At 45.5% G+C, this 57671-nt stretch carries 48 protein-coding genes and 1 tRNA gene (2 of these 49 cut by a window edge); 23 read left to right on the top strand and 26 right to left on the bottom strand.

Annotated features, from left to right (window positions below):
• The 6 genes from B5X68_RS25940 to B5X68_RS25915 form a co-directional block, all read left to right on the top strand.
• Nucleotides 1-119 carry the 3' portion of a glycosyltransferase gene (locus tag B5X68_RS25940; RefSeq protein ID WP_229208572.1) on the top strand. The gene continues 1063 nt to the left of window position 1, outside the view, so only the last 119 of its 1182 coding nucleotides appear in the window; its start codon lies beyond the left edge, outside the window; its stop codon occupies nt 117-119.
• Nucleotides 110-730 carry a 16S rRNA (guanine(527)-N(7))-methyltransferase RsmG gene (gene rsmG / locus B5X68_RS25935; RefSeq protein WP_082217677.1) on the top strand — a complete coding sequence of 207 codons (621 nt, stop codon included), beginning with the start codon at nt 110-112 and terminating at the stop codon, nt 728-730. The genes B5X68_RS25940 and rsmG overlap by 10 nt, the downstream gene beginning before the upstream one ends.
• Nucleotides 731-753: 23 nt before the next feature.
• On the top strand, nt 754-1035 hold the full coding sequence (locus B5X68_RS25930; RefSeq protein WP_082217676.1) for a hypothetical protein: 282 nt from the start codon (nt 754-756) through the stop codon (nt 1033-1035).
• A gap of 85 nt (nt 1036-1120) precedes the next feature.
• Nucleotides 1121-1194 (top strand) — tRNA-Asn (locus tag B5X68_RS25925).
• Between the two features lie 270 nt (nt 1195-1464).
• Nucleotides 1465-2646, top strand: a complete 1182-nt coding sequence (locus B5X68_RS25920; protein WP_082217675.1) for a chromate transporter — start codon at nt 1465-1467, stop codon at nt 2644-2646.
• Between the two features lie 20 nt (nt 2647-2666).
• The gene (locus B5X68_RS25915; RefSeq protein WP_082217674.1) at nt 2667-3398 is read left to right on the top strand and encodes a DUF2490 domain-containing protein; all 732 of its coding nucleotides are present in this window, start codon (nt 2667-2669) and stop codon (nt 3396-3398) included.
• A 65-nt stretch (nt 3399-3463) separates the two neighbouring features.
• Here B5X68_RS25915 and B5X68_RS25910 read toward each other — a convergent pair whose 3' ends face one another.
• The 5 genes from B5X68_RS25910 to B5X68_RS25890 form a co-directional block, all read right to left on the bottom strand.
• Nucleotides 3464-7999 carry a CheR family methyltransferase gene (locus B5X68_RS25910; RefSeq protein ID WP_229208571.1) on the bottom strand — a complete coding sequence of 1512 codons (4536 nt, stop codon included), beginning with the start codon at nt 7997-7999 and terminating at the stop codon, nt 3464-3466.
• A 39-nt stretch (nt 8000-8038) separates the two neighbouring features.
• A complete protein-coding gene (locus B5X68_RS25905) occupies nt 8039-8917 on the bottom strand; it encodes a response regulator (protein WP_082217673.1) in 879 nt (292 codons plus the stop codon).
• Nucleotides 8918-8997: 80 nt separating this feature from the next.
• Nucleotides 8998-9231 carry a hypothetical protein gene (locus tag B5X68_RS25900; protein ID WP_141110417.1) on the bottom strand — a complete coding sequence of 78 codons (234 nt, stop codon included), beginning with the start codon at nt 9229-9231 and terminating at the stop codon, nt 8998-9000.
• A gap of 72 nt (nt 9232-9303) precedes the next feature.
• Entirely contained in the window at nt 9304-10326 is a 1023-nt protein-coding gene (locus B5X68_RS25895; protein ID WP_229208570.1) for a chemotaxis protein CheB, read from the bottom strand.
• Between the two features lie 110 nt (nt 10327-10436).
• Nucleotides 10437-10853 carry a response regulator gene (locus tag B5X68_RS25890; protein WP_082217670.1) on the bottom strand — a complete coding sequence of 139 codons (417 nt, stop codon included), beginning with the start codon at nt 10851-10853 and terminating at the stop codon, nt 10437-10439.
• 409 nt (nt 10854-11262) lie between these two features.
• Here B5X68_RS25890 and B5X68_RS25880 point away from each other — a divergent pair, with 409 nt between their 5' ends.
• Nucleotides 11263-13152: an ATP-binding protein gene (locus B5X68_RS25880; protein ID WP_082217669.1), complete on the top strand. Its 1890-nt coding sequence runs from the start codon at nt 11263-11265 to the stop codon at nt 13150-13152.
• Between the two features lie 3 nt (nt 13153-13155).
• Here B5X68_RS25880 and B5X68_RS25875 read toward each other — a convergent pair whose 3' ends face one another.
• The 3 genes from B5X68_RS25875 to B5X68_RS25865 form a co-directional block, all read right to left on the bottom strand.
• On the bottom strand, nt 13156-15672 hold the full coding sequence (locus B5X68_RS25875; RefSeq protein ID WP_082217668.1) for a phosphocholine-specific phospholipase C: 2517 nt from the start codon (nt 15670-15672) through the stop codon (nt 13156-13158).
• 124 nt (nt 15673-15796) lie between these two features.
• On the bottom strand, nt 15797-16549 hold the full coding sequence (locus B5X68_RS25870) for a LytR/AlgR family response regulator transcription factor (protein ID WP_082217667.1): 753 nt from the start codon (nt 16547-16549) through the stop codon (nt 15797-15799).
• An 8-nt stretch (nt 16550-16557) separates the two neighbouring features.
• Nucleotides 16558-19650 (bottom strand): two-component regulator propeller domain-containing protein, encoded by a 3093-nt coding sequence (locus tag B5X68_RS25865; RefSeq protein ID WP_229208569.1) that lies wholly within the window; start codon nt 19648-19650, stop codon nt 16558-16560.
• 212 nt (nt 19651-19862) lie between these two features.
• Here B5X68_RS25865 and B5X68_RS25860 point away from each other — a divergent pair, with 212 nt between their 5' ends.
• The 4 genes from B5X68_RS25860 (at nt 19863) to B5X68_RS25845 (ending at nt 25099) form a co-directional block, all read left to right on the top strand.
• Nucleotides 19863-20615 carry a DKNYY domain-containing protein gene (locus B5X68_RS25860; protein ID WP_082217666.1) on the top strand — a complete coding sequence of 251 codons (753 nt, stop codon included), beginning with the start codon at nt 19863-19865 and terminating at the stop codon, nt 20613-20615.
• 160 nt (nt 20616-20775) lie between these two features.
• A complete protein-coding gene (locus B5X68_RS25855; RefSeq protein WP_082217665.1) occupies nt 20776-22065 on the top strand; it encodes an amidohydrolase/deacetylase family metallohydrolase in 1290 nt (429 codons plus the stop codon).
• A 9-nt stretch (nt 22066-22074) separates the two neighbouring features.
• Nucleotides 22075-23322, top strand: coding sequence for an amidohydrolase/deacetylase family metallohydrolase (locus B5X68_RS25850; RefSeq protein ID WP_082217721.1), 1248 nt, complete (start codon nt 22075-22077; stop codon nt 23320-23322).
• Between the two features lie 10 nt (nt 23323-23332).
• Complete coding sequence (locus B5X68_RS25845; RefSeq protein WP_082217664.1) at nt 23333-25099, top strand: PQQ-dependent sugar dehydrogenase; 1767 nt, start codon at nt 23333-23335, stop codon at nt 25097-25099.
• Nucleotides 25100-25167: 68 nt separating this feature from the next.
• Here B5X68_RS25845 and B5X68_RS25840 read toward each other — a convergent pair whose 3' ends face one another.
• From B5X68_RS25840 to B5X68_RS25805, 8 genes are all read right to left on the bottom strand, one after another.
• A complete protein-coding gene (locus B5X68_RS25840; protein ID WP_082217663.1) occupies nt 25168-26595 on the bottom strand; it encodes a T9SS type A sorting domain-containing protein in 1428 nt (475 codons plus the stop codon).
• 412 nt (nt 26596-27007) lie between these two features.
• Nucleotides 27008-27913 (bottom strand): carbon-nitrogen hydrolase family protein, encoded by a 906-nt coding sequence (locus tag B5X68_RS25835; protein ID WP_082217662.1) that lies wholly within the window; start codon nt 27911-27913, stop codon nt 27008-27010.
• The gene (locus B5X68_RS25830) at nt 27914-28516 is read right to left on the bottom strand and encodes a GNAT family N-acetyltransferase (RefSeq protein ID WP_082217661.1); all 603 of its coding nucleotides are present in this window, start codon (nt 28514-28516) and stop codon (nt 27914-27916) included.
• Entirely contained in the window at nt 28509-28922 is a 414-nt protein-coding gene (locus B5X68_RS25825; protein WP_082217660.1) for a nuclear transport factor 2 family protein, read from the bottom strand. Before B5X68_RS25825 ends, B5X68_RS25830 begins: the two co-directional genes overlap by 8 nt.
• 44 nt (nt 28923-28966) lie before the next feature.
• Complete coding sequence (locus B5X68_RS25820; RefSeq protein ID WP_082217659.1) at nt 28967-30949, bottom strand: glycosyltransferase family 39 protein; 1983 nt, start codon at nt 30947-30949, stop codon at nt 28967-28969.
• A gap of 93 nt (nt 30950-31042) precedes the next feature.
• Nucleotides 31043-32065 (bottom strand): ABC transporter ATP-binding protein, encoded by a 1023-nt coding sequence (locus B5X68_RS25815; RefSeq protein ID WP_082217658.1) that lies wholly within the window; start codon nt 32063-32065, stop codon nt 31043-31045.
• Nucleotides 32062-33159, bottom strand: a complete 1098-nt coding sequence (locus tag B5X68_RS25810; RefSeq protein WP_082217657.1) for a FecCD family ABC transporter permease — start codon at nt 33157-33159, stop codon at nt 32062-32064. Before B5X68_RS25810 ends, B5X68_RS25815 begins: the two co-directional genes overlap by 4 nt.
• On the bottom strand, nt 33159-34349 hold the full coding sequence (locus B5X68_RS25805; RefSeq protein ID WP_082217656.1) for an ABC transporter substrate-binding protein: 1191 nt from the start codon (nt 34347-34349) through the stop codon (nt 33159-33161). The genes B5X68_RS25810 and B5X68_RS25805 overlap by 1 nt, the downstream gene beginning before the upstream one ends.
• 169 nt (nt 34350-34518) lie before the next feature.
• Between B5X68_RS25805 and B5X68_RS25800 the strand changes: the two genes are divergently transcribed.
• Both B5X68_RS25800 and B5X68_RS25795 read left to right on the top strand, forming a co-directional pair.
• Nucleotides 34519-35646: a ligase-associated DNA damage response exonuclease gene (locus tag B5X68_RS25800; RefSeq protein ID WP_082217655.1), complete on the top strand. Its 1128-nt coding sequence runs from the start codon at nt 34519-34521 to the stop codon at nt 35644-35646.
• 4 nt (nt 35647-35650) lie between these two features.
• A complete protein-coding gene (locus B5X68_RS25795) occupies nt 35651-37249 on the top strand; it encodes an ATP-dependent DNA ligase (protein ID WP_082217654.1) in 1599 nt (532 codons plus the stop codon).
• Between the two features lie 2 nt (nt 37250-37251).
• On the opposite strand, the gene B5X68_RS25790 is transcribed toward B5X68_RS25795, so the two are convergent.
• Together B5X68_RS25790 and B5X68_RS25785 are read right to left on the bottom strand one after the other, a co-directional pair.
• On the bottom strand, nt 37252-37647 hold the full coding sequence (locus B5X68_RS25790; RefSeq protein ID WP_082217653.1) for a type II toxin-antitoxin system VapC family toxin: 396 nt from the start codon (nt 37645-37647) through the stop codon (nt 37252-37254).
• The gene (locus tag B5X68_RS25785; RefSeq protein ID WP_082217652.1) at nt 37647-37862 is read right to left on the bottom strand and encodes a DUF2281 domain-containing protein; all 216 of its coding nucleotides are present in this window, start codon (nt 37860-37862) and stop codon (nt 37647-37649) included. Before B5X68_RS25785 ends, B5X68_RS25790 begins: the two co-directional genes overlap by 1 nt.
• Nucleotides 37863-37994: 132 nt before the next feature.
• Between B5X68_RS25785 and B5X68_RS25780 the strand changes: the two genes are divergently transcribed.
• The 3 genes from B5X68_RS25780 to B5X68_RS28705 all read left to right on the top strand — a co-directional run bounded on the left by B5X68_RS25780 (nt 37995) and on the right by B5X68_RS28705 (nt 42336).
• Complete coding sequence (locus B5X68_RS25780) at nt 37995-40457, top strand: ligase-associated DNA damage response DEXH box helicase (RefSeq protein ID WP_082217651.1); 2463 nt, start codon at nt 37995-37997, stop codon at nt 40455-40457.
• Nucleotides 40447-41088, top strand: a complete 642-nt coding sequence (gene pdeM / locus B5X68_RS28710) for a ligase-associated DNA damage response endonuclease PdeM (RefSeq protein ID WP_141110416.1) — start codon at nt 40447-40449, stop codon at nt 41086-41088. Before B5X68_RS25780 ends, pdeM begins: the two co-directional genes overlap by 11 nt.
• 87 nt (nt 41089-41175) lie before the next feature.
• Entirely contained in the window at nt 41176-42336 is a 1161-nt protein-coding gene (locus B5X68_RS28705) for an ATP-binding protein (RefSeq protein ID WP_141110415.1), read from the top strand.
• Nucleotides 42337-42357: 21 nt separating this feature from the next.
• Here B5X68_RS28705 and B5X68_RS29025 read toward each other — a convergent pair whose 3' ends face one another.
• Complete coding sequence (locus tag B5X68_RS29025) at nt 42358-42507, bottom strand: hypothetical protein (RefSeq protein WP_170916727.1); 150 nt, start codon at nt 42505-42507, stop codon at nt 42358-42360.
• 323 nt (nt 42508-42830) lie between these two features.
• Nucleotides 42831-43784, bottom strand: a complete 954-nt coding sequence (locus B5X68_RS25765) for an alpha/beta hydrolase (RefSeq protein ID WP_229208568.1) — start codon at nt 43782-43784, stop codon at nt 42831-42833.
• A 120-nt stretch (nt 43785-43904) separates the two neighbouring features.
• Between B5X68_RS25765 and B5X68_RS25760 the strand changes: the two genes are divergently transcribed.
• A complete protein-coding gene (locus B5X68_RS25760; protein ID WP_082217649.1) occupies nt 43905-44375 on the top strand; it encodes a (2Fe-2S)-binding protein in 471 nt (156 codons plus the stop codon).
• Nucleotides 44375-46597, top strand: coding sequence for a xanthine dehydrogenase family protein molybdopterin-binding subunit (locus tag B5X68_RS25755; RefSeq protein ID WP_082217648.1), 2223 nt, complete (start codon nt 44375-44377; stop codon nt 46595-46597). Before B5X68_RS25760 ends, B5X68_RS25755 begins: the two co-directional genes overlap by 1 nt.
• Here B5X68_RS25755 and B5X68_RS25750 read toward each other — a convergent pair.
• From B5X68_RS25750 to B5X68_RS25730, 5 genes are all read right to left on the bottom strand, one after another.
• Nucleotides 46590-48593: a response regulator gene (locus tag B5X68_RS25750; RefSeq protein ID WP_082217647.1), complete on the bottom strand. Its 2004-nt coding sequence runs from the start codon at nt 48591-48593 to the stop codon at nt 46590-46592. The two genes, B5X68_RS25755 and B5X68_RS25750, sit on opposite strands and share 8 nt — an antisense overlap.
• 29 nt (nt 48594-48622) lie before the next feature.
• Nucleotides 48623-49054, bottom strand: a complete 432-nt coding sequence (locus B5X68_RS25745; protein ID WP_082217646.1) for a response regulator — start codon at nt 49052-49054, stop codon at nt 48623-48625.
• A 16-nt stretch (nt 49055-49070) separates the two neighbouring features.
• The gene (locus tag B5X68_RS25740; protein WP_082217645.1) at nt 49071-50423 is read right to left on the bottom strand and encodes a sensor histidine kinase; all 1353 of its coding nucleotides are present in this window, start codon (nt 50421-50423) and stop codon (nt 49071-49073) included.
• Nucleotides 50424-50425: 2 nt separating this feature from the next.
• A complete protein-coding gene (locus B5X68_RS25735; RefSeq protein ID WP_082217644.1) occupies nt 50426-51550 on the bottom strand; it encodes an FIST signal transduction protein in 1125 nt (374 codons plus the stop codon).
• A gap of 104 nt (nt 51551-51654) precedes the next feature.
• Entirely contained in the window at nt 51655-52998 is a 1344-nt protein-coding gene (locus tag B5X68_RS25730) for a deoxyguanosinetriphosphate triphosphohydrolase (protein ID WP_170916726.1), read from the bottom strand.
• Nucleotides 52999-53160: 162 nt separating this feature from the next.
• On the opposite strand from B5X68_RS25730, the gene B5X68_RS25725 reads away from it, so the two are divergent.
• The 5 genes from B5X68_RS25725 to B5X68_RS25705 all read left to right on the top strand — a co-directional run bounded on the left by B5X68_RS25725 (nt 53161) and on the right by B5X68_RS25705 (nt 56898).
• Nucleotides 53161-54228, top strand: coding sequence for a DUF3500 domain-containing protein (locus tag B5X68_RS25725; RefSeq protein ID WP_229208567.1), 1068 nt, complete (start codon nt 53161-53163; stop codon nt 54226-54228).
• A 73-nt stretch (nt 54229-54301) separates the two neighbouring features.
• Nucleotides 54302-54892 (top strand): endonuclease domain-containing protein, encoded by a 591-nt coding sequence (locus B5X68_RS29305; RefSeq protein ID WP_229208566.1) that lies wholly within the window; start codon nt 54302-54304, stop codon nt 54890-54892.
• Nucleotides 54889-55497, top strand: coding sequence for a pseudouridine synthase (locus B5X68_RS25715; protein ID WP_082217642.1), 609 nt, complete (start codon nt 54889-54891; stop codon nt 55495-55497). Before B5X68_RS29305 ends, B5X68_RS25715 begins: the two co-directional genes overlap by 4 nt.
• Nucleotides 55498-55513: 16 nt before the next feature.
• Entirely contained in the window at nt 55514-55882 is a 369-nt protein-coding gene (locus tag B5X68_RS25710) for a YccF domain-containing protein (protein ID WP_082217641.1), read from the top strand.
• 26 nt (nt 55883-55908) lie between these two features.
• Nucleotides 55909-56898 (top strand): NAD(P)H-quinone oxidoreductase, encoded by a 990-nt coding sequence (locus B5X68_RS25705; RefSeq protein WP_082217640.1) that lies wholly within the window; start codon nt 55909-55911, stop codon nt 56896-56898.
• Here B5X68_RS25705 and B5X68_RS25700 read toward each other — a convergent pair.
• A protein-coding gene (locus B5X68_RS25700; RefSeq protein ID WP_082217639.1) for an alpha/beta fold hydrolase crosses the window boundary here: on the bottom strand, nt 56879-57671 show its 3' portion. 83 nt of this gene lie beyond the right edge of the window; 793 of the gene's 876 nt are visible here — the last part of the coding sequence; its start codon lies beyond the right edge, outside the window; it ends in the stop codon at nt 56879-56881. The genes B5X68_RS25705 and B5X68_RS25700 overlap by 20 nt on opposite strands.

Here is a 57671-nt window from a genome sequence, read left to right as displayed (position 1 = left end):
TGGACAAGACAGTGGAATGGTTCACTTTTTTGTTCATGGATTTTGCATTCTTTATCTATTATCTGGTCTTTGGTTTCTTGACCTTTACCAGACGAAAACCCCGTAAAACGTGGAATTAATCAATAAATATTTCCCGGATCTGACTGCCGATCAGCGTGATAAGTTTGGCCAGATGGAGGAATTATACCAGTTTTGGAATGCCAGAGTCAATGTAATTTCCCGACAAGACATTGATACATTATATGAAAGGCACATTTTGCATTCGTTAGGCATCGCAAAAGTGCTTGAATTCAAGTCAGGAACAAGCATTCTGGATGTGGGCACCGGCGGCGGTTTTCCCGGTATTCCGCTGGCGATCCTATTTCCGAAAGCACAGTTTCACCTCGTTGACAGCATTGGCAAAAAAATACGCGTGGTGCAGGAAATTGCAGACGCGTTGAAGCTGGATAATGTTAAAGCCGAGCAGATCCGGGCCGAAAAACTGGACGACTCCTATGAATTTGTAGTAAGCAGGGCTGTTACCAGGATCACACCTTTTGTGGGTTGGGTGAAAAAGAACATCAGCAAAAACTCATTTCATTCGCTGAGGAACGGAATTTTATACTTAAAAGGCGGGGACCTGACGGAAGAGCTTTCTGAGCTGAACCAAAAATCCCGTATTTACGAGCTCTCCGATTTTTTTGAGGAGGAATTTTTCCAAACCAAGAAAGTGCTTTACGTACCATTATAACATTATATATAACCTAAGTTAACATGAACGAACGATATAGCGCCAGCGGCCTGATGAATCCATTTTTTCCTGATTCAGTAACATTCGGTGAGAAAGGCGTAACATTTACCGTCAAGAAGCTTTTCAAGAGCAATGACAACTTTGTTTTTTATTCAGATATTTCCGGTGTGGAAATTGAAAGCGGAATGTTTTTTTCCACGATAAGGGTGATTCCAAGAATGCGTCCGGAGATTATTATCAATAATTTTACCAAATCAGATGCCAAGAGAGTCAAGGAGTTAATCCTTCAGCAGGTGCAGGGATGACATTTTTTTTAAATTTATTCTTGCGCTGTATAGATCAAATTCTTAGATTTGCACCAGAATTCAGATAGTTAATCGGATTTGAAATTCCTGAATAGCTCAGCCGGTTAGAGCATCTGACTGTTAATCAGAGGGTCGTTGGTTCGAGCCCAACTTCGGGAGCCTGAAAATGCGGTCCGCCGCTCCGAAAGCACTTAGCATTAATTTGCTAGGTGCTTTTTGCGTTAGTGGCAATGAAAATTGCAATAGTAATTACGCGACGGGTAGCTGGCCAGAAGTTTTTTATATCTTCAAAAGTAAAAGCACACGCAAAACCTGTCAGATTTTAGAAAAAAATCTGAAAAAAGTAATCTCCGTACAAATCCGTCATTTCCATTCTATCATTTGGCTTCCAGCTAAGCTAGTATTGCAACCACTTTGCAACACATAGACATGGAATCTGTAACCCAGACAGCTAAGTACACTTTGGCTGAATTAACCAGGTATTTCCTTAAACTCGGCACATTAGGCTTTGGCGGCCCGGTTGCCCTGATTGGCTATATGCACCGCGATCTGGTGGAAGACAAAAGGTGGATCTCAGAGGATGAATACCGGGAAGGCCTTGCGCTTGCGCAGCTTGCACCGGGCCCGCTGGCTGCCCAGCTCGGCATTTATCTGGGTTATGTGCATTATGGTGTTTGGGGTGCTACACTCACAGGTCTTGCTTTTGTGCTGCCCTCTTTTTTGATGGTTGTTTTGCTGGGTATCGCTTACAAATTATATGGCGGGCTTCCATGGATGCAGTCTGTATTGTATGGTGTGGGTGCTGCCGTAATTGGCATTATTTCGCTGAGTTGTTATAAGTTGACGCTCAAATCAATCAGCAAAATTGAGCCAGAGGCAATCAAAAGCCGGTGGCTGTTGTGGATATTCTTTTTGACGATGGCTATTGTCACCGCCATCACCCAAAGAGAAGAAGTGTGGCTTTTTATCCTGCTTGGGTTTATTTATATGGTCGTGAAAGCGCCGCCCAGATGGCTGGAAAAAAGGAACACTTCTTTGTCCGTTGTGCTTTTAGCAGGAACAGGTTTCTGGCAATATGAGCCCGGCGAGCTTGTTAAGTTAGGGCTCTTTTTTACCGAGGCAGGGGCATTTGTATTTGGGAGCGGACTGGCGATCATTCCATTCTTGCAGGCAGGTGTCGTTGGTGAAATGGGCTGGCTCAACGAGCAGCAGTTCCTGGATTCCGTTGCGGTCGCCATGATTACGCCGGGGCCGGTGGTGATCACCGTTGGCTTTATCGGCTTTCTGGTTTCCGGTTTTGCGGGGGCGGCTGTGGCAGCGCTGGGCGTTTTTCTCCCATGCTTTGTTTTCACGGTCCTGCCTGCGCCATACTTTAAAAAGATTTCTAAAAATACCAGTATCAAAGCCTTTGTGGACGGGATTACGGCGGCTGTCGTTGGTGCGTTGGTCGGATCTGTTTTCGTTATTGCTACCCGCTCGATTGTCGATGTAGCTTCTGCGCTTATTGCTGTCGTTACCGTCCTTTCACTGATTTACATTAAAAAATTACAAGAACCTTACGTCATTTTAGTGGCAGCTATTATTGGCTTTTGCATCAAAACTTACCTATAAAAATATTTTTGCCTGTTTTCATGAAGAAAATATCATTACTCCTGCTTGTCCTTTTCTCAATCCCATCGCTTGGCCAAAAACAGGTCAATAAACACAACGGCGTGTGGCTGGGCTATTTCAATCAGACCAGAATCAACGATAAATGGGGTATCTGGCTGGATTTGCATGCCCGAAGGACTGATTTTTTAGACCGATGGTCTACACAGATCATAAGGCCGGGGATTACCTATTATGCCAATGATCATCTCAGGTTTACTGCCGGGTACGCGTATGCGCGAAGCTATCCCGCAGTCGGACTCCACACCGTCCGCCCTGAAAACAGGCTGTGGCAACAGGTGCTCTGGACAAGCCGTCAAAAGCGCCTGCAAACCCAGCAATGGATCCGGGTGGAAGAGCGTTTTAACCGTAAAATTGCTAATGACGCTTTGCAGGATGGTTACAATTTTAATTTTCGTTTCCGGTATTTACTGAACCTGATGGTGCCATTGAACAGGGACTTCATAGAGCCTAATACATTGTTCTTCGCATTCAACGACGAAATTCACATCAATGCGGGTAAACAGATTACTTACAATTTATTTGACCAAAACCGTCTTTTTGTTGGTTTGGGTTACCAGTTTACAAAAGGGCTTAATTTGCAGGTGGGCTATATGAACCAGTTTCAGCAGCTTCCTTCGGGCAACCATTTCAACAGCAATAATGTGTTAAGGGTTTTTGTATTCCACAACCTGGATTTACGCAACAAAAAGTAGCGGATCGCAGGGTTAAACGATCTGTCGAAACCACAGTAAGTTAGTATACATCCACCATCGCCTCATCACTTAATCCAATAAGTCAGCGGAAAGGTAACTGTAAAAGTAGTCCCTACTCCGGGCTTACTTTTAATTTCCAGTTTCGCTTTGAGGAGCTCACAGAGGCGTTTGATGATAAAAAGTCCGATTCCTTCCCCATGTCCTTCCGTATTGGGCTGCGAGTCAGGACCGGAAACCACGGATTCTTTGCCATCCATTTTTGTTAGCAGACCCTCGGGAAGTCCCGGTCCTGTATCCGTGACGACAAACTTCCAGGAGCGCACTTGGCCATTTTCATGGCCAAGTGCCTGCCAACTTACATTCACGGAGCCTTCTGTGGTATATTTCAATGCATTTAAAATGAGATTCTGTGCAATGCGGCGCACTTTTACATCGTCACCTTCTACAAAAAGATCAGCTGGCCCGTCAAATTGTAAGGAAAGCCCCTTTTCCAATGCCAGCTGCTCCGACCCGGCACATAGTTCAGTCAAAAGGCTTCCTGCATTGAAGCTGTCAATGTGTAATTTTTCTTCACCTGATTCCAGCCTGGCATAATCCAGCATCTGGTTCATCATCGCCGACACTTGCATCAGGTTTCGCTGCAACATATCAAGAATCCTTTCACGTTCCTGCTGCGTATCCATCATATTAAATAGGGACGTTGCGCCTACGATGATACCAAAACTGCCCCGCAGGTCGTGGAACGAAGAGCGTAAAAAGGCGCCCCGCTGCTGTACATATTCCTTCATCGTGGCCAGTGACTCGATCATTTCGTTGGAGCCTTGGAGCTGCTTAATCAACTTCGTCTGCTGAAAGCTACTTTCCTTAAAAAGGGTAATATCCAGCTCGGTAATGGCAATGCCATGATCATGCCTGGTCATGGAAGTTGCCAGCCATTTTGGACTTCCCTCCAGTAAATGCTCTTCGTAGAAGGGGGCCCTTGTTAAGTAAACTTGCAGCATCTCCTGCTGATGTTGGAGAGAAAGAAGCCCCGAAGCAAGCATTCCTATCAGTTCAGAAACGGGCTTTCCAAAGTCGCTGGAGAACTTCTGATTGCATACAACCAGCATAAAATCAATTGGTTGCCTATCTTCGGAATAGACAGCCTTAAAGAAGGCAATCGACGCAGGTGAGCTGTCCAGGACCGCCTGCAGACTGGCTGCAACTTCGGTGAGCTTGATCTCCGCCTGTTTTCTGGCGGTAATGTCGAGTACAGTAACTACAATCCCGGTTTTGTCCACCTGCCGGGTGATGAAAAAGGCAAGTGTAAGATGCTCGATAGAAAATTCTTCATAAGCCGCCTGCCCGGTTTGCAAAACCTGTACATATCTGTCAAAAAGCCCGGCATCTTTTAAAACAGGGATCACTTCGAGCAATGTCTTATTCTGGATTTGCTCACTGTTCTGGCGGGTAAACTCCAGTGTTTTGTCGTTGAATACGGAAGTAGTGAAGTCGGTGACATGGCCATCGTCGTTATAAACCGGCTCCATTAATGTTACGGAAGCTGGAACGCCGTTGAGCACACTTTGAAGGCGGTCGGCAGTCCACGCGAGCTTCTGGTTGGCATCACTGAGTTCTGCGGTTTTTTCGTCGACATGCTCGTTGAGTTGTTCTGTTAGCGTTTTTTGGAGATGAATATCAACCCCGCTGCCCGTATAACCTGCAAAACTTTCATCCGCGGAAAAGATTGGACTGGCATTTTCCAATATCCAGCGGTATTCCCCGTCGCTTCTTCTCAGGCGGTATTCAAAGCTGAACTCCGTCTGCTGTTCCAGGTTTTTGGCAAAAGTGACCTGATAGGCTTGCAGATCATCCGGATGTACGGCCCCGTAAAAAATAGCCTCGTTTTCGGCAAAAGGACGTCCTGTAAATTTGACCCATGCTTTGTTTAAAAAATTGATCTTGCCATCGGCCTGGCAAACCCATATCATGGCTGGGGCGTTATCGACGAGCTTTTCAAACCATTGCTTCCTTTCGTTTAATAGTCGCTGTTCCCGACGATGTACGGTGATATCTTCAAAGCCTAAAAGGGTGATCTGCTGTTGATGAAGCGTCAGTTTTCTGGCGTGGATCACCATCGTTCGCTGCTCATTGGCAGAAATCCGCACGGTAACTTCAAGTCCGCTAACCACCGCGTTGTAAGTGCCGACCTGGTGCAGTAAATGCCGGATTTCAGGAAAGTCAAGCTGGCGGTTACCAAGCTCATAAATTAATTGTCCTTCTGTCCGGTCGGCATCCGTTAAAAAATTACGGTAAAATGCATGGTTAGCATTCTTAATTCGCAATTGTTCGTCCAAGACAAGGGTCGCTTCGTTAATAGTCGAAAGAATTGCTTCGGAATATTCGTAAGATTCGGTTAGTTGGTCGTTTCGGGTTTGCAATTCCTGGTTGATGGTTTGCAATTCTTCATTGGCCGATTCAATTTCCTCTTTGCTGGTTTCAAGCTCTTCATTAATGCTTTGCAATTCTTCGTTGCTGCTGACGATTTCTTCATTGGCCGACTGAAGTTCCTCATTGCTGGCCTCCTGCTCTTCCACGATCGAATGCATATCCTGGCGCAGGGCGGTCAGCTCGGCTTCCAGCTGCCGGTTCCGCTGGCCATTGTCCTCGAAATTCGAAGCGGCCGCAACATTCTCATTGATTTGTTCAAACAAAACCAAAAAAAGCTGCTGGTTCGCCGGATTTGTGATCGGCACAGCTTCAATATTTACATATATAGGCTTATCCGGATAACTGATTTCCAATCCGTTTTTTCTCTGCCTTTCTGCGGATTTGCGTGCTTTATGAACAATGTTGCGAAGTTCGAAAACAAGGGAAGGATGGGCCATCTTGGAGAGGTTCAAACTAGCTTTCCCAGCTGAATGCTGCAAAAAAGGTGTCGTAACCCCGCGGAACTGAATGATTTCAAGGTCCTGGTCAATGACCACGCTCGCTGGCACATACTGGGAAAGCAGCAGGTTGTCAACTAACTTGTCCAGGTCGCCGACAGTGACCAGTTCGGTGGTTTTGGTAGTAAGCGCTTTGATAGGAACGACGGGTGTATTGCTTTTGAATGCCATGTCAAGAGGGATTTTGGTCTGGGCGTTATTTTTCCGCACAAATATTTTTTGCGTTTTTTCAATCTGCGCAAAATACGTTGGGGAGCTGCCCACAGACTCCGACTTGCCCAACAGCAGATATCCGTCGGGTTTGAGTGCATAGTGGAAGGTCGCAAAAACTTTTTTCTGCAGCTCATCATCCAGATAGATCAGCAGGTTCCGGCAGCTGATCAAATCCATTCTGGAAAATGGCGGATCACTCAAAAGATTATGAGGGGCAAAAACACAAAGGTCCCGTACCAGTTTATTGACGCGGTAATGGTCGTCGACTTTGGAAAAATAACGGTCAAGCCGCGTGGGCGAAACGTCGGTAAGCTCACTTTTAGCAAAAATCCCTAAACGGGCTTTGGCGATGGCTGTATCACTCAGGTCCGTGGCAAAGATTTGAACAGGCACACTGGCAGCTCTGTCGCCCAGCACTTCCAGCATCATGATGGCCATTGAATAAGCCTCCTGGCCGGTTGAGCATCCTGCGACCCAGATCCGCACAGCCTCGGAAGTCGATTTGCCTTGGCTGATCAGTGGCAGGATATGCTTTTTGACGTGGTCCATAGTCTGAGGATCACGAAAAAAGTCGGTTACATTGATCAGCAGGTCATTAAACAGAACACCGGCCTCGGTTGGGTTCTTTTTTAAATGGGCAATGTATTCTGAAAGCGTTTCCAGTTTATAGAGCAGCATCCTGCGGATTATTCTTCGCCTTATGGTCGTTTTTTTATAATGCGTGAAGTCTACTCCTGTCGCAGATTTAACAAAGGCTAATATTTTTTTTAAATCTTCCTTATCATTATCGTCCTGAACAACCTCGCTGCTCTCTGAGGTCAGCTTGAAAATATCTGCATGGTTGCTAAGCCTTGAAAGCTCAGTCGCAATTTCCTGGGGCGGCAATACCATGTCCACCACACCCTCCATAATGGCCGACTGTGGCATACTCTGAAAAGCGGCCGTTTCATCCTGTGCGATGGTAATGCCGCCGGCAACCTTAATGGCTTTTAAACCAAGTGTACCATCACTGGCCATGCCGGAAAGCACAATGCCAATCGCACCGTCTTTCTGTCTTTTAGCCAGGGACAAGAAAAATTGATCAACAGGCAGGTTGGGTTCGGGTTTGGGTTTTCTGGGGGTCAATACCAGCACGCCGTCGATGACCTCCATGGCTTTGCCAGGAGGTATTATATAGAGATGATTTGGTTCTACCGGCATCAAATGCACGGCTTCATAAACCTGCATGGACGTCTTTACCGAAAGAATGGAATCGAGTTTGCTATCATAATCCGGAGACAGGTGCTGGATATATACATAAGCCAGGCCTGTGTCCGCCGGCAGATACGATAACAGCTCGCTCATAGCCTGCTGGCCACCAGCCGAACCGCCAATAGCGACGATTGGAACCGGTTTTTTGCCTGGATGCAAGTTCGTGTATTCTGTATTTTCAGGTTTGGACATTGGCCCGGGATCAGTCATAATAAGTAAGGAAAATTTGTCCGGGCCGTATTAAAAGCACTATGCAATACCATTAACTGGCCGGTTAGGGAAAGAAATGGTGTCCCACCAAACAGAGCACAAGTCGGTCAAATACGAAAAAGACCTGGTGGGCTCGGCGGTTTTAACCAGATAAGCGTTAGCGTGATGTCTGTAACTGGCTTGGATGTCCAGGTGGTGCGGTGAGGAGCTCAATACAATCACCGGCGCGATCGGAATGCCCTGGTCCATATAAGACGTTCTTAACCAGGCAAGCAAATCCAGGCCCTGTTTACGTGTGGGCAGGTATAGGTCAAGGATAATCAGGTCAATGGCCGCAGAAGCCTTTTTGTCAAGCGATTGAAAAAAAATGATAGCACTTTCTGCCGAGGTTTGATGGATAACATTGAGTCCTGGCGCGCCATTTTTCATAAAAAGCTCGATTAACGCTGCATGGTCCGAATTATCCTCAATGAGGACGATATTTTTACCGGTAATCTTCCTTAAACCGGCATGCCCACCGGGCCGATAGCTGTTAAGAAAGCAAAGGTTTATGGCATGAGCTATGCGAATGTAACCGTCAAGGGTATAAGGTTTGACAATGTATGCATTTGCTCCTAATTGATATGCCTGTTTCACCAGGTTAGGATTTTCACTGGTTGAAAATAGCACCACCGGAATGTGGCGTAAGTCAGCGCGGCTTTTTAATGCAGAAAGGGCCTCAATTCCATTCATAACGGGCATATTCATATCCATCAATACCAGCACAGGATCGGTCGGAAGCGCCTCTTCTAAAAGGATAAGCAACTCGTTACCATCCATTAAGTCAACGATTTCCACCTCTTCTCCCACGCTTTCGAGCGCTTGACGGGCCAGCATCCGGTCATCTTCGTCGTCATCCACCAGGTAAATCTTCTTCATCGTTGTCTTAAATCGGGGTGTAATCGTCCTGATGCCAATTGGTCAGGTTTGCTTCACATATTCTGGAAAAGAATGACAGTCTAAGCAGCAACAAGATCTGCCGCGTGTGCCGACTTGCGCTGCTTTTTTTTGATCCGCTTTTTGAGCGTGTATATGGAATGCTCTGTAATAGAGATTCCCATCTCGTCTTTGATTTGTGCCACAACGATTGTGGCAGGCAGCTGAAAGAGTTTGTCGCCATAGTAGGCGAGTAAAACGTCATAACGACCTTTGAGGCCGAGTTCGAATGCCTGAGTTACGTATTTTTTTTCCAAAGCGCTGTTATTTACCCATTGAAGCCCCAAGATAGGTCCAATATACTTAGGTTAGCACAATTTTTTTTCCGCTCAGGATATGGTGAGATCATTGACCTGGCCTTGGGAGTAGATAAATTCCAGCAGCGCTTTAGACCGCACTCTGAGAATGTCGGCCTTTTCCTCAAAACTCCGCGCTTCGGTTTTGTTCCCGCTGATCTCACAGCGTGTAACAGCCTGTTCTAAAAACAATATACCTTCTTCCATACTACGCATGGCCTGCCATAATTTTGTTTCGACCGATTCGGTAATTCCCGCCCAAAGGGCGCTTGACGAGAATCCGTGGCCGGTATGGCATCGGAAGCGGACATTTGGCCCTTCCTCAAACCTGGTCAAGGCTCCGCCGCATTCAGGACAGGTCAATTCTGTTTTTTCGCCCATGTGATTGATGCCCTTCGACAAGGCGTTTTTTTGTGCTGCAATTTCAATTTCTGCCTTCATTCTCGTTTTCAGGAGCTGGTCTTGGCGCTGACCAGGTCCTGCTGGCTCGACCGTCAGCTGGTTCACCAATGGTCCGATGTCTTTTAGGGGAAGGATGTAATCGGCATCTACATATTCCAGCGCATTTCGGGGCATATCCGGGTAGGAAGAGTCTTCGGGGCTTTGGACAATTGTCACACCACCAAATTGCTGAACCGACCAAAGGCCCGAACTGCCGTCACTGAGATATCCGGTCAGCACAGCAGCTATTACCCGGCTCCCATACCAGTATGCAGCCGAGCGCATCAAGGCATCGACTGATGGCCTGAAATTATTCTCCTTCGGGCCTCTTTTAATCAAGATATGGCCGTCTTCAATGATCATGTGATGGTCGGGCGGGGCTACATAAATTGTGCCTTTTCTGATTTTTTCACCATCCTGAGGGTGCACGGCGGGTAGGGGCCCGTGGCTGGAAAGTATTTGCGGAAGGTAACTGGTCTTATCAGCAGTAAGATGCTGCACAATAAAAACGCTCGCAGCCAGGTCTTTGTCAAAAGACTTCACCAATTCCTTCAGCGCAGGTACACCACCCGCTGATGATCCAATAACAACAATGTCGCGACTTTGCATACGCATTACTCTAAAGATATTTTAATAGATTCAGTGATAACAGGTTTACTGTTTATTGAAGCCCAAGCTATAATAATATCGTTCCCGGCTTGGTATGAGTCACGAAATTGACGTAGCTAGCCAATCCAAAATCTGCAAATTGACTGAAATGTATTTTTAAGAACGGCAAAATTCAGGGGCTTGACGACCACGGCATTCGCACCGGCCTGGTAACACTGACGAATTTGAAGCGGGGAAATATCACTGGTCATGATTACAATCGGAATTTTGTTGATCTGGGGACATTCCGCCAATGGTGGCTGCCGCAATAACCTGAGCACTTCAATGCCATTCATTTCCGGCATATTAAAATCCAGAACAAGCAAGTCAGGAAACCCCTTATGTTGCCCTGAGCGGCTCAACTGTTGCATGTGTTTATGAAGCGACCGGCCACTTTCAAAAAATTTCACCAGATAAGGCTTATCCAGTCCTTTTATCAATTTGTATAGCAGAAATTGATGATCCGGATTGTCATCAACGATATATAATTCCATGACCTAAACTAAGTTGGGCTGCCTGACTGTTGATAGTTGGCTTATTTTTTCAGTCAAAAATTGTACCTGATTGTCGGCCACGCTTGCAAGAATGAATATTAGTAAACCATCGAACTTCATCCAGGGCAACTTTTTACAATCCCCAAGAATGTCCTGCACAAAACTAGCCCCAAAGGTGAACGCTCCCTGAATTTGATATTTGAGTTGGAAGGGATGGATACGGTTAGGAACTGAGTATATGTCGGCGTAAAATTTGGCGGGGAATGTCGTATTAATTAGAATGAATAAACGTACAATGCTCCAAGTTTGAGCATATTCGAATATTCGTAACCGTTCTTTCGTTTGCATTTGAGCATATAGTTTGTAATATTTATTTGATAGATGCGTGCTCGCCCAAAAATGCCTTGAAATGAGAGTCTTAATCGTTTGCGCGCTGTTGATGATGTCGATGATAATGCCTGCATCCGGTCAGGTCGAAATGATCCGAAAACTGCAACATTCACTTCCGCAGATCAGGGACAGTGTTCGCTACGTGGATGCTGTTAATAAAATATCATTGCTTTTTTACGAACAAAATGCCGACAGCACGTTTTACTATGCGCTGCGCGCGCGGGAAATCGCGACGCGGCTGGAATATGCGAAAGGGATTGCGGATGCGACCAATAATCTGGGGATTGTATTTGATATAAAAGGCAATTTGCAACTGGCGCTTCGCTATTATAATGATGCTTACAACCAATACGTTGCGATCGGCGATTCGTCCAACATTGTTCAGACCCTCATGAACATTGCCATGGTCTACACCATTACAGGCAAAACCCAGAAGTCCATCGCCAACTTTAAGCAAGCGCTGGACCTGGGAAACCGCATTGCGCATGATTCTATTACCGCGCTTGCGATCTACAATTATATGCTGATCTACCCCGGTGAATTCAAGGGCGAGATGAGGGACAAAAATATTCAGAGGGCGAGCGATATTGCCAAAAAATACAAGGACAGGCGCATGCAGCTTGCTATTGAACAATTGCAGGCTGCGGATTATCTAACTGGCAAAGAGCGCGATAAAGGCATTAGGCAGCTCAAACAAATATTGGCAAAGAGCCTGAATATGGAGCTGTACTTTTTTAGTATGGACTTGCTGATCAATTTGGGTGACCAGCATCTTGCCACCCTTCCCGACACTGCAATCATTTACTATGAACGCGCATTGCAGATCTCAGAACAAAAGGGTTATCGGTTATATGCGAGGGACATAGCCAGAAAAATGTATGATTTTTACACCGGGCGAAACGACAAAGCACATGCTTATCAATATGCGCAAAAGCTGATCGGGCTTTTTGAGGAACAGATCGACGTTGACAAAATTTCAGGCATAGATTATATAGAGTATGCCGTGAAAGATCAGGAATTAAAGTCGGAGCAGGTAAAAGTGGCTTATAATAAACGGTTTTTGTGGCTCGCGGTGGCGATATGTGTGCTTACGATCCTGAGCATTGCATTTTTACTCCGAACCTGGCTCTTGACAAAGCGTACAAATGAGGTGTTGCGCATACAGTTCCGGCAGCTCGAAACGACTATGGAAGCGCTGGAATCGACCAATGAAAATTATGCGCGCGTGATCAAAATCGTTGCACACGACCTCAGAAATCCGATCGGTGCCATCAATGCAATGAGTGCGATGCTTATTGATGATGAAACAGACCCTCAGGATGCGAAGGAATTTATTCATATGATCAATGAGTCAAGCAGAAATTGTATGACTATGATCGGAGATTTGCTGGTGACCGATTTTGATGTGAAAGAGTCGGAGCTTAACAAGGGGCAGATCGATCTTCCTGTTTTTCTTCAACAAGTCATCAAATTGCTGATTTTCAAGGCAAAAGAGAAAAATCAGGAACTGGTTTTGTCCAATTCTGTCAATGCGACCATTCTGGTTGATGGCGATAAGCTGTCCCGCGTACTTAGTAACCTGGTAATCAATGCCGTGAAATTTAGTCCTGAGGGCGGTTTGATCGAGATCAGCACTTCGGAAACAGCCGGTGGGATCCTGATAGCGGTCAAGGATAATGGTCTGGGGATTCCAAAAGAATTTGAAAACAAAATCTTTGATCCGTTTACTTCTTCAAAACGTGCCGGAACCGCTGGCGAACAGCCATTTGGTCTTGGATTATACATTAGTAAGCAGATCGTTGAAGCGCATCACGGCCGCATATGGTTCGAGAGCGAGGCCGGGATTACCACCACATTCTACATCCTGCTCCCCAGCAGCGTCATTGTGAGCTCCAGTATAGAAGCCTAGCGGTCAGGCTCCTGCCATTAGTGGGTCTGTCGTGCTCTCTTTTCCGGTTTCAACATGGCCAGCGAATCTTTTCCCTGCATCTTCCGAGCCGATCTTAACATTGAAATCGTACCAGCTGTTGCTTTTGGCGAGCGAAATTGTTGTGCGCTGCCATCCGGAAGCGGGCACTTTTATTTCGATGGGTTTCTGACCGTAGCCGACATCTGTAATGTTTACGGTTTGTGCTGAGCTTTCATGATTTTGAACTTCAACGAGCACGTCGCCCGTTGGTTTTCCTTTTTTGTCCAAAACATAACTGCAGCCGATCTGAACATTCGCCTCCTTTGCATTACCCGCAAATTCCCTGAAAAATCCGTTAGGCCCGTAAACGCGCAAATGGTAACGACCTCCTTCGAAATCCCGCAGGTTCCAGCTGTCTGTAATTTTGTCGCCCGCTCGAACAGCGTAATTCCAGACTTTCATAGGCTCGTTTTGATAAGCATTTATGGCGTAAACGATAAATGGCGAACCTGCCGATTGTTTGCCAAATACTTTATTACCAGCTTCAAATGTTATCTCGAATGTTTGCTTATCCGCTCCTAATCTGCCGCCGACATGCAGCTCGTACGGGATCGCACACGATTTTCTTGTGCCGGGTTCCTGCCTGGGCAAGCTTGCAGACGCATAGGGGTTTTTGTTGATCGCATTGATTTCAGCATCATTAAGTGCTTTAAAATTGGCCGGGGCAGCTTTGAATTGTGCTTTATGGATTGTTGTCACAATTTCGTCCCGGTCAACCGGCGTAGGTTTTTTGTAAGTTGCAGGATCATAAGGCTGGAAAACCGTGCTGATGTTACCGCACACCGTTCTTCTCCATTCCGAAATGTTGGTTTCCTTCACCTCTTTTTTTGCTTTGTGACTCGCAAATTCCTCTAAAAATTGCAAAATTGATGTGTGATCAAAAACCTGCGAATTTACTTTTCCTCCTCTCGACCACGGCGACGCTATCACGAGCGGCACCCGAAAGCCCAGTCCAATGGCCCCCTCACGCGCATTGGCCTTTGGAACCTGCGTCATATCCTGCTCCAGAGTCACATATTCAGCTTCCAGATCAATGCCTTGCGATACTTTTCCAGTGTTGGGTTTAAGCGGGTTAGGGATTGAAAATGGGGGGATGTGATCATAGTAACCGTCGTTTTCATCATAACAAAGTATGAAAATCGTTTTCTTCCAGACCTCCGGGTTTTTGGTAAGAATATCCAATGCCTCGGATACAAACCAAGCGCCATACCAAGGTGCCGACGGGTGATCGGAGAAGTTTTGCGGAGCAGTTAAATAGGAAACTGTTGGCAGCTTGCCTTCATTTACATCTTTCCTGAACTGGTAAAATATGTCACTTTTGGGAACGTCAACAGTTCTTTTTTCTGTCCCGTCATTATAGCTGATCGTGCTCAGTTTCATATAATCAGGATCATTCTGATTTGTGACAAATGCACGTCGATGGATTCCCTGTTCGACTACTGAAAGCTTTTTGAAATTTTCTTCGGTATAATAAGCGATTTCTGTCTCATATTTTTCAAGCATGGCCCGCTTTCCCTCGTTGGATTTGGCAAGCTTATCCTTTTCTTCCGCTGTTGAAGCCGTTAATGTCGGATCCGATTCGGCAAGTTGCTTCCTTATTTTCTCACTTTCAAGTTTGATAAACCGGACATATTCCTTCGAAAACTTCACATTATACTGCGCGTGGCGTTCGAGCGGATTACAGCCAAAGTTGCCCAGCCAGGAGCCTTGTTTTGGATTAAACTGCATAACCGCGCTGATCTCGTTTTGATAAAAAGCCCATGGAACGCCCGCCTCTTCCAATCTCTCAGGGAATGTTTTCCATTTAACAGGCTTATTATATGAGAAATAACTATTGCGAACGACCGCCAGCGAGTCAATGCTCGGCTTTTCTCTGATCGTTCCCGACCATAAGTAATAGCGGTTCGGGTGCGTGGGGGTCATGGAAGAGCAAAAGTTCTGATCACAAACCGTAAATGCGTCGGCCAGGGCGTAATAAAATGGAATGTCCTCCCGGTCATAATGGCCCAAAGTCAGCGGCATTTCCGAGTATTCCTTGCGGGTCGACTTCTTGGAGGTCAGCCATTTGTCGTATTTTCCACCATTGTAAGCATCCACTTGTGACTCGCGCGAATGCGGCAAATCGTGCATCCAGGTCGCCTTGGTGCCTTTTATGTCCAGCCGGAAAGGAGCATAAGTGTTTCCTATGGAATCTGTTTGCAGCCAGACTTTATTTTTATTGGGTAAATCAATCGCGCGGGGGTCGTTGAAACCTCTTACGCCTTGCAATTTTCCATAGCAATGGTCGAAAGAGCGGTTTTCCTGCATTAAAATAACAACATGTTCCGCATCCAGATAGGTGGAATTCGGCTCCGGATTAATGGCCATCGCCTTTAAAACTGATTCAGGAAAAAGTCCGGCCACGCCAGCCCCGCCTGATAGCATTGCAGCTTTTTTCAGAAATTCCCTTCTTGAATCCATCTGATATCCGAATTATCGTTGAAATTTTATCCATGCTAATAACTCAAATAAAAGGGCGTTTCAAGAAAAATTACTGTTACCAATTTGTGATGAAGTAAGTTGGTTTAATTAACTTAATTGACAACTATCTGATATTCAATAGTTTTATTACTTCGAGCTTCTTCCTGCGGGAAATTTCCACCTCTGTGCCGTCGCTCACCACAATGTATCCATGGTCGTGGCTTAATTGAGAAATGTGTTTAGGATTTACCAGATGCGATTTATGCGTGCGGATGAAACCAAAATCTTCCAGCATTTCATCAAAGTATTTCAATGTTTTGCTGGTAACGATCGGTTTTTTGTGGGTGGTGTGGATAAATGTATAATTACCGTCTCCCTGCATACGTATGATCTGTTCCAATGTCAGAAACAGCACACCGTCCTTGGAAGGGACCGCAAGCCGGAAGTCTTTGATTTCACTTTTTCCAATGTTGTGGACAAGATTGTCATACAGGATCAGGTTGCTTTTGGCATCCACTTTCTGAATTTTCAGATAACGGTCCATTGCATAACGCAGCTCATCGGGATCCACCGGTTTCAGCAGATAATCCAGCGCACTGAAACGGATCGCCTGAACGGCATATTGATTATAAGCTGTCGTAAATATTACTTCAAATGATGGGTTTATCAGCGCGCGCAAAAAATCGAAACCATTTCGCTTGGGCATTTCCACATCCAGAAAAACGATTCCCGGGTTGTAATTCCGTAAAATTTCAAGTGCCTGGTCCACCGATTCCGCCTGTCGGACTTCCGTAATTTCCTCAACGTAACTTTCAATGTAATATTTAAGCACGGTCCGTGCTTTGGGCTCGTCGTCAATAATCAGGGCTTTTATCATTGTCTTGCTTATACATTGTTGAGATACGTTGATAATTCAATTTCAATAAGAGTCCCGCCGGCAGTGCCATTGTCGTCGTAAAGATCAGTTATGGTGAGCTTAGCGTGGTTTCCTTGTTTGTTAAGCAGGTCGATCCGGTCTTTTGTTATTCTCAATCCTTGTGATTCGTGTTGTTTATATTTGACGCTTTCGGCCTTTAATTCAAATGATTTTTTTCTTCCAATGCCATTATCCTGGATCCGGCAGATGAAAACATCCTCATTAACCAGTCTGAATTCAATAAGCAGCTTGCGTTCGCCGTCCTTGTGCAGCAGGCCGTGCCAAAGCGCATTCTCCACATAAGGTTGCAAAAGCATGGAAGGCAACGCAACATCGTCATCTTCGAGTGCGGGGTCCATAATGATTTTGTAGGAAAAGCTTTCCTCGAAACGCATCATTTCAAGTTCCAGGTAAAGTTCAAGGACCTGGCGTTCCTGGGACACTGAAATCAGGTCCTTCCCGGAATTTTGCAAAACCATTCTGAACAGCTTGGAAAACTTATTCAGATAAGTGCTCGCCTGAGTGTATTTTCCGGTAACAATGCATTCCTGAATACTGTTAAGGCAATTAAAGATAAAATGCGGGTTCATTTGTGCCCTTAGTGCCATAAGCTGACTTTCTGCAAGCATTTTGCTGATTTTCAGCAGCATAAGCTCCTTTTGCTCGCTTTGTGCTTTCTGCTGTTTGCGTTGCCTGTAAGCGTGATAGGCGAAATAAAGCATGATGCCCGTCAGGATCAGGCATAGCAACCTGAACCACCACGTTTGCCACCAGTTCGGCTTCACGATCACTTGCAATTTCTGGATTTTCGTCATCCACCTGCCAAACTCATCCGTGCTACGCACTTTGAAAAGGTATTTTCCTGGCAGCAGATTGGTGTAGCTGGCCGTGATTGCCCTGCCCGCATTCACCCAGTTCTCATCTACGCTTTCCAGTTGGTAACTGTATTGTAATGCAGGAATGTCGCGGTGGCTTAATGATGCATATTGGAAGGTGATAAAATCTTCATTTGGAGCGAGTTCCAGAACGCCTTCTTTCTCAAATCCCAGCTTTTCCTGGCCAAAAACCTTTATCGAAGTAATAAATGGCGGCTGCTTAACGGGCATTCCCGCAAAGCTGAATGGGTCGATCAGCAATATATGGTCCAGCATAACAGCATAAATCTTACCATTCGCGAACGTTAGGTTATTGTAATAGTCCTGTAATGTTTTGCCGAGGTCGATTTCCACTTTTGTCACTGCACGCGTATCCGGATTAAAAAACATAAGCCCTTCTCTGCTCGCTCCCCAGACTGCGCCCCGCGAATCGATAGCAATGCTGGATAAATAATCATAAAACAAGCCGGTCCGGCTGTCGATGCTATCCAGCGGCATTCCGTTGCGATTTATTTTCACCAACCCTTTACCACTCACAGCAGCCCATATATCGCCTTTTTTATCCTCCGCCAGCTTCAAAACCTGCACATTAGCGAACTCTTTACCGGGTAGGATGGAGAAATGCTCTTTTTGATAATCAAAGCGCAATAAGCCGCTTCCGGGCAATGAAAACAGAATGTCCTTATTACTTAATTGTATGGAACTAGGGCAATTCTTAAACGCAAATAACCCAAAACGGCTTTCAGTCCCGTCATAGCGCGTCGTTTTCTTAGTTACCGGATCGTGGCGGTAAATGGCATCTTCCAGGATCTGGAACCAGACATTGCCCTTATGGTCAGTAAAAACAAAGTTCGCGTAACGGTTGGGCGTATCTTTTTTAATGTCTTCAAATCTGACCAGCTTGTCACTTCCGTTTCGCAGCACATGAATGCCATCATTTCCCACAAACCACCAGGAATCTTTAGCCTTCGTGCACATGACGAAACGGTTCCTGCGCAAGTCGTCGTCCGTCACAATGTAGCGTTGGTAAGTGCGGTTATCCGTATGATAGGCAACAATTCCATCCTCTTTACACGCCATCACCAAGTTCTTGTCCACGGTAATGGAATTCGCATGGGCAAAGCCGGTTTCGAGGAAAAATTTGAAATTGGGCAGCTGATATATTGCCTGTAAGGGATATTGCGACTGGCTTTTGCTGACCCCGTTGATCGTTCCCAGCCACACATTTCCTTCCTTGTCCGTAATAGCATCCCTGAAATGTCCGTAACCAATACAGTAGGACAGATTCTGGTCGTACTCAATTTTCTTGATCTTCTGTCCGCGTTCCTTTATAAAGGCCGCAAACAGCCAGGTCGAGATCCATAGCCTGTCTTTGTGATCAATAAACAACAGATTAATTCCGTCGCTGATCTTCTTGCCGTCGAGTTCGTAAAAGCGCTGCACCGAACCCGTTTTGAAATTCCAGTAATTAAGTGTGAGGTTATCATCGCATCCATACCAAACATCGCCTTTGCTGTCAACAGCGAGCGCATTCACGTAATTCTGATCAAAAATGGGCGAATGGAGCACATTGTTGTCCTTATGGTAAATTGCGTTTTTCCTGATATCAATAAAATAGGGCTTGCTTCCAACAATCCAGAAGCCATTTCTTGTCGTGTCCCAGACCATGCCCGACAGGAAATAGTCGGATTGGCTGAATATATTGGCCGCCGCAGGAACAACCGCCGCGAGAGGTCGCAATTTTCCTTTTTCATAAATGTAAATCCGGTTGGAAGTGCCAATCCAAAGCCTTCCTGCATTGTCCGGTTTAATGGTGACGACCGTTTCTTTTTCCAAAGCAGAAAACCGCTTGTCTGTCGAGAAAGAACCTGAGCTTGCATTAAACAGCATCACGCCATTCAATAATCCCAGAATCAGTGTGTCCCCTTTGCCGAATTGCTGAATTGCATTAATAAGGAGGTTTTTCTGTTTTGTTCCATTCTTATACTGCTTCACAACAGCCCCGTCGTAGCGATTGAGCCCGTTATTAGTGCCGATCCACAAGAAGCCTGTTTCGTCTTTGTAAAGGCATCGCACTTGTTTCGCGCTCAGGCCATCCTGCCACTTGATATTTTGAAAGATTGTCTGCCCAAAGAGCATTGTGGGGATCAACCAGAAAGCAATGAAAAAAGCAAATTTCTGACGCATGCTTAAATGGATTATTTCCTTAAAAGAGGATCGAAATAATGTGAGGTGGTTGATTAACGATGGTTGGCATCTTTAACGTTTGCCGTTAAATAGCCCAGATCTACCGTTCCCTCTTTGGTTTTGACATTTCAAACGGGGAAACCCAACTTTAATACTGCAAGAAAGGCAATTAGCCGTGAAAAATAATGGAACCATCCTAACCAACGTTCGTCATGATCAACATTAGTGCCCTGGCCTCCCGCTTAACCAACAATGCCAGTTTTAGAAATGTACTTTCGAGTGAACCGGGATATCATGTCAGAAAAAACAAGGTGTACTATTGCGGGAGCCTGGTAAGTCCCACATTTGAACTGGTTGCAGGTGCTGATGTCAAATCATTTCAAACGTTACAAAACAATTTTTCCAAACTGCCGTCGATCAGGCAATATGCGATCGATGAAAGGTTCGTTTATTACAAAGGCAAGCCTATTTCGGGTGCCGATCCATCCTCGTTTGTTGTGCTGGGCTATTCCTGGGGCAAAGATTGCAATCACATCTACACAGCTTATAAAATCGTTTCAAACGATCCCGATCATTTTGTTAAAATAGATAGGCATTTGTCAAAAGACAGCAAATGTATCTACTATGCTGATCGGGTTATTTCTTATGATGCTCCTCATTTCCAATTGCTTGCAAAGGTTGACGGCTTTACTTATTTCAAAGACAAGCAAAGTATCTTTGTAAACGGCGTCCGGTTCAATGAGCCGGACGTTCGCTCTTTCGAGCCGCTGCGGCACGGTTACTCCAAAGATGCCGGTCATGTTTACTTATTAGGACCGGCTTCTTTCAAAATCGTGGAAGGCGCCGACCCGGAAAGCTTTCTGGTGATCAATCAATATTACAGCCTCGATCAGAATCATGTTTACTGGCGCGGAGCCCGCTTTATCGACTGTGAGCCATCCATATATGAAGCATTGAACTTTTAGGCTTTATGCCAATCCCGGCAAAAAACATAACTATACACATAGGGCGCAGCAATGCGCCTTTTCTTTTGTAAAATATGTGCAAAGTTTCCAATCTTTTGAAGTAATATTTTGCCATTACTGACTTGTATATGAATACAATTCAGATCTAAACTCTTAACAAATGTTGGTTTGCACGCATGCAAAGAACGCCGGACGCGTTGCCGGATTTCTGTGCTCTCTGCTCTTTCTATTTGCTCCTTATTTTTCAAATGCACAGGAAATTGAGCTCCTGCTGAAAGGCGGGCACGTCATTGATCCCAAAAACAATATCGACGCGGTGATGGACGTGGCAGTCGCCGGTGGAAAGATCGTCCGGGTAGCCAGTAACATTGCTGCTTCCGAGGCAAAAAAGACGGTCGATGTGAAAGGCTTTTACGTTACGCCCGGGCTTATTGATATGCACGCGCACGTTTTTGCGGGCACAGTTCCCGACGCTTACATTGCCAACGCATCCACCAGCCTTCCACCCGACGGCTTCACTTTCCGCGCAGGCATTACAACTGTTGTAGACGCCGGATCTTCGGGCTGGCGCAACTTCCGGACTTTCAAAGCGCAAACGATCGACAAGGCGCAAACGCGTGTTTTGGCATTGCTTAACATTGTAGGCACAGGCATGGCGAGCCGTTACGAAGAACAGGATCTTTCTGATATGAACCCGGTGATGGTTGCCAATATGATCCAAAGACTTTTTCCAAAGATCATTGTGGGTGTAAAGGCGGCACACTTCTGGGGCGACTATGCGCAGGTAAAGGCCGCGGTCGAGGCTGGAAAGCTGGCAAATGTGCCTGTTATGGTCGATTTTGGGGAACATCAGCCGCCTTTGTCCATTGAAAAATTATTTAAAGAATATCTTCGTCCGGGCGACATTTTCACGCACACATATTCGCACGGACCTGCCAACAGGGAAACGGTTGTGGATGAAAATGGAAAAGTGAAGCCGTTTGTCTTCGAAGCACAGAAGAACGGGTTAATTTTTGACGTGGGGCACGGCGGCGGCGCATTCGCTTGGCGGCAGGCGATCCCGGCCATGCAGCAAGGATTTAAGCCCAATGTGATCAGCACCGACTTGCATACGGACAGCATGAACGGCGGCATGAAAGGGCTGGACAATGTGATCTCCAAATTTCTCAACATGGGCATGACGCTTCCGGATGCCATTCTGCGTGCAACGTGGAACCCCGCACAAGTGATCAAGCGCCCAGATCTGGGCACGTTATCGGTGGGTTCCGAGGCTGATATCGCCGTTTTTAATTTGAGAAAAGGGGACTTTGGATTTTTAGACACGCGAAAACTGAAACTGAAAGGCGACAAAAAACTGGAAGCCGAGCTCACTATCCGCGCAGGAAAAATTGTGTGGGATTTGAATGGGATCAGCGCCGGGGCCTGGGAATCAGAAGTAACCGCTAAATAATGAATGGTGATGCATTTTACAAAATTCAGCAGCCTGATTGACTGTTGCAGATTCCATTTTTGCCTGCTGATCCTGCTTGTTATTGGCGGCAATGTTTTTGGCCAAAAATATGATCTGCTTATTAAAGGCGGCCATGTCATTGACCCGGCAAATGGTATTGATAAAGTGATGGATGTTGCTGTTAGTAAGGGAATTATTGCAAAAATTGCTGCTATAATCGAGGGGCCTGCAGATAAAATAATCCAGGCTAAGGGTTTGTATGTGACACCAGGCTTCATTGATATGCACACGCATGTTTTTGTGGGCCCTAATGCAGGACTTTTTGCTAATGGGGTAAACAGTGTTTCTCCCGATGATTTTACGTTTCGTTCAGGTGTTACCACCGTTGTGGACGCAGGAACTTCCGGATGGCGAAGTTTTGCTTTGTTCAAAAAACAGGTGATAGATCAATCTAAAACCAGGATTCTTGCTTTTATCAACATTGCGGGAGACGGCATGACCGGAGGCGAACATGAGCAAAACATCGCAGATATGGTCCCGGATTCCGCTTTGAAAGCCATTAACCAATATTCCGAAACGATTGTCGGTGTGAAGATCGGACATTATAACGGAGCTGATTGGGCACCTTTTGACAATGCGATAAAATTGGCAAGGCAAATAGAAAAGCCACTTTTTGTGGAGTGCCATTTGCCCCAGTATTCTCTGCAGGATCAACTGGAAAGGCTCAGATCGGGCGATATGATCACACATACGTATGAAAACATCAAGGAACGGATGCCGATCATTGGCGAGGATGGGAAAGTGCGCCCGTTCGTCCTCGAAGCAAAAAAACGAGGTGTCTTATTTGATCTAGGGCACGGCGGTGCGGGTTTCTGGTTCGATCAGGCAGCTCCGGCGATTAAGCAGGGCTTCGCTCCCAATTCGTTCGGAACCGATTTGCACCGGTTCAGCATGAATTCAGCCATGAAAGATATGACAAATGTAATGTCAAAATTCATGGCGCTGGGTTTGTCGCTGACTGATGTGGTAAAAATCGCTACCTGGAATGCTGCTATGGCTATCAAGCATGAGGAATTAGGAAATATTGATACGGGTAATGTGGCTGATATAGCCATTTTTAAAATCAGTGAAGGCGTATTCGGCTTTACGGATTCTGGCGGAAAAACCATATCAGGATCCAGAAAGCTGGAAATGGAAATGACGGTCAGGGACGGGAAAGTTGTATGGGATTTAAATGGTCTGAGTGGTAAAAAATAGATTTTTAATAATGGAGGGATCCTTTTTTCAAACACAAAAATGGAGGTTTGCGCAGCGTTATTTTTGCTTCGGCCTCATAGTTATGCTTTTTTCAGGCGCCCAAAAGCAAGATCCGCTTCCAAAAGGAGATCCGGATAATGGCGGACTGACAACGCCAGAAGGTTTTGAAACCCTCGTCGTAGCCGATAGCACCGGCTTGGCCCGGCATATTGTGGTGAATGAAAATGGAGATATTTACGTAAAGTTGCGCTATTTCGGAAAAGGCCAGCAGGGTGGGACCGTGGCCATCAGGGACACAAATCGCGACGGGAAAGCGGATATTATCAAGAATTTCGGCAGTTATCCCGACCAAAGCAGCCTGGCCAACGGCATAACAATCCGCAACGGATATCTGTATTTCAGTTCTTCACTATTCGTTTACCGCAGCAAATTAATCCCCGGCCAGCTTTTGCCTGATAGCACAGTTGAGGTTATTTTAAAAGATGATCATGAGCACGGCACGCATTGGCACATCACCAAACCGATGGCCTTTGATGACAAAGGCAACATGTACGTGCCATTTGGAGCACCTTCGGACGCTTGCCAGGATATGGTCAACTCTCCGGGCGGCAAGCCTGGAAGGATTGGCTTAACTCCGTGCCCGGATCTTGAAAAACACGGTGGGATATGGAAATTCAGCGCAGATAAGCCCAATCAAACGCAAGCAGACGGCAGCCTGTTTGCGACTGGTTTGCGAAGCATTGTTGGTATGCGCTGGAATAACGCAGACCAGAACCTGTATGCAGTGGTGCATGGCCGTGATAATCTACGACGGCTTTTCCCGGACATTTATTCCTCATGGCAAAGTGCAGTTCTGCCGGCCGAGGAATTCGTGAAAGTCACTCAAGGAACCAATCTGGGCTGGCCATATTATTATTTTGACCAGATGAAGGGCAAGAAAATACTGAACCCGGAATACGGCGGCGACGGTAACAAAGAAGCGGAAGGAGCCAAATACCAAAATCCAATCATCGGGTTTCCCGGACATTGGGCGCCCAACGACTTGCTGTTTTACACCGGAAACCAGTTTCCCGAACGCTATAAAAATGGCGCATTCATTGCCTTTCACGGGTCTACGAACCGGGCGCCTTATCCACAGGCGGGCTTTTTCGTTTGTTTTGTTCCTTGGGTTAATGGTAAATTTTCGGAAAAGTGGGAAGTTTTTGCAGATGGTTTCGCAGGCATGGACCCGATCATCAATGTGAGCGATGCCAAAGCACGGCCTATGGGGCTGGCGCAGGGACCGGACGGTTCCCTTTACATTACAGATTCCAAGAAGGGGAAAATCTGGCGGGTTATGTTCAAAGGCAACAAACAATCATTCGGAGCCCCGCAGCTGGCTGCCATGGAAAAGCATAAGCTGCTGGGAAACATCAGAACGCCGGACCGGGTGAAGGATAATTTGGATAAGGAAACAAAACTCGCCGGAGAGAAAATTTACAGCACCTACTGCACGCCTTGTCACCAATCCAACGGACTCGGAGATGGCAGCCGTTTTCCGCCGCTGGTAAATTCTGAATGGGTTACAGAGGATAAAAGAAAGCTAATTCGCGCAGTGGCAAATGGTCTGGAAGGGCCCATTGAAGTGCTCGGCAAACCATACAATGATCTCATGCCCAAGCACGACTTTATTTCACCCGATGAAATGGCCCAGCTGCTGACTTACGTAAGACAGCAATTTGGCAATATGCCCGACCGGGTTTCGGTAGAAGAGGTCAACAGGGTTTTGAAAAAGTGATTTGAAATATTTAAAAAAAGCGCCGGACGATCATCGTCCGGCGCCTGGCATGTATAGTGTAAAATCTTCTAACGGATCAACACTTTTTTGGTTTGCCGTGTATTGTTACCAAGATTAAGCAGATATAGCCCGCTGGAAATGTTGTCCTGGGGTTTTAGAATAAATGTATTTCCTGTTTTTGAAAGCGAAAATGCAATGTTCCTGCCCTGAATGTCATGAAGCGTAATTTTATCTGGATTTTCATTTTTCAGGACAAACCGCACTTCGCGATTCACGACCGGATTGCCCAGAAGCTCGAAAGCAACGCTATTGGCATTATTCGCAATCACAACAATGGCAGAACGTTCCGTACTTCCGTCTAAATCGACCATTTTGAGCCGGTAATAGTTGTTTCCAGGCAAAGGTGCCTCATCCCGAAAGCCATAATGCTGTGTAACATTAGTGGTTCCTTTGGACTGGATGCGGCCCAGGTTAAGGAATTCGGCCGCGTCGCCGCTGCGTTCCACTTCAAAGTAGCTGCTGCCCGATTCTTCGGTCGTGATCCAGGAAAGCGCCACAGCATTTTCCAGCAAATCACCCCGGAATTTTGTGAGTGTGACAGGCATGTTTACCGAGCAATAATTAATGATTTCCACGATAATAGGGTCAGACAAATCGGGCGAGGTAAGCACAACCCAGATGGATCGTTTACTTTCCATAATATCATATGGGTAGGCCACATTCATTTTGGTAATCGGAAGTGTTGACGACAATGTGACTGTGCTTTCGGAGATAAATTCGTCGTCAGGACCGAACGTGGTTTGGCCGCTGGTTAAAACACCGTCATCCAGATACAGTTTATAGGTAACCTCAAAGGCGGTTGGATTGGCAGTAGTAATGCTGAGGTCGTAAGTTCTGGGCCCATCCGGCTCATTGCAGTTGATTTCGCCGGTGATCGCCGGATCTTTGATCGTGAGTGGGATGGAGGTCGCAACACAATGAACAGGAGGGTGTTTGTCGGCTTCGGCCTGTGTTGACCAAATATCGCTTTTTAATTCCGGAAGGTCCTCGCAGGCTCCGGGAACAACGAGTTGAACGTTGCTGATTGTGATTTTGGACAGTTTACCGCCAAGATCTTCCTCCATAATGGATAAACCCGCGAAAAGCGGAGTAACATTATCTTCGTCGGGGCCGTAATTGGGAAGCAGGAAAGCTGTGCCGTCCGTGTTGATGGCTATTGTTCCCAGCGCATCAACCAGATCGTCGCCGTCCGGCGCCTTCTTGTAATCAAGCCCCGGATAATCTTCTGCTGTCCACAAATGTACATAGGTATACTTGTTACCGTTGTTCCTATCAATTGTGAACGAGACGGTTACATTCACGGTGCAATTTGGGTCAGTGTCCGAAACACTGATTAATTCAACTTTGGGATCGGCGATTGTGCAGGGCTCCTGAGAGCGGAAACTAATGGACAGACCGACCACGATCATCCATAGGATTGGGTAGAAAGTTTTCACGATATGGAACGTTTTTTAAGTGTAAATGATGAATTAATATACCATCATTCATCTTAAAAAAATTAAATTCCGACCCTTTCGTGAAGTTGTTTTACAGAATTTTTAGGAAAAAAATGACTTTCTCGAACTATATATATAATGCAATTTAATCTTTTTATAATCTTGTAGAAATAGTGCTGAAGTGAATGGCGAAAGTAAATACAGCGCTCTGATTACAAGTATTTTGCAGTCGATTTAGGTTGTTAAGGTATGTAATTTTCAGTGAACTGCACAAAGTTGAATTGCTTATTTTTTTATTTAATTTCAAACAACCCGTCACTGAAAGTTAACATTGGAATAATTATATTTTATTAAACAGCCTTATCCTTGTTCTGTGCTATTTCTTTGGGGATGCTAAACAAGGTGCGCCAGTCTAAACCAAGGCATGTTGAATGCTTATCGGGTCACCAGCATATTCCATGTTGATTTTTTGTTGATCATTGAAATTGAAAACATGTCCGTCACGCCTTACCTCTTCGGTTTTGGAAAAATCCAGCTCCTGGATTAACCAGCCTTCCTGTTGCGGTGATTTCATTGCAACGATGCCTTCTTCCGGCAAGTCCTTATCAGGCGTTGAGTAGATAGCCGCATATCCGTAGTTAATATCCACGGCAGGAGACCATTCGGCATTGCCAACTGTTTGCGAAACAGTCACATATGCTTGATTTTCTAATGCGCGAGCCCTTGCTCCCACATGTACGCGGGTGGCGCCGCGAATGGTTTCTGTGCAGCTGGGGGCAAGAATGAGTGAGGCCCCTGCCTGACACAGCATTTGAGAACCTATCCCAAATTCAACATCATAGCAGATCTGAACGCCAAATTTGCCCCATGAAGCTTCAAAAACAGTCAGCACTTTTGGCGCACTTGCAATGCCCCAATGTTCATTTTCGAAGCGGGTCATGAAAAATTTGTCCTGATAACCCGCAATGCCTTTTGGCGAAAAAACAAAAACCCGGTTCAAATGCTTACTGTTTTCAACAACAGGCAAGCTGGGGGCTGCAATGATAACATTGTATTTACGGGCGAGCTCTGCAAAGACGCTGCAAAACGACTCTTTAAAAGCGTCCATTGCGGCCACTTGAAGCAGGATATCCCGCTGGATATCAGGAGATAAAATGCTGACCAGCTCCATCGAGCCGTATTCCGGAAAAAGCAAAAGATCGGCGCCTTTCGCTGCCGCATCGCCTACCCATTGTTCGATGTGTTTTTGCCAGGCTGCGAAATCGGTGTGCCGGGTAATCGGATATTGGGCGGAGGCAACAATGACGGACTTAGCCATTTAGTTTTCGAGTGTTTTGATCCAGAAAATCATTTGTTTGGGCGAAGAAGATGTTTCGCCGATATCAGGCCATTCCATGATGCTTTGCAATGCCGGTTCCTTAGCATAGCCACGTTTGAGCCAGAATGCATCATTAGGACGATAATCTGCTGGTTTTCCAGGATGATTATCACCTCTTTCAACCGAACAAAAACAGCTTAGTTTGAAATTGCCAAAACTCCTGGCATGTGCTTCGCGCTCATCGAAAAAGCGGTGCCCAACGCCAAGCCCGCGGTATTCCGGTAATAAAATGCTTTCGCCGAAATAAAAGATGGTGCTGATGTCAAAACCCGCGTCTTCAAATGGTTTGCGGACTTCTGCCGCTTCGTCTGAAAGCGGAATGCAGGTTGTTGCGCCCACCATTTTGCCATTATCAAAAACGGAGAATAAAAAAGCGCGCTCGGACTGGACGTAGATTTGCAGGTAGTCTTTTTCATAATCCAGAGAACCTTCGTATAAATAAGGATAATCATGAAAAACCGCGATCCGCAATGCGCCCAAGGCCTCTACAACGGCCGCGATTTCAACGCCCTGATAGGCTCCGAAGGTAAGTTGATCAGTCATTTTTTGGCTTGGAAACCAGGTCTATCCAGAGCGGCAAATTATAATAAGTGGTGACCCGGCAGATTTTCTCGTTTTTTAATTCCAAAAATGCAGCAGCAGGAAGCTTGTAAGATTGCCCGTAAGCCTCCGGTAAGCCTTCTTCGCCTTTTTTATAAATTCCCCTTACAACAAATTCCACCGCAATTCGGGAGTCGTCCGGTGTTGTGAAAAAGACCATATCCGTCAAAGTTTCTTCGTAGGACTCATCCATTTTCCCCAGAAACTCAATGAATTTTTCAATGCCGATACGCACATCGCCCTGGTTGGGTTCGTGCCTTACTTCGGGGTGCAGGAGAGCCAGCATGCCCTCCCAATTTTTTTGGTTAAAGCTCGTATAATATGCTTGTACGATGTCCAGAGATGCCATATCGGAATGTTAATGTTTGTATTGATAATAAAATAGAGCCGGAACTAGTTCACGGGAACATATATAAAAGTGCCGGTTACAGTCCATGTTTTAACATAAGTGCGGCCATGATAAGTCATCTGGTTCCCTTCAAAATGTTCGGCAATAATGCAGTCGGGCAGAAAGGTTTTATTTTCCAGAATATGCGAAGGGTTACGCACTTTTACATGCTCAAAATGCCGGTCGGGGGCCCTCAGAACATATTGGTAGGCGTAATCCAGGCTGGATTCCAGAAAGTCGAAGCCGATATTTTTAGCACCAATCGAGTCCACGTAAAAGCGCATCTTCGCGGCCTGTTCAGCATAATCTCCCCAGACGATTTTTTCAGGTTTGGAAAATAAAATGCTAGGCTGTTTCAAGTTCATATTAGCCTTACCAATGTTGATATTCAGGTTAAATGCTGAGTTAATTTTTGGAAAAACCTCTTCAAAAAACCATTTGGTAGAAAGCAGCGGATGGCTTGTGCTCAAAACTGCGAAAGGCAGCGCAAAAAGCCAGAGTATCAAACTCAAAAGAACAGGGAATGCGCGGATTTTGAGTGAGCCGTAAACGATCCCAATGATGGGCGCAATGAGTAAGAAAAATGGAATATGCAGCCTCGAGCCGTATATCTGATACCCGATGAAAAAACAGAAGAGCAGGAAACTCGCAAATGACAAGGCCGCGAACCAGCAGGCGGTTTTGGATAACTTTGTAAAAAATAATAGGGGCAAAGAGAAGATAACCAGCCACATAGCAAGAAAGTTGTGGGCGAAATCTTCATTAAAGTTCAGCTTGTTCATCTTAAAGATCATTCCGGTCCCGGCCGGGTTTAGCGGAATGCCTATAAACTGATGAAACCGATCCAATGTACTCATCATAACCTGGTTATATCGATCTCCCGGTGACACAAATCCTAAATGAAGAAAAACGTGTTTGGTTGTGGAAGAAAGCAAGTTTGCCGGATTTGAAACGTCATTTTTGTTGCCATTACTCATTCTCCCGATCGGCGTTTCGTAAATCTGGTAAGTCCTGTACCAGAACGGCCCGTTAAGCAGCATCATCATCAAAACAGCCCCGCCAATCAGAAAGGCCAGCGGCTTCCATTGAAGCGGTTTTGAGATCATGAAGAAGAAAACATATGCAGCAAAAGGAAGGGTATAAAATACAAAAGTCCCCTTCGTCATCATCCCCAAAGCCGCTGCCAAAACGAGCAGGATGAGGGAAATTTTATTGGTTTGCCGAACATAGTCGAAAGCGTGAAATGCGCAGGCAACGATGAAAAATGCCACCACAATGTCATTCTGCGTCGTCATGGATTCGAGGACAACGATTGGCAGAGTAACACCAAAACAAAGCGCCACCCGCATGGCCGCGCGCTTTCCGGAAAGCATTTCAACCAGCAACGAAATGTACATTAACAGGCCAACCAGGCACCCCCATTGCAATAATTGAAACGCCCGTTCGCTGTTGGACAACAAAAATGAATGCAAGTGCACATACTCCGAAAACGGGCTGAACGAGATAGAACGTTCGATATGAGAAGCGTAATGATTGACATTTCCGTTCTGGATCCAGTAGCCGAGCCTGCTCAAATGATAGGCCATAGAATCCATATTATTAGGGGCCGCAACCACCGCAACGATAAACGTGAGTGTCAAAATCGAGCATAAAATCACATTGGTAAACGTGCCGGTGTCATGGAAAAATATCCGGCCGGAAGACGACCAAATCTTTAAAATATCGGGCATGGAAACATTCTCCCTTTTGCTCAGTCGCCGAAAAAGCAGCATAAGGGCAATATTCAGGATCGTCCAGGCTGTTTTTATAGAAGTTGCGTTAACAAAATTCGCAGGACTAAGCATTTCGGTAGACGCGGCGATGAAGAAAAATATGCCAATCGCGGCAGTCAATAATGAGCGGCGGAATGCTTGCGGGCTTCCGTTATAAAATGCCAGGAAGCAATTGGCTGTGCCCAGCCAGATTGCCAGCGGAATTAGAAATATCATGTGAAGGGTTAACAGCTTTGGCTAGTTTCGAAGGTCAAAACTAACTAATTCGATCAAAAAACGTTCGGATTTTGCCACCGATGGGCACATTGATTATTTGACGGCGCTTTTTAATCCCGAAACCAGGTCGGCAATGTTGAAGTATTTCGAGGCGTGCAAAGCCGATTCCATCTGCCAAATTGCAGCTTCATCCTGGCGATCGCAATGCACCCTATATGTTGCGTGGTCATGATCAGTAACACCGAAACCTTCGCGCTGCAATGCTCTTTTAGTCCAAAAAGCCAGCATCGGATCGCCGGAAATGCAGATGGAATGCGTGCATACATCCTGATAAATATTGAATGTGCCACTGCTTTTGTCAAAGAAAAAGCCACTTTTCGCAAATGCCGATTCAAACGCGCCGTTCAGCACAAGATCTTCCGGAACTCCCGTGACAATTAACCCGTCAGGTTGCATAAGCCACAGCATATCAGCTGCTTGCAATGCAAGATCGAGCTCGTGCGTGCTTAACAGTATTGCTTTTCCCGTTTGCCGTGCCAGTGTATGCAATAAACGCATCATTTCCACGCGGTTAGGCAGATCTAAATGTGCGGTTGGCTCGTCAAGCAGAATGAGCTCCGTATCTTGTGCGAGTGCGCGGGTTAGCATTACTTTTTGCCGCTCTCCGTCGCTCAGCTGATGAATTTTCCTGTTAATTAAATCCTCAACATGGGTTAATGAAATGGCTTCATCGATCTTTTTTTGATCCGCACTGCTTAGGGCACCCAGCCAACCGGTGTAAGGTGTACGTCCTAATGTAATGACTTCCAGTGCAGTAAGGTTGCCGGCTTCAATACGTTCCGTCAAAACCAGGCTGAGTTTCTGCGCCAATTCAGCAGATTTCAAGGTGGCCAGCGGCTGTTGTCCGATATACACAACGCCTGCCAAAGCGGGTTGCAAGCCGGCGATTGTACGCATTAATGTTGATTTCCCAGAGCCATTGGAGCCTAGCAAGCAAACAAGTTGACCGGGTTCTAATGTCAGGTTCAGATTTTCGGAAATGACCCTTTCCGTGCTCCTGGTTTTGTATCCGATAGCAAGCTCCTTCGTTTCCAGAAATGGTTTTACATCGCTCATGAGAAAGAAGAACGGAGGTTATTACGGCTGATAATGATCCAGATCACCACCGGCGCACCTAGTAATGAGGTCACTACATTGACAGGAATGACGGTTTGCATGCCGGGCATTCCCATGCCGGGCATCTGGGCAATAATATCACATAAAAGCAGCAGCACCATGCCGGTCAGGCAACATCCCGGAATCAGTACGCGATGATCCGAAGTGCCAAACAATGAGCGGGTTATATGCGGAATGGCAATGCCGACAAATCCGATCGGCCCGCAAAATGCAGTAATGCTGCCTGTTAGCAAGCTCGTGCTGAGCATAATGATGAGCCTTGTTTTTCCAATGGTTAGTCCCATGCTTCTTGCATAATTTTCCCCCAACAAAAGAGCATTAAGTGCTTTGGAGGATATGAATGCCAGTAAAAGGCCAAATGCGACAACGCCCGAAAGAGCGTACAGGTGATATTGCGTAACGCCTCCCAGCGACCCGAAAGTCCACATAATGTATTCCTGCAACTGTTCGGGCTGACTGAAATATTGCCAAATGCTGACAATAGAGAGGGTTATAGTCCCGATCATTACGCCAACGATCAGCAAAATCACATTGTCCCTGATCCTTCCTGCTATTAATAAAATGAGTGACAGAACCAGCGCTGATCCCAGGGAAGCCATTACAATGATCAGCCAGCTTCCGGAAACGCCAAGCTTGCTGATCGCATACATACTCGCACTGCTTCCGCCGGCAAGCATAACGGCCGCCACGCCCAGTCCGGCTCCGGCGGTAATGCCCAGCTCAGACGGACCGGCCAGTGGGTTTCGAAATAATGTTTGCATTTGCAATCCGCTGACAGACAACCCACAACCAACCAGAATGGCTGTTATTGCTTTTGGGATGCGGATTTTTTCAATGATGAATAACCAGGCAGTGTTTTCGGATTCTTGTAGAAAGATTATTTTAGAAACTTCTTTAAAAGGAATCTGGACCGAACCGAGCATTACATCCAATATAAAGAACAAGATCGCAAGCATGATCAGCCCCACGAAAATTAGTCGATGCGCGGTTGCCGGAGATTTGAGCGAAGGTTCTTTTTGGGCGGTTTCTGCCATTATTTGAGCTGTTTGTAATAAACTAAATGATGCTCTGGCAACAATTCCGGATGCAATATTTTGATCAGATCAGAAAGCACGATGTCCGGATTTACTGTTCCCGATTCAAAAAAATCATTAGCGCCCTGGTCATTGACACGGCCATTGTAACTGAACATCCGCCCCGATTTGTAAGCCTTGAAGTCGCTGTAACGCGAATCTTGCGCCAAAATATTGGCCTTTGTATCACTTTTATCAAACCCAACATTCAGCCACGCATCGGCCTCCAGTGCGATGGGATATACGGCCTCAAAATTTAATGGCAAGCTCCCCGTCGCCTTCGTTTTACTCCAATGATAATCGCCACCCGCATCCCGGAAAAATTGCGACATGTAACTATCGCCATTGGGCAAAAACCAGGCGTCTTTTGTGTTCAGGCCGGAAATGATTGATGGCTTGCTTTTCACTTCTTTTGCAAGCTCAGAGAGCCTGACATATTTTGCCTCGATGTTACCAAACCTTTCGTTGACCTCTTTTTCCTTATTAATTAGCGCCGCAACGAGCTTAACCCACTCAGCGCGTGCCAATGGCGTTTTTTCAGTCCATTCCGAATTAATCAGCACTGGAATGCCGGCTTGCGCCAGAATCTGATATTGATCTGTTTTTGCACCCGGGCCACCCATCGCCATCACTACATCCGGATGCATTTCCACCAATTTCTCCTCGTTCAAGCCTTGATCCTGGCCAATGTTCACGACTTTTCCGGCCTTAATCAATGCCTGGATTTTATTCGAATAAATGTATTGCGGATTACTCAGCCCGGTAACAATGGTTTCCGAGTTTAGAAATTCGAGCAACGCAACATGCATGGAAGAAGTCGCAACAATGCTTCGCAAAGGAATTTCAATCACCTGCGCTTCTTCTAAACCTTCCGGCCGCGCAGTCCCTCTTTCCAGTAAAATGTATTTTGCAGTGTCTGTTGTATTTTCAAACGGGCTTAGTATGCTAACGATTTTGTAATTATCATGATAGGTGATTGTGAAGCCCTTCGCATGATTGATTTTGGTTTGGACAGGATAAGAACTTTGCCCGGCCTCAGAATCCTGTTTTTGAGATTGTGTTTGCTCGGAATTGCAGCCTGAAAAAAGGAAAAGAGATAAATGGATTAAGAAAAAAAATATTAAGTTTTTAGAGGAACGTTGGAGATTCATTCAATGAGAATTTGAGGCAATGAGTTTGAATGTAGGTAAGCGTCTTCTTGACATTTTCTAGTCGTATTTGAATTGTATCAAAAAAGTCACTCAAAAATAGCATTAATTTTCGGGGAGTGGAGACGGATGCTGATTTGTCAGTTGGCACACTTTTAATATTTTCCAAGCCATGCCAGCACAATCTCTTTTACAATTTACAGGGAAAAGTATATACTGCGCCGTTGCGGATGCACACATTGATCCATGGATCCCCGTCGACCGGGCCATCATTACACACGCACATAGCGATCATGCGCGCTGGGGAAGCAAGCATTATCTGGCCCATAAGGACAGTGAGCCCATTTTGCGATTGAGATTAGGACAGGATATTTCGCTGCAAACAGTTGAATACTACGAGAAATTTGTAATTAATGGCGTGACATTTTCGCTGCACCCGGCCGGACATATCATTGGTTCTGCGCAGGTTCGGGTTGAATATAAAGGAGAGGTTTGGGTGGCCAGCGGCGACTATAAGTTGGAAAACGACAACTTCGCAAAGCCGTTCGAACCAGTGAAATGCAATGTGTTTATTACGGAATCAACATTCGGTTTGCCCATTTACAAGTGGCAGCCACAGCACGAAGTCATGACCGAAATAGACAATTGGTGGCGGCAAAATAAAAACGAAGATAAAGCCAGCGTGCTGATGGGTTATTCACTGGGCAAAATGCAGCGGATTCTGAAAAATATTGAGTTGCAAGATAAAGTCATTTATGCACACGGAGCCATTTATACATTAAATGAAAGGTTAAGGCAAGCAGGTTTCGACTTGCCGGAATTGACATTGGTAACCAAGGAAACCGACCGGAAGTTATTTCGTGGCTCACTCGTATTGGCTCCGCCATCTGTCGATAGCAGCACATGGATTAAGAAATTTGCACCTTACTCATTGGGATATTGCTCCGGATGGATGGCGTTACGCGGTGCCAAAAACCGCCGTGCCGTTGATCAGGGCTTTGTTTTAAGCGATCACGTGGATTGGCCAGACTTGAATACGGCCGTAAAAGAATCGGGCGCAGAAAAAGTATATGTCACACACGGCTACACAAGCATTTACGCAAGATATCTCAACGAAAACGGCATTGAAGCAGGCGAAGTCCACACGATGTACGGCAACGAAGACGAAAACGAGGAAGAAGAAGTAGTCCAGGATATCAGTGCCGGAACCGAGGCCTATCAACAACACAAAGAATCGTTGGATGAAGAAATCACGATCAACTCAAAGTCTACAATAAAAAGTCCCCAACAGGGTATTTAGGGGTATGAAACAATTCGCAGAACTCTTCATGAATCTGGACCGCACCAACAAAACCAATGCAAAGGTGGAGTTGATGAAGCAATATTTTCTGACCGCTTCGGACGAGGACAAGCTATGGGCGCTAACGCTTTTTACGGGCCGACGACCTTCGTTTAAGGTTAACCGAACCATGGTGAAGGAATGGGCTGCCGAAGAGGCGGGCATTCCGATGTGGCTTTTTCAGGAAAGTTACCATAGTGTGGGCGACTTGGGAGAAACCATTTCCCTGCTTTTACCCAATAACAAAGTCGATGGTTCCGACAGATCGCTCACGGAATGGTTCCGTTATCTGGGAATGCTTCCCGGCATGACGGATGAAGAAAAACATGACCATATTTTACAAGCCTGGATGCAACTGTCTCAACACGAGACATTTGTGTTTAATAAATTATTGATGGGCAGTTTCAGGATTGGCGTTTCGCAGACGCTGGTTGTGCGTGCATTAGCGGAAGCCACCGAAACCGATTCTAATGTGATCGCACACCGTGTAATGGGCCAGTGGGAGCCCGCCGGGACCACTTTTGAGCAATTGATCCTGGATAAAGGTGAAAATGACAATGCATCAAGGCCTTATCCATTTTTCCTTGCCTATCCGATTGAAGGTGATGTTTCGGGCCTGGGAAATCCAGAAGACTGGTTTGCAGAATGGAAATGGGACGGAATCCGGTCACAAATTATATATCGCAACAATGAGCTTTTTATCTGGACACGCGGCGAAGAATTATCGACCGAAAAGTTTCCCGAACTACATTTCCTAAGCGAGATCCTGCCAAACGGAACAGTGCTTGATGGGGAAATTGTAAGTTATATGGATGATAAGCCCATGCCATTTAATGTGTTGCAAACCCGCATTGGAAGAAAAAATCTATCAAAAAAAGTGCTCGAAGAGGCGCCCGTTGCATTTCTTGCTTATGACATCCTGGAAGCGAATGGCGTCGATATCCGGGGCCTGACCCAGCAACAGCGCCGGGTTGAGCTGGAATTGGTTCATCAAAAAGCTCCAAGTCAGCTTGTATTTAATCTTTCACCGCTTATTGATTTTAAAGAATGGGCGGTTTTGCGTGAATTACACACCCTATCCCGGCAAAATATCGCGGAAGGGTTCATGATCAAAAGGAAAGAAAGCACTTATCAGGTCGGCCGTAAAAAAGGCGACTGGTGGAAATGGAAAATCGATCCGCTAAGTGTTGACGCCGTGCTCATATACGCTCAGAAAGGCTCAGGAAGGCGGGCTGAACTTTTCACTGATTACACTTTTGCTGTTTGGGGTGAAGATGGAAAACTGGTCCCGTTCGCAAAAGCCTACTCCGGGTTAACGGACGTCGAAATTGGCCAGGTCGATTATTTCATTAAAAGAAATGTCCTTGAAAAATTCGGCCCTGTGAGAACCGTAAAGCCAGAACTGGTTTTTGAAATCGGCTTCGAAGGCATCAACGAATCATCCAGGCACAAATCCGGCATTGCAGTAAGGTTTCCAAGGATTCTGCGTTGGCGAAAGGATAAAAAGGCTGAGGAAGCTGACACGTTGGAGGCTTTGAAGGGGATTTTGGAGATGTATAGGTGAGGTTACCAGAGAATTTTAACAATGTCTTTGTACTTCTCAAATTTTTCATCTGCTGAAATAACCACCAAACTCTCAGACATTGCTGTCGCTAAAATGAGCCGATCAAACGGATCACCATGGCCAGAAATATAAGGAATAATTTCGTAGCAATTGAGTGCAGTGTCTGAGATCGGCAAAATTGTAATTCCGATTCTTTCTAGTTCCTGAATGTATTCGGATATCGATTTCGAGAGTTCCAGCTTTCCGATTTTCTTCTTGATTGCAATTTCGAAAAAGGATATTATACTAACAGAGCAGGGAGAGTTTGGGTCAGAAATTATGGATTTGGATTTTTCGGAAAGGCGGTTCTCTTCGTCCAATGCCCAAAGGACTACATGTGTGTCTAATAAATAAGCCATCACATGTAGTCCTTCAAATCATCGATTGGATCATTGAAGTCGTCCGACATCCTGATAGTCCCTTTCATTGTGCCAAGAGGTCGTTTTTTCAATATCCCTGATTGATCAGGATCATCCATAAATGTGATCAGCACTTTTGATCTTGTTTTTAAGGGAGGAATTTCCTTCAAGATCACCTTTCCATTTTCGTATATTCCTTCTATTGTAGTTAGCATGTCGTGATAGTATGAGTTGTAACAAATATACCAAGAATATAATATTTAAATATAATTTAGCTTTTACCAGCAAAACGACGCGCTATGGAATAAGTTTTTACTATTGAAATAACATTTATCTCAAAAACCAACTTGACCAAATCCCCCGGACATAGCATCGCTGAAAATTGGTTTAAATCCAAAAAATGGAAGTGGGCGGCTTTTCAGAAAGAGGCGGCGGAGGCTTATCTGGATGGGAAAAGCGGGTTGGTGAATGCGCCTACCGGCAGCGGAAAGACTTACTCACTTTGGGTTCCGATCCTGATCAGGCATATGAATGAGCGAAGTAACAAGGAGCTGAAAGCCAAACGCGGCCTGCAAGTGCTCTGGATCACACCCTTACGTGCTCTTTCCAAAGATTTGTTCCGGAACATGGAAACGGCAGCTTTGGAAATGAACCTTACCTGGCGCGTAGGCATTCGCACAGGGGACACGAATACAAAAGACAGAAGCGATCAGAAGAAGCAAATGCCTGATGCGCTGATCATTACGCCGGAAAGCCTCCACATTCTTTTTGCCCAAAAAAACAGTTCGGAAACATTCAAAAACCTCCATACAGTCGTTGTCGATGAATGGCATGAGCTGATGGGAAGCAAGCGCGGAACGCAAACGGAACTGGCGCTTGCACGGTTAAGAAGCCTGAAACCCGACCTGCAAACGTGGGGCATTTCGGCGACGATCGGGAATCTGGAAGAAGCAAAACATGTGTTGCTGGGCATGAAGTTTCCGGTCAGCAAATCTGCGGTTATCAAAGCAAATACGGATAAAAAGATCCTGGTAGAAAGCATTATCCCACCGAGAGTTGAGACACTGCCGTGGTCGGGTTATATGGGGACGCGATTGGTTGATCAGGTTGTGGAGGTTGTGAATCAGAGCAAAACAACATTACTTTTTACAAATACCCGATCGGGAACGGAAATCTGGTATCGGACGATCATTGACAAATACCCTGAATTTGCCGGCATTATGGCATTACACCATGCTTCGCTCGATCGCGAGATTCGCGATTGGGTCGAGGAGGCGCTGCATGACGAGCGCTTAAAACTGGTCATTTGCACGGCAAGCCTTGATTTAGGAGTCGATTTCAGACCGGTGGATACAGTTATACAAGTAGGCAGCCCGAAAAGCATCGCCCGATTTATCCAGCGTGCAGGTAGGAGCGGGCATAGGCCCGGGGTGGATAGTAAAATATATTTTTGTCCAACCAATGCACTGGAACTCATTGAAGCCGTTTCCCTGCGGGAAGGTGTTGTCAAAAATATGCTGGAAGATCGACCGCCCATTGCGCACGCATTTGATGTGCTCGCACAATGGATGATGACTTTGGCTGTTGGCGAAGGTTTTGACGAAGCTCAATTGTTTGAGGAAGTCTGCGATGCTTACGGATATCAATATCTGAACCGGCAGGAATGGGAGTGGCTTTTGGGATACATTACCACCGGAAGTTCGTCGCTGCAAGTTTATGATGAATACAAAAAGGTGGAGCGGGTCGATGGAATTTACAAAGTGACAAGCCGTCGCGTTGCATTGCGCCATCGATTGAGTATGGGCACAATTGTTTCAGAAACAGGCATTAAGGTCAAATTGCAGTCTGGAAAGTATCTCGGAACGGTTGAGGAATCATTCGTTACCTGGATGAAGCCGGGCGACGTTTTTACATTTGCAGGCATGACCGTTGAATTTGTCAGGATTCACGAAATGACCGTCAGTGTCAAAAAAGCCGAAGGTAAAAAGGGTTTTCTCGTGCGCTGGGCTGGCGGGAGAATGCCGCTATCCTCGCAATTATCCACATTTATCCGGGAACGGCTTGCTGATGCTATTGAAAATCCGCATAAGGAGCTCGAACTAGCCAAAATGCGGCCGCTCCTGGAATTGCAGGCAAGTCGTTCGATGATCCCAAAAACGGATCAGCTTCTCATTGAGCAATGCGAAACGCGGGAAGGCTACCATATTTTTATTTTTCCGTTTGAAGGCCGGTTGGTGCACGAAGGCATGTCGATCATTCTCGCTTACCGGATTAGTAAGCTGACGCCTATTACGTTTTCGGTTGCCATGAATGACTATGGATTTGAGTTGTTGAGCGACCAGTATGTTGATTTTGAGAAGATAATGAATGAAGTCGATCTTTTTTCAACCAAACATTTGGTCGACGATATATACCAAAGCGTGAACGCTACGGAGATGGCGAAGCGGAAATTCAGGGAAATTGCGGCAATTTCGGGATTAATGTTTCAGGGCTATCCAGGAAAAAACATGAAAACGCGGCAGTTACAAGCTTCGAGTTCGCTGCTTTTCACGGTTATGAGTAAGTATGAAGATAATAATTTGCTTATCAAGCAGTCTTATCAGGAAGTTTTGACATATCAATTGGAGGAAGTTCGGATGCGGCAGGCGCTGGATCGGATCGCAAATCAGAAAATTATCGTCAAGCAAACCCGTAAACCAACGCCTTTTTCGTTTCCTATCATGGTGGACCGGTTGCGCGAGCAGTTAACTTCGGAAAAGCTGGATGACCGGATCCAGAAAATGATCAAACAGTATAGTAATGCAGATTGAAATCAGAGGCAACCATTTTATTTTACTCACACAAAGAGCCATTTTTTGGGAAGAAACGCAGACTTTATTAATCGGAGACCTCCATTTAGGGAAGATCACGCATTTCAGGAAAGAAGGCATCGCAATCCCGCCCAATGCCATTGACAACAATTTTAAAAGACTCAACGAACTCGTCCAAACTACCGGCGCAACCCGTATTATCTTTTTGGGCGATCTTTTTCACGCCCAATACAATGCAGAATGGGACCTTTTCAAAACCTGGCGCACGGCACATCACTACATTGAAATGCTTATCGTGATCGGAAACCACGATATTTTGCCGGTCAGTTTGTTTTTGGAAGCAGATTTGGAAGTGCATATGAATGATTTTGAAGAAGGGGATTTTCTCTTTACCCACCACCCAAAAGTCGATGCCATTTCAGAAAAATTCATCTTCGCCGGCCACGTCCACCCCGTATTCACAACCTACGGAAAAGGTCGCCAAAGCGTACGTTTGCCATGTTTCGTAATCGATAACCACCAAGCTATTGTTCCCAGTTTCGGTGTTTTTACAGGAGGTTTTCAAATGGACCTGGCCAAGGATCGGAAGATATATATTACTACTGAGACTAAGGTTTTTTCGGTTTGTTAAAGAGTTGGAAGAAAGTTAATTAGCCAAAAACTGGAAAAATATGGAATTGGATTCCGTATTTTTCCAGTTTTTGGCTAATTTCAATTTATGATAGAACGTCTTGCTGCCTTAAAAATAACCCAGTTAGCCCGCTCATTTAAGTCCGTGGCTGTCACTGGGCCGCGTCAATCTGGCAAAACTACGCTGGTAAGGAGCTTATTCCCTGACAAACCATATCTGTCTCTTGAAAATCCGGACATTAGGAGATTTGCTATTGAAGATCCACGTGGCTTTCTGGCGAGGTACGAACAAGGAGCCATTTTCGATGAGGTACAGAGAACACCAGAGTTATTTTCCTATTTACAGGAAATCCTGGACGACTCGTCTGAAACTGGCCGCTTTGTTTTGACCGGGTCAAATAATTTCCTGCTTCAGCAGAACATTTCGCAAACACTGGCAGGTCGCGTTGCTATTATCAACTTGCTGCCGTTTAGTACAGCTGAAATATTTCCTGATCATCAAACTCCGCCGGATGAAAACCTTTTAATGTTAAAGGGGCACTATCCTCCGATTTACGATCCAGGCATTCCTCCCGAAGATTGGTTTCCCAATTATTTGCGTACTTACATTGACCGCGATGTGCGCCAAATTAAAAATATTACCGATCTCATTGTTTTCGAACGCTTTATCCGTCTTTTGGCCGGAAGAACAGGTCAGGAATTAAATCTCACCTCACTCGCTGTTGACACAGGGGTAGATACTAAAACCGTTCAGTCCTGGATTGGTATTTTGGAGAGCAGTTTCATCATTTACTTGCTGCGTCCACATTTCAAAAACTTTAATAAAACGCTGATAAAAAGGCCAAAAATTTATTTCTACGACACGGGATTGGTTTGTTCTTTATTGGGAATCACCGATGAGGAGCAGCTGGCATTGCATCCCTTAAGAGGAAGTTTATTTGAATGTTTGGTAGTGACTGAACTTTTAAAAAAGCGGACGAATGCCGGAAAGCCTGTTAACCTATATTATTGGCGAGATAAAACCGGGCATGAAGTAGACGTTGTGGTTGACAACGGTCTCACATTATTGCCCATTGAAATCAAAGCCGGAAAAACCATAAACGGCGAATTTTTCAAAAGTCTCTTGTACTGGAATAAGTTAAGTGGCGAGCGAAAAGCATACATTATCTATGCAGGCAATCAGGAAGAAGAGCGTTCAAATGGAGTAAATGTTATCAATTGGTTTGAAATGGTCAAGAGGGATATTTAGTTGATAAAATGCTACGCCCTTTTAGGAGAGACCTCGCATTTCGCTTCCGCTATCCGTTTGAAAGAACTCCTTTACGATCTCAGATTGCTGCATTAACGCAGGTTCGTTACCGATAAATTTTTCATTCCTGCCGTTCATTTCTTTGTTTGTCGAATTTTGTAGTGTGTTCATATTTTTGATGAAGTTTGATTGTGAAACTTGATTGAACTGAACCCGGATGCCGTTGTTGTGTGGCAATGCTCCGGGTTTTTTCTTAGCACTGATTTACGGAAAACTCCCTAAAATTTAGATAAATAAAAAGCCTTTTTAAGGCTTGTATTTGACAATGGTTTCAATCTCAAAATGACCCTTAATACCTATTCGCCGTTAAATTTTTGATTCCTGCCGTTTGTTTTTCCGTAGGATAAATAGTCAAGGCTGATTGCGAAATTTGACGGAGTGGATTTCTCCGAACATTTAGTTTCCGAGTTGACCCCCGATTTAGCTCTGCTAGGTCAGGGGTTCGTTGTAAGAGGGCCAGGTTTCAAATTTATTGGAAGAAAGGCCGCGTCCCGCTTACCCTCCGGCAAATCCTTCCTATTCCCGGCCATATTCATAAACTCCAAAATCTCGCCATATCTCGCATTCCATGGATTAAAAAATTGTGTAATCATCGGAATGTGTTTTTTACTTTTCTGGATGTGGTAAGGAGTTTCTGTGGCGTAGGGTTGCAGGGCTGCGATGAATTTTTCGTTGCTTTTCAGGATCGATGGATAGGTTTTTCCGCCGCGATAAATGAGCATAGGGGGCATGTTATGGTGCAAATGATAAAGCGGAGTGGCTTCCTTCCAGGTTTTCGGGTCGTTGGAAAATGTGTTGAGATAGGTGTTTCCTTTTTCAAACTTTTCTTCGGTCAAATAACCATGCATATCCAGCCCGGCCGCGTCGATAAGGATGAGGCCGGCGAGTGGCTTTTCCAGGCCAATGTTTTTGAAATAATGCTCATCGGTTGCTAAAAGCGCTGCAAGGTGACCGCCTGCGGAGTGGCCTGATAAGAAGATTTTATCCGGGTCGCCTCCATATTGACTAATATTTTCCTTCACCCATTTTACCGATTTTGCGACGGAGATGGCCATTGCGGCATAATCCGCAGCCGGGCTTAAGGGATAATCAACAATCACAGTTACAACGTCTTTCTTGGCCCAATGTCCTCCGATAATGTTGTATTGCGACTTTTTACCTGAATTCCAGTTGCCACCGTGCACAAAAATCAGGACGTTCTTAGGTTCGGAATGCTTCTTTGGAGCGAACACATTCAGTTGCTGTTCGGTGGAAGTTTTATCCGCTTTTTGGTATACAATATTCTTCGACTTCGTTATTCTTTTGAAAGAACATCCTGACAATGTGAGCATAAATGCGCCCAATAAAATAATTAAAACGATCAGTGTGATACGCGCCTCCGATTTCATAAATGTTGTCTCTATTATGCTGACACATACGCTGAAAGCTCTTTGAAAGATTACAAAACAAGTAGTTAAATAATGGCGCAGGCTTAATTTTATTATTCTGATCGATAAACACATTAGGATATGGCTGAGCTGATTAACATTAAAGTGAACGGCAAAACTCACCGCGTGACGGCGGATCCGGAAATACCGCTGCTTTATCTTTTACGGAATAATCTCCAATTGAATGGCCCGAAATATGGCTGTGGGATTGAGCGTTGCGGCAGTTGCATGGTGCTCCTGAATGGCAAAGCGCAACCTTCTTGCGTAATCCCGGGCTCGGCTGCGGCGGTTTACGAGGTGACAACTCTGGAAGGGCTTTCTAAGAATAATGTGCTTGATCCTATTCAAGAGGCATTTATTGAAGAGCAGGCGGCACAATGCGGCTATTGCATGAACGGCATGATCATTTCGGCAAAAGCATTGTTGGCAGAAAACAAAAATCCGACAGACCAGGAAATACGGCAGGCGTTGCAACGGAATCTGTGCCGCTGCGGAACACACACGCGGATTATCAGTGCAGTGAAAAAGGCGGCGGCTAAACTAAATAAATAATGAAGCAATTCGATGATATAAAGTCTGGCAGGCGTGAATTTCTTCGAAGTTCGGGTTATTTATTAATGGGTTTTACGCTCATGCCCGGGCTCGGCTTTTCGACTGAACCGGATGAATGTTACTCGCCGGAGCAAATATTGATTGCCGATCGTGAAGCGGTCGACTCATGGATTAGGATTGATGAGCAGGGGATTTTGACTGTATTGACCGGTAAAATGGAGCTTGGTCAAGGCATACGGACTGCATTGATGCAAATGGCGGCTAAGGAACTGGACATTGATATAAAGCAGGTTAGGATTATTATCGCGGACACCGGTCAAACGCAGGATGAGCGCTATACGGCGGGTAGCGGTTCCATTGAAGGAAGTGGAAACGCAATCAGAAACGCGGCTGCTGAGGCCAGAAAATACCTTTTGATATTGGCCGCGAAGGAATTGAAGTCCAATGTTGCGGAACTTTCAGTCAATAACGGAATTGTAAAATCAGCCAAAAATCAGAAAACAGTTGCTTACAAAGATCTGGTAAAGGGGAAGCGCCTGGAAGCAGAAGTTACCGGTAAATCTGAACTGAAAAAACCTGCTGATTACAAGCTGGTCGGCAAGCCCATCAAAAGAACAGATATTAATGACATTGCTGCTGCGAAAACGCACTTCATCCAGGATCTTCGCTTGCCGGATATGGTGCATGCGCGGGTGATGAGGCCGCCGGTTTATAGTGCTCGGTTGGTTTCGTTTCCAACGGATGAGATCCAGAAACTGCCAGGTGTTTTGAAAGTTGTGGTCAATGGAAATTTCGCTGCTGTGATCGCATCACAGGAATTTGAAAGCATTAAAGCGCTTGAAAAGATGAAGCAGCTGGCGAAGTGGGATAGTAAACCGATAACGCCCTTGCCAGGTCAGCTATATGCGGATATGATCAAAAATGGCAGTGCTGGCGAAATTGTTGAGGGAGATAAAAGTGCGGATAAGAAGCTTTCTGAGAATACAATAACACTTGAAGCAGAATACAAACGGCCTTACCAAATGCATGGCTCCATCGGCCCGTCTTGCGCGATCGGGCTTTGGAAGGATGATCAGCTGACGATCTGGTCGCATACGCAGGGCGTTTTTCCATTGCGAAGCACGGTTAGCGATTTGGTGAATCTCCCGCTGGAAAAAATCAGGGTGATTGGCGTGCCGGGAGCGGGTTGTTACGGGCATAATGGCGCCGATGATGTGGGTGGTGATGCGGCATTACTGGCCTTGCAAATGCCGGGTAAGCCTGTTCGGGTGCAATGGATGCGTGAAGATGAGCACAAATGGGAGCCTTATGGGTCGGCCATGGTGCTTAACATTAAAGCTGCAATAAGTGAAGGGAAAGTTACGTCCTGGCAGACAGATATCTGGTCGGATACGCATAGCTCGCGGCCGGGGGGAAAGGCGGGACATCTGATTGCGGGACGGCATCTCGAAAAACCATTTGCTTTCGAAGGTGGCGGGTTCTCAGGCGGGAGCCATCGGAATTCGCTTCCGTTGTATGATTTTGAAACCAAAAACGTTGCTTTGCACAACTACAAAGGGCCTTTACGGACTTCTGCATTGCGAAGCCTGGGTGCTTACGGGAACATTTTCGCGTTGGAATCCTTCATGGATGAGCTGGCGGCGAAGGCAGGAAAAGATCCTGTTCGGTTCCGGCTGGATCATTTGAAAGACGCTCGCGCCAAAGAGGTGATTACAACATTGGTTACAAAAGCAGGTTGGGATTCAAATAAAAAAGCGGGGCTCGGAAAGGGATTCGCTTTTGCCCAATATAAAAATAACGCGTCCTATTTTGCTGTAAAAGCAGAAGTTCAGCTGGATCGCGCAACCAGAACTTACCGTTTGGTAAAGTTAACAGGCGTAATTGATTCGGGGCAGGCTATCAATCCGGATGGCATTATTAATCAAACTTCCGGCGGAATGATCCAGGCCGCCAGCTGGACAATGTTGGAGCAGGTTAATTATGGTGCTAATGGTGTGGAAAGCAATTCGTGGGAAACATATCCGATTCTTCGCTTCGAAGATGTGCCTGATACAGAAGTGTTTGTAGTTGACCGGCCGGAACTCAAACCACTCGGTGCGGGCGAGGCGGCGCAGGGGCCGGTTTCAGCTGCCATTGCTAATGCGATTTTTGATGCGACGGGAAGCAGGCTGAGGGAAATTCCGTTGACGCCGGATAAAATTGATTGGAGCAAAATCAGCTGATAACTACCGGACGAGCAGCATTGCTGAATGCAAGATGCCTTGAAATAACGCGGATCAATTCTTCTGCTTTGAATGGTTTGGTAACGAAATCATTGAAATGGCATGACGCAAGCTCCGGTGCATTTTCGGCGAAAGTGTCTGCTGTAAAGGCAATTACAGGAACATGCGCATATTTTGGATAAAGGCTGCGAATGGTCTTCATAGCCGTAATACCATCCATAACCGGCATTTGAATGTCCATTAAGATAAGGTCGTAATCACCGTCTCCGTCCAGGCTGTTAAGGACTTCCCTGCCATTTCCGCATATGGTAAATTCTGCCTCCCATCTTCTAAGTAAATGTTTGAGTAACATTTGGTTAGCAGGAACGTCATCCGCTGCAAGGATCCTGAAACCTTTCAGTGACAAGTTTTCAGGTGCATTTGCTGTTTCTTCCTCTATTGAAATTCCCCCTTTTCCGAAATTGAGCACAACACTGAATGTTGCGCCTTCTCCAAGCTTGCTTTTAGCGGAAATGGTGCCGTTCATCAGCTCGGTGATTTTCCGGGTAATACTTAAACCAAGGCCGGTTCCGCCGAAATATCTTGTGGCATTGTTGTGATGCGCCTGGGAAAAGCTGTCGAAAATATCGTTTAGTTTGTCTTCGGAAATCCCTATTCCTGAGTCAGATACGTCTATACGGAGGTCCACATTGGTTCCATGGTCTTTTTCCAGCTGAATGGCAATTTTGACAAAGCCATCTTCCGTAAACTTAATGGCGTTGCCGACCAGGTTAATTAAAATTTGGTTCAAACGATATGCATCGCCAAGCAAGATTTGCGGAACGTCATCGTCACATTCAAAAAGCAGGTTGATCGATTTCTCCTTAGCCCTTACTTCGAATGTCCTGATGAGGAAATCCAGCTTTTCTTTCAGGTCAAACTGGAAGCTGTCCAGCCCAAATTTCCCTGCCTCAATTTTAGAAAAATCCAGAATGTCGTTTAGTATAACGAGCAGGTTATCAGCAGAATTTTTGATCATTTTCAAATATTCCTTATCCTGACCTTTAAAATCACTGTTTAACAAAATATCCGTAAAACCAATAATCCCGTTCATCGGTGTGCGGATCTCATGACTCATGGTCGAGAGGAAATCAGACTTGATGCGGGTTGCTTCTTCGGCATCTCTTTTTGCTTGCAAAAGCTCTTGTTCGGCCAGTTTCCGGCTGGTAATGTCAATGGCTGTGCCAAGCACTTCCTGCACAGTTCCCTCTTCATTTCGCTTGAAAGGCACTTCCCGGGTAATAATCCAAACTTCCGAGCCGTCCTTATGTTTCAACCTGAACTCTTTTTCAATCACATCTACGTCCTTCACATAATGCCGCATATAATGATAATGGCGCCGGAATGTAAGCTGATCCTGGTTGTTAATGATCTGTTTAAGGCCGTTTTTTGTGTCGGTAACAATGTCGTCTTCCGAGTAGCCCAGTATTTTCCAGATCTGCTTATTATGAAAAATATTGGTCCATTTCTCAATGTCGATAACATATATAATGTTCGGCGAAAGGAGCGCAATTTTATTTATAAATTCCTCTTTTTCAGCCAGTTCTTGTCGAGCGTCTTCCCTTCCTTTTTCCACTTCGAGCATTTGCCCGAGCGTGTGGAAAGCTTTGGTCAGCTTCTCTGCATTGATCTCCGATTTTGGATAATAATCCGTAGCGCCGGCCTTCATCATCTCCACCGCAATCCGCTCGTCTCCCTGGGATGTGAGGACGATAACCGGCAATTGCGGCGCCATTTCCTTGATCTTTTTCAGCAATTCAAGACCGCTCGTTTTGGGCAGCTGATAATCCAGAAATACGCACCCCGGCACCCAGGAATCCAGGGTTAGCAGCGCATCCTCGGCATATTTGCAGATTTTTACCTCTCCAATTTCTACCTGAGACTTTTTGATCGCGCGAAGCAGATTCATCGCGTCGATCTCATCGTCCTCAACCAAAAGAATGCTTAAAGGTGCCATAGGAGGGAGGTAATGTGTGTTTGTTAGTTTTATCCGGGAAATTCGCAGAGTGTCCAGTAACTATTCAGCGTGGACACGGCCGAAATAAAGCGATCCATCGAAAGTGGTTTCAGGATATATCCGGCCACATTCAGGTTAAATGCCTCAATTTTGTCGCTGTCTTCATTAGAAGTTGTCATCACAAAAACCGACAACGAGCTCAGCTCGGGATCTTGGCGGATTTCTTTCAGGAACTCAATTCCACCCATTCTGGGCATGTTAAGGTCCAGCAACACAATTTTTGGCCGCGGACGGTCGGGCGAAACGGAGCGAAGCACTTCAAGCGCTTCAATGCCATTTGATGCGACGACAAGCGGGTTAGAAATGTTGTTTTTCTTAAATGCGCGCTTCACATTCATCACATCTACTTCATCGTCTTCAACCAATAATATGGTCATTGGAACTGGGTTTAAGAGGGACATTTGAGTAAAATTCTAGTTATTGAAAAGGGTTATTTTTGAGTGAGATTTCTTCTTCTTTGACTTCACTTTTGGGCCAGGTGAAAATGAATTTGGTGCCTTCTTTCATTTGGGATTCAATTCTGATCACGCCGCCTTTTTCATCAAGGATTTTTTTTACGATGGCCAATCCTACACCCGTGCTCTCGACCTCGTCGCGTGCCTGTAATGTTTGAAAAATGACAAAAATGCGTTCGTGAAATTCGGGGCTGATGCCAGGACCATTGTCGGCTACATAAAATTCAAATTTCTTATCATCCTCTTTCCAGCCAACGGTTATTTCAATTTCTGGCTTGTCATTGTACTTGATGCCGTTTGAAATGAGGTTCTGGAGAATTTGGGTCAATGTAATTTTTTCTGTTTCCAGCACGGTTTCCGTGTTTCCGTCGAAGACAAAACGGACCGGTTTTTTGCTGTTGAATGTCTCGTGCAGATCATCCAGTAACGAATTGATCACAAAACGCTCTTTTACGGTCTTGATCCTTCCCGCTCTCGAATAGGACAAAATGCCATTGATAAGGCTTTCCATGCGGTGAACGCGTCCGCGAAGCAGCTTGAACTGATCCAGTGTATCGCCTTCCAGCAAATGGCTGATATCCTCTTCAATCCACTCGGAAAGGTTGTTTATGGCACGCAACGGAGCTTTCAGATCGTGACTTACGACATAGGCAAACTGATCCAGTTCTGCATTGATGCGTTCCAGGTCACGCATGTAGGATTTTAATTTCTTTTCGGCTGAAACACGCTCGGTAACATCCGAAAAAGTGCCAATGTAGCCAGCCAAGACATTGTTAAGATATTGTCTGGTAAGCGAAACACCTATCCAGATCTCTTTTCTTTTTGCTGTAAAAATTTTAATTGTGGCATTGATCGTGGGGAGCTCGGAACTTAGCATTTCACCGATTTCCTCTTCGGAATCCGAAAAGAAATCCATCCAGTTTCGGTTGATGCATTCATTTACTGTATATCCCGTAATGGTTTCCCAGGCCTTGTTCATGTAAATAATGTTCCCACTTTGATCCAGCTGCACCAGAACTTCTGTAATGCTGCTGACCACCTCTTCAAGCCTTTTGTTGGTTAATGCGGCTTCCTCGGTCTTTTCCGCCGCAATGCGGCTTAGTTCGCGGTTGGCCTTGAACAATTCGCCGGAGCTTTGTTCAAGTATGAGCTCTACGCGCACCAGGTCGTCCTGATATTCGGTATATGCTTGATTTACAGACAATAAAAAGTCTTGTAGGTCGGGATGTTCGGCAAGTTCAGGCGGCAGTGATTTCCGGATCTGACGTTTCAGTAACCGGTGATAATTGACGTCCGTAAGTTCGGGCATGTTCATTTCTAATATTCTCTGAAAGTTGTAACGGTCATGGTTTGATTATGCAGCTCGCACAGCGAATTGCGGTCGAATGGCGCCAGCTCCCCGTAGGAGTAAAATCCGGTGATAACGGGGCTGTCCAGCACATCGGATACGCATTCAACCTCTTCTTCCACCATTTGTTTAAGCACAAGTTTCCTGCCCACACAACTTACCAGAATGGCAAAATCCGGGCTGTTTTTGAGTCCTTCCGAAGCAGCCTGCGCAGCTTCTTCGGCGCCGTTAATGAGCCTGTCATTATTTGCTTTCATCAAGCGGACAAATGATCCCTCGGGAATGTCACCTGCGAAAGTGAGGCTTTTTTCATCTTCATTTATGCCAAGAATCGTCCGCACAACAGGAGCGCGGTCTTCACTATCCCGCATGCTGAGTGGGAAAAGCAGCCCTGAAGCGGGCAGTTCTTTGGCCTTGTCGCCAAGGAATGATTTATAGAGATCCAGCGCCGGCTCGCCGTCAATTTCAAACAATATATTTTCTTTGGATTTCGTCACAAGCCTGTCAAGCCCGAAGCTGTCCCAGCCGCCACGCGACCCAAAACCGATCGTAAGGTTTTCACCATAAAATCCGATCGCAGCCACCGTTTCGCTGGCGATTTTTCCGTCCGGCTCAATGATCACGGTCCTGGTAAACTGCGATCCGTCACCTGCAAGTCCGCCTGTGAGCGAAACTTCGGAACCAAGCCCTTCGGCCATGCCTTTTACGAGATCTGTGCCGTTCACTTTAAGTCCGTCGGAAACTACAAAAACGTGTTTCAGGCCTTCTTTTGGCAATTGGGAAACCAGTTTCTTTCCAGCTTCGATGCTGCTGAACTGGATGTCTTCCAAGGCAACTTTTGAACTTTTTACGGTTGTATCATCAAACCGGATGCCGGTGATAATGATGGTGTTGTCTTTCACAGAGACGTTTGAGATTTCGCCGGCTGTGGAGCAGCCGGAAAATAAAGACTCAGGATAAAGCGCTGCCAATTCGGCAATTACACTGCTTTTTTCAAGAAGTTCTCGGTTTCCAAAGACAAAAAATAATTGAGGAATAAACGGAAATGTAATGTTAGAAGCGTCATTGGTATACACCAATTGTTTGATTTCCATAAATGATTGATCGGGCTCATGAATTTGATCAACAATTTACAGAAAACTTTTGACAGACGAATTAATTTTACATGTAACCAAAAAATATATAATAGTAAGATTCGCTATGATAGCGACGGGAACGAAATTCCCTTGATTTTTCTGAATAATTCTACGGCATACAAATCCGTCATTCCTGACACAAAGTCCAAAACCGTCTGAATTTTGGCATAATCATCTGTTTTGGAGGTGATAAATTGTTTTGGGATCAGATCAACTAATTTTCGTGTGTAGTGAGAATTATTATTAAGGTATGCGGGAACAAATTCTTCCAGTAAACCACCCATCACTTTATAACCGGCCACTTCGATCTGGACAACGGAAGAATAATTGTAGATTTTATTAACTGAAATCTTCACAATATCCTTCATCACAGATCGGTAAGGCTCAGGAATTGCGTCAATCAGGCCGGAGTTGAAGTCGCCATTGAGAATGGCTTCCTGCTCATTATAAAACAGTTCTGAACATTGGAAAATTAATGTGCTGATGGATTTCGCCCTTAATAAACTGATTTTGGCGTCTTCATCATCAATTTCCGTCAATCTCGCGGGCATATTAGGGTCATTGCAAAGTCGTAACAACAATGTTTCGACTTCGCTATAAGACAATATTTTCAATCGGTGCGCATCTTCGAGATCGATAATGTTGTAACAAATATCGTCCGCCGCCTCGACCAGGTAAACCAGCGGATGGCGCTTATAAACCAGCGGAGAATCCGTAACCATATCCAATTCGAGATCTGCTGCAATCTTTTGAAAACCAGCCTGCTCAGATTGAAAAAACCCATATTTTTTGGTGTAAATTTTTGATTTATTATGTCCCGCAATCGACTCGCAGGGATATTTCGCAATGGCCGCAAGCGTGGAGTAGGTGAGTGCAAAACTTCCGTAGCCCTTGCCCGCATAAGGGTGCGTGAGAATGCGAAATGCATTAGCATTCCCTTCAAAATGCGTCAGATCGGCCCATTGCGATTCGGTGACCTTGTCCCGATATCTCAAACCTGCATCATCGGTAAAGTAATGTGAGATTGCGGCCTCGCCTGAGTGTCCAAATGCAGGATTGCCCAGATCGTGCGCCAGGCACGCGGCTGAAACAATGTTCCCAATCTCACTGATCAGCGGTAATTGGTCGTCAATATTGGGATCTTCCTTTTTAAGCTTGTTATAAAAAATCCTTCCCAAAGATTTTCCCACACTGGCAACTTCCAGGCTGTGTGTGAGCCGGTTATGTACGAATACGCTTCCTGGAAGCGGAAAAACCTGCGTCTTGTTTTGGAGTCTTCTAAATGGAGAGGAGAAAATTAACCGGTCGTAATCGCGCTGGAACTCTGATCGTGCCTCAGCCGGATCGGCATTATATTTGTCTTCACTGCCCCACCGTTTTGCTGAAAGTAATTTCTCCCACTTCATTATTTAAGAATTTAATTGCCGGCAAAACTAATCCCTTTCCATTAATTAAGGAATAACAGGCATCTCATTCGCGATGGCTGGCCATTCATCATTGGTAGTTTCGAAGATCGTTGAGCTTTTGATTTAAACATCTATGAATAGGAAATTTCAAATTGGATATATATGAAAAAGGTAATGTTGCTAACTGCATTTTTGGTCAATATCCTCATTTTCAGCACTTCTCAGGCTGCTGAAACCATTGTAATAGAAAACGTCGTAAAGGATGAAAAACTGGCCAAACAAATGTCGGTAGCAGCCGCCACATTCCTGAAATCACTTTCGGCAGAACAACTGGAAGAAACCAAACTCCCGTACGATGATCCCGCACGTTTCGACTGGAATTTCACACCACGGAAACGGAAGGGAATCACGTTCAAAACCATGAGCGCGGCTCAGCGAAAAGTGGCTATGGATATGATCAGGCTGGTTTTGAGCCAGGAGGGTTACACCAAAGCAGAACAGATCATTGATCTGGAAAATGTGCTAAGGGTTGTTGAAACGCGGCCTGCCAACGACACTTACCGCGATCCTGAAAACTTTGCTTTTCTGGTTTTCGGAGAGCCGGGTGGCGATCCATGGGGTTGGCGGGTTGAGGGGCATCATTTGTCGCTGCATTTTTCATCTATCAAAGGGCAAATCACTTATACCCCGAGTTTTATGGGCAGTAATCCGGGTAATGTTATGGCAGATGTTCCGCAGAAAGGTTTGCGGATTTTGAAGAATGAAGAGGATTTCGCATTTGAATTATTGCAATCACTGAATGAAAAACAACTGGAAAAGGCCGTCATAGGAAGTGCTGCGCCCAACGAAATGTTCACGGCCAATTCCAGAAAAGCATTATTGGAGCAAATGCAAGGCATTCCAATGGCCGAATTGACCGCATCACAAAAGGCGGTCTTCAAAAAGCTGATTATGTCGTATTTGCAGCGGTACCACGTGACTTTGAAAAATCAGCAATGGTCGGAACTGGAAAAAAGTGGCCTTGAAAGAATACATTTCGCCTGGATGGGTGACCAAAAAAACGTCATCGGATCAGGTCACGGCCATTACTACCGCATTCACGGCCCCACCTTCCTCATCGAATTCGACAACACCCAAAACGGCGGAAACCACATTCATTCTGTTGTAAGGGATATGGTTAATGATTTCGGGGAGGATATGTTACGCAGGCATTACGAGAAGGCGCATTGAGCTCGTTTTGCCCCTAAATCCCCTGAAGGGGACTTGTTCCTGCTTGTAAGTAACATGTCACTACTTTTACAACATGATCTCCCCTTTAGGGGCCGGGGGCAGGAGCAAACCGCATACCAGCAAACGCAACATTCACTACTTTTACAACATGATCTCCCCTTTTGGGGGCCGGGAGCAGGAGCAAACCCCATACCAGCAACGCAACATTCGCTACTTTTACAACACGCTCTCCCCTTTAGGGGCCGGGGGTACAAGCACAATGAAAACATTTACACACACTATAAATTTCACACCTATGATGCACTATGGTGCCTCTCCGTTACTTTTCGAAAGGGCTAAGCAATTGAGAGAGAATGAAACCAGAGCTGAAAAATTGCTATGGGCCAGACTTCGCAACAAACAACTCGGCGCCAAATTCCGAAGACAGCACCCACTTCACTTCTTTATTGTCGACTTCTATTGTCATGAATTGAAACTTGTGATTGAATTAGATGGCGGAATCCATTTCAAGGAAGAAAACCAGGAATATGACAGAATGCGGACAGAACTAATAGCTGAGTTTGAGATTAGGGTTATCCGCTTTCGAAATGAAGAAATTTACTCTGAAATCGAAATTGTAATTGACTTAATCAATAAGTTTATTGCTAATTCAATTTCGCAATGACCCTCACACCACACCGTTATTTCATCATTAACAAGCCGCCGAACATGGTTTCACAGTTTGTGAGTCCGGATGATGTGGGTTTGTTGGGGGATTTGGATTTTGATTTTCCAGAAGGGATACACGCTATCGGACGGTTGGATGGGCATTCTGAAGGGCTTTTGATCCTTACTACTAATAAAAAAGTTACCAATTTGCTATTTCAGGGCGAGGTTCCGCATAAGCGGACTTACTGGGTGAATGTGGGGCATCATGTGCGTGAGGAAACGCTCCATAAGCTCAGAACGGGCATTGGGATACAAATAAAAGGCGGCATCGAATATGTAACGTCGCCATGTGAAGTCGAAATTATTCCGAGGCCGGAAACATTGCCGCCGCATCCAAGTGAAAGTTGGAAAGGAGTGCCGAACACGTGGCTGAAAATAACATTAACAGAAGGAAAATATCACCAGATCCGCAAAATGGTGCGAACCGCCGGTCATCGCTGCAAACGACTCATCCGCACAAGCATAGAGGACCTCGAATTAGGCGACCTGGTTGCCGGTGGTGTAAAAGAGATTGAAGAGAACGAATTTTTTAGGTTATTGAAGATTGATAATTGGAAATAACTAAAACCATCTCGAAATGAACCTAATAGGAAACATTATCTGGCTTATTTTTGGCGGATTTATCGTCTTTCTGGAATATATGATTGTCGGTTTTGCGCTCTGTCTGACCATTATCGGTATCCCATTTGGCGTGCAATGTTTCAAAATCGGACTACTTACACTGTTTCCTTTCGGGCAGCAGGTTCGTGAGGTTCCAGGCAATACGGGTTGTTTGTCCACTATTTTTAACATTATCTGGATTGTTCTTGGCGGGATCTGGATCGCAATCACGCACCTTGTTTTTGGTGTAATCCTCGCCATCACCATCATTGGGCTGCCGTTTGCGCGGCAACATTTCAAACTAATGAGTTTGTCTTTCACGCCTTTTGGCAAAGAAATTTACTAGTCGTTGTTTCATTTGACAGTAAAAACATGAAAGCCATTGTAATCTCGCAGCCCGGCGGCCCGGAAGTGCTTCGCGTTGAAGAGCGACAAGCACCACAACCAGCTGATAATGAAGTTTTAATCAAAATTTATGCAGCCGGGATCAACCGCCCGGACGTTTTCCAGCGAAAAGGAAATTATCCGCCACCTGCCTGGGCGCCGCAAGATATTCCAGGGCTGGAAGTTGCCGGAATTATTGAGCAGGTTGGGGTTAATGTTGCCGACTGGAAGAAAGGCGATGCCGTCTGTGCATTGCTGGTGGGCGGCGGTTACGCAGAATACGCCGTTGCGCAGGCCGGACATTGTCTGCCCGTTCCCAATGGCTTTAATTTCGTACAGGCGGCATCTTTACCCGAAACAGTCTTCACCGTTTGGCATAATGCATTTCAACGTGGTTGTTTGAAAAAAGGAGAAAATTTCCTTGTTCATGGCGGGACAAGCGGGATAGGGATCACGGCCATTCAGCTTGCCAGTACACTTGGGGCGAAGGTTTTCACAACAGCAGGTTCAGAAGAAAAATGTAGGGCTTGCTTGGCATTAGGGGCGGAAATTTGTATCAATTACAAAACAGAAAGCTTTGAAGAAAAGCTTAAAGGGGAGGGAGTAGACGTCATTCTGGATATGGTAGGAGGTGACTATATTCCAAAAAATATCAGGTTATTAAGAGAAGACGGCAGGCTTGTTTTTATCAATACCATGAAAGGCAGTAAGCTCGAAGGCACCGAAATGGACTTTGGAGCAATCATGAAAAAACGTCTGTCGATCACTGGAAGCACATTGCGTAACAGAAATAATGAATTCAAAACGGCGCTTGCGAAAGAAATTCTTGTGAATGTCTGGCCAATAATCCAATCCGGAAAATTTAAAACCGTGATAGCAGCTGAGTTTCCCTTACATGAAGCATCCAAAGCACATGCATTGATGGAAACGAGCGACCATATCGGGAAGATTATTTTGGTTAATGATTGGGAGTCGTAACCCAGTTGTCGCTCAGTTTTTTGTTTAAAATATCCGAAATCTGTTTTGCCTGCGCGTAAACCATTAAATGGCCTGCGCCGTCGATCGTAACATCCGGTTTTACCAGTTTGATGGAAATCAGCTTGTCATTCGTCCCGTGAATGTGATAAAGGTTTTCTACTTTGTCTTTCCTTTTCCAGCTTCCCATTTTTACCAAAGCCCATTTCATGAATTTACTGTCAGTATCATGTAAAACCGATTTTAACAACGATTTCAATTCGGGTGTGTCGGCGCCAAAAAACTTGTAAGTGACTGAATTAGTAGATTTTAAAACGGGGCCCGCAAAAGGGCTCAGCAATAAAAATTTAGTTAATCCCTGGTAAAATCTGGAAATGGGGACGCCCGTTGGTGTACTCGAAATGATCACGACCTGCTCAGGATGAATTATCTCCGCAAGCTCGGAAGCGACAATGCCCCCAAACGAAAGGCCCACCAGCTGGAAAGGCCGGGTTGTATCGATTTGAGCAACCAGTCTGCCCGCATAGTCTGCAATGCTTTCCTTTTTTAATGGTTTAATCCAATCTATATAATGGACCGCAAAACGGTCGTCCAGTTCTAATTTGCTAAAAACACGCTTATCTGCGCCTAATCCACTCAAAAAATACAGGTTCATCTTATCGGGGTCGGGCGTTGATGATCGTTCGTGTGTAGTCGCCGTTCCAGCCGATAAAGTATGATCATTCTCCAGATTTGATGCAAACGCTTTTTCCAACGGTCGGTTAGAACCATTTAAC

Origin of the sequence: Dyadobacter psychrophilus, assembly GCF_900167945.1 — a bacterium.
GTDB lineage: Bacteria > Bacteroidota > Bacteroidia > Cytophagales > Spirosomataceae > Dyadobacter > Dyadobacter psychrophilus.
Note: the sequence above shows the minus strand (reverse complement) of the source record. Positions and strands in the feature narration are given on the sequence as shown.

Bases quoted from the DNA above. Each gene is read 5' to 3' on its own strand.
- B5X68_RS25750 (WP_082217647.1), bottom strand. From the start codon at position 48,593: ATGGCACCTTTAAGCATTCTTTTGGTTGAGGACGATGAGATCGACGCG.
- B5X68_RS25835 (WP_082217662.1), bottom strand. From the start codon at position 27,913: ATGGCTAAGTCCGTCATTGTTGCCTCCGCCCAATATCCGATTACCCGG.
- B5X68_RS25810 (WP_082217657.1), bottom strand. From the start codon at position 33,159: ATGGCAGAAACCGCCCAAAAAGAACCTTCGCTCAAATCTCCGGCAACC.
- B5X68_RS29025 (WP_170916727.1), bottom strand. From the start codon at position 42,507: ATGAACACACTACAAAATTCGACAAACAAAGAAATGAACGGCAGGAAT.
- B5X68_RS25755 (WP_082217648.1), top strand. From the start codon at position 44,375: ATGAAGCAATTCGATGATATAAAGTCTGGCAGGCGTGAATTTCTTCGA.
- B5X68_RS25830 (WP_082217661.1), bottom strand. From the start codon at position 28,516: ATGACTGATCAACTTACCTTCGGAGCCTATCAGGGCGTTGAAATCGCG.
- B5X68_RS29305 (WP_229208566.1), top strand. From the start codon at position 54,302: ATGATCTCCCCTTTAGGGGCCGGGGGCAGGAGCAAACCGCATACCAGC.
- B5X68_RS25845 (WP_082217664.1), top strand. From the start codon at position 23,333: ATGGAGGGATCCTTTTTTCAAACACAAAAATGGAGGTTTGCGCAGCGT.
- B5X68_RS25825 (WP_082217660.1), bottom strand. From the start codon at position 28,922: ATGGCATCTCTGGACATCGTACAAGCATATTATACGAGCTTTAACCAA.
- B5X68_RS25850 (WP_082217721.1), top strand. From the start codon at position 22,075: ATGCATTTTACAAAATTCAGCAGCCTGATTGACTGTTGCAGATTCCAT.
- B5X68_RS25765 (WP_229208568.1), bottom strand. From the start codon at position 43,784: ATGAAATCGGAGGCGCGTATCACACTGATCGTTTTAATTATTTTATTG.
- B5X68_RS25910 (WP_229208571.1), bottom strand. From the start codon at position 7,999: ATGACTGATCCCGGGCCAATGTCCAAACCTGAAAATACAGAATACACG.
- B5X68_RS25740 (WP_082217645.1), bottom strand. From the start codon at position 50,423: ATGAACATGCCCGAACTTACGGACGTCAATTATCACCGGTTACTGAAA.
- B5X68_RS25785 (WP_082217652.1), bottom strand. From the start codon at position 37,862: ATGCTAACTACAATAGAAGGAATATACGAAAATGGAAAGGTGATCTTG.
- B5X68_RS25930 (WP_082217676.1), top strand. From the start codon at position 754: ATGAACGAACGATATAGCGCCAGCGGCCTGATGAATCCATTTTTTCCT.
- B5X68_RS25855 (WP_082217665.1), top strand. From the start codon at position 20,776: ATGTTGGTTTGCACGCATGCAAAGAACGCCGGACGCGTTGCCGGATTT.
- B5X68_RS25895 (WP_229208570.1), bottom strand. From the start codon at position 10,326: ATGCGTATGCAAAGTCGCGACATTGTTGTTATTGGATCATCAGCGGGT.
- B5X68_RS25790 (WP_082217653.1), bottom strand. From the start codon at position 37,647: ATGGCTTATTTATTAGACACACATGTAGTCCTTTGGGCATTGGACGAA.
- B5X68_RS25865 (WP_229208569.1), bottom strand. From the start codon at position 19,650: ATGCGTCAGAAATTTGCTTTTTTCATTGCTTTCTGGTTGATCCCCACA.
- B5X68_RS25860 (WP_082217666.1), top strand. From the start codon at position 19,863: ATGATCAACATTAGTGCCCTGGCCTCCCGCTTAACCAACAATGCCAGT.
- B5X68_RS25880 (WP_082217669.1), top strand. From the start codon at position 11,263: ATGAGAGTCTTAATCGTTTGCGCGCTGTTGATGATGTCGATGATAATG.
- B5X68_RS25875 (WP_082217668.1), bottom strand. From the start codon at position 15,672: ATGGATTCAAGAAGGGAATTTCTGAAAAAAGCTGCAATGCTATCAGGC.
- B5X68_RS25905 (WP_082217673.1), bottom strand. From the start codon at position 8,917: ATGAAGAAGATTTACCTGGTGGATGACGACGAAGATGACCGGATGCTG.
- B5X68_RS25800 (WP_082217655.1), top strand. From the start codon at position 34,519: ATGCCAGCACAATCTCTTTTACAATTTACAGGGAAAAGTATATACTGC.
- B5X68_RS25705 (WP_082217640.1), top strand. From the start codon at position 55,909: ATGAAAGCCATTGTAATCTCGCAGCCCGGCGGCCCGGAAGTGCTTCGC.
- B5X68_RS25725 (WP_229208567.1), top strand. From the start codon at position 53,161: ATGAAAAAGGTAATGTTGCTAACTGCATTTTTGGTCAATATCCTCATT.
- pdeM (WP_141110416.1), top strand. From the start codon at position 40,447: ATGCAGATTGAAATCAGAGGCAACCATTTTATTTTACTCACACAAAGA.
- B5X68_RS25710 (WP_082217641.1), top strand. From the start codon at position 55,514: ATGAACCTAATAGGAAACATTATCTGGCTTATTTTTGGCGGATTTATC.
- B5X68_RS25735 (WP_082217644.1), bottom strand. From the start codon at position 51,550: ATGGAAATCAAACAATTGGTGTATACCAATGACGCTTCTAACATTACA.
- B5X68_RS25815 (WP_082217658.1), bottom strand. From the start codon at position 32,065: ATGAGCGATGTAAAACCATTTCTGGAAACGAAGGAGCTTGCTATCGGA.
- B5X68_RS25820 (WP_082217659.1), bottom strand. From the start codon at position 30,949: ATGATATTTCTAATTCCGCTGGCAATCTGGCTGGGCACAGCCAATTGC.
- B5X68_RS25890 (WP_082217670.1), bottom strand. From the start codon at position 10,853: ATGGAATTATATATCGTTGATGACAATCCGGATCATCAATTTCTGCTA.
- B5X68_RS25715 (WP_082217642.1), top strand. From the start codon at position 54,889: ATGACCCTCACACCACACCGTTATTTCATCATTAACAAGCCGCCGAAC.
- B5X68_RS25760 (WP_082217649.1), top strand. From the start codon at position 43,905: ATGGCTGAGCTGATTAACATTAAAGTGAACGGCAAAACTCACCGCGTG.
- B5X68_RS28705 (WP_141110415.1), top strand. From the start codon at position 41,176: ATGATAGAACGTCTTGCTGCCTTAAAAATAACCCAGTTAGCCCGCTCA.
- B5X68_RS25730 (WP_170916726.1), bottom strand. From the start codon at position 52,998: ATGAAGTGGGAGAAATTACTTTCAGCAAAACGGTGGGGCAGTGAAGAC.
- B5X68_RS25795 (WP_082217654.1), top strand. From the start codon at position 35,651: ATGAAACAATTCGCAGAACTCTTCATGAATCTGGACCGCACCAACAAA.
- B5X68_RS25920 (WP_082217675.1), top strand. From the start codon at position 1,465: ATGGAATCTGTAACCCAGACAGCTAAGTACACTTTGGCTGAATTAACC.
- B5X68_RS25870 (WP_082217667.1), bottom strand. From the start codon at position 16,549: ATGATAAAAGCCCTGATTATTGACGACGAGCCCAAAGCACGGACCGTG.
- B5X68_RS25805 (WP_082217656.1), bottom strand. From the start codon at position 34,349: ATGAATCTCCAACGTTCCTCTAAAAACTTAATATTTTTTTTCTTAATC.
- B5X68_RS25745 (WP_082217646.1), bottom strand. From the start codon at position 49,054: ATGTCCCTCTTAAACCCAGTTCCAATGACCATATTATTGGTTGAAGAC.
- B5X68_RS25915 (WP_082217674.1), top strand. From the start codon at position 2,667: ATGAAGAAAATATCATTACTCCTGCTTGTCCTTTTCTCAATCCCATCG.